This window comes from Buttiauxella noackiae ATCC 51607 (assembly GCF_001654865.1).
In the GTDB taxonomy this organism is placed as follows: domain Bacteria; phylum Pseudomonadota; class Gammaproteobacteria; order Enterobacterales; family Enterobacteriaceae; genus Buttiauxella; species Buttiauxella noackiae.
In genome coordinates, this window is sequence record NZ_LXEO01000047.1 from 57,672 (window position 1) to 115,342 (window position 57,671).

Genomic DNA, 57,671 nt, shown 5'->3' on the forward strand with positions numbered 1-57,671 from the left:
ACTACGCCGGCAACAACCCCACAAAACTCCTCTTCTTACGCGGTTCCGACATCATCTCATCGAGCCTCTCAACGCAGGTCAGATAATGCGGTGTTTGCTTATGCGCCAGCACAGCTTCATCGTCCTGGTAGGCCTCATAAATATAGAACCGCGTGGCAACATCCGGGTCCTGCAGCACATCAAAACGCAGATTACCCGGCTCTTTGATTGAGCCTTCATGGTTGGCGCGGAACACGTCCATAAATTCGTTGACCCGCTCCGGTTTGATATTAATCTCTACCAGCGTCACGTTCATGCCTTATCTCCCTGATGCTTCTCATCGAGCCAGAACTGATACGCCTCACGAGCAGTGGCATTCTCATGAACCACCTTTTTCACCGCTTTTAGCATGGCAAGCGGCGCATCTGACTGGAAAATATTGCGCCCCATATCCACGCCGGATGCGCCCTGATCGATGGCCCGGAAACACATCTCCAGTGCCTCTTGTTCAGGCAGTTTCTTGCCTCCGGCGATAACAATCGGCACCGGGCAACTGGCAGCAACCTTCTCGAAACCCTCTTCGACAAAATAAGTTTTCACAAACTGTGCGCCAATTTCTGCAGCGATTCGGCTGGCGAGTGAGAAATAGCGAGCATCGCGCGCCATCTCCTTACCCACACCGGTTACTGCGAGAGTTGGAATGCCATAACGTGTACCTTCATCCACCAGCTTGATGATGTTGTTGATCGACTGATGTTCGTATTCGCTGCCAATATAAATCTGGGCTGCCACCGCGCAGGCGTTGAGGCGCAGCGCATCTTCCATCGTCACCGCCACACTTTCACGTGACAATTCACTGAGAATGGAATTCCCGCCAGAGGCGCGTAACACCACCGGTTTGTTGGTGGCGGGCGGCACAACGCTGCGCAGTATTCCGCGTGTACACATCAGCACATCGGTTTCCGGAAATAGCGGGGCGATAGATAAATCAATACGTTCAAGACCGGTGGTAGGCCCCTGGAAATAACCGTGGTCAAATGCCAGCATCACGGTACGCCCGGTGTCAGGGTTGAAAATACGGGCCAGCCGCGACTGCATCCCCCAATCCAGTGCTCCACTGCCCTTCAGGTAAAACGCTTTGTTCTCCTGAGGGCGGCCAATACCGTAATCTTTGCCTTCTCTGATATCGTCAAGATCTGCCATTTATTCCCCCTCAGAAATCGTATTTACCGATATTGTCTTTGGTGAACACCACGCGTTCTGGCAGCAGCACAATGCCGTTACCTTTCGCTTCATACTGGTAGCCCTGTACGCTATTAGGCTCGACTTTCAGGCTACCAATTTTCGCTACATCAACAGTGTCACCAACATTAAGATCGCCCTTTTTCAGCATGGTATTTGCGACGTTAACCGCAATTTCACCCTGCTGTACCACATCCCACAGACCAAAGGCTTTCACCGTTCCACGTTCAACATACGGGCGCATGACGTTTGGCGTGCTGAAACCGACAATCGCAACATTAGTGCGTTTCAGGTTTTCAGCAGCCTGGGCTGCGGCTGGCAATGCGTTAGCATCGGGTGCAATGATCGCATCCAGATCCGGATAGGCTTTTAAGATCCCTTCGGCGGTTTGCAGGGATTTAGTGGCATCGTTATAACCAAATTGCGTGGTGACTACCTCCCACTGCGGATGATCTTTGGCAATCTTCGCTTTCGCCTCTTTTACCCACTGGTTTTGATCCGTCACGGTAGGGCTTGAGTAGAAGAACGCCACTTTGGCGGCAGGTTTAGTCACCTGTTTGGCGGCCATATCCACCAACATGCCACCAAGCTGTTGCGGCGTTCCCTGGTTGATGTAAATACTGCGGCATTCGGGTTTAGTATCAGAATCCCATGTCAGTACTTTCACACCACGTTGCATGGCACGTTTAAGTGCCGGGCAGAGCCCATCTGGCGAAACAGCTGAGACAATAATCGCGTTGTAACCCTGATTGACGAAGTTGTTGATAAGCTGCACCTGGCCGGAGACGCTTGGTTCAGTTGGCCCGTCGTAAGTCACCGGAACACCGAGATCTTTGCCCGCCTGCATCGCGCCATTGCCGCCGCTGGTAAAGAAGCCCACGCCAACCAATTTTGGAATAAAGGCAATCCTGTCGGCGGCTTGCGCACTCACCACACCAAAGGCTAATGCCCATGCACTGAGTTGCAGGACGCGTTTTGTTGTCTGCTTCATAATCACACTCCCGTTAGTTTTCTGTTACCGCGCAAACGACGCCACGCCGCTTGTAGATATTCGCGGTGCAAACTCACCGAACGACCAATGACCACCACAATCAACAGCGCACCGGACAACGCACTCGATACCTGATTAGGCACGCCAGCCATCTGTAAACCTTGTTGCAAATACCCCACCAATAGAGCCGCCAGTGCTGTTCCCAAAATCGAACCGGAGCCGCCATAAATATTCGCGCCACCCAACACCGCCGCCGTTAAAGCAGGCATCAACAAATCGCGTCCTAAATCAGAACGCGCCGAGCCGAAATACGAAACCAGCACAATCGCCGCAATGGCAGACGCCAGTCCCACCATGCCGTAAACGCCATACAGCGAGCCGTTTACCGGCAGTGCCGCATAACGCGCGGCACGTGGGTTTTGCCCAATCAGAAAAATATGGCGACCAAAGCGAGCACGGTGGGTCAGTAGCCAGAAAAACAGCGTAATAACTGCGAACATCACCAGCGGAATGGGGAGGCCGAAAAGCGTCAGATTAGCGAAGTTGGTAAACGCATCCGGGAAGCCACCAATACCTTCATAACCTGTCGCACCCGCCATACCGGAAAGTAATAACGCCGCGCCACCGAACAGATAAAGCGTGCCGAGTGTGATAACCAGCGGGCTGATGCCGGTGTAGTGAATCAATGCCGCATTAAACAATCCACACAGCAAGCCGACTGCCAGAGTCAACATTACGGCCACCGATATTGGCAAACCCGCCTGCAACATCACACCCAGCGCAATAGCACACAGGCCAATCGTTGACCCCAGCGAAATATCAATGCCACCGCTGATGATGACAAGCGTCAGCGGCAACGCCACTATCCCGATGCAGATAAAATCGCTGGTGCTAAACAGCAGCATATTGATGTCTAACATGCGGGGGTTGATGGCACCGAACAGCAAGATTTCTGCCACCAGAATAAGAAGCAGCGCCACTTCCCAATTGAGTTTTAGCTTCATCTACGCCACATCCTTTTTCTTACGGGGGAAAGGCCGCACATTTTTCGCACCTGGTAATGGCGGTACAAAACGGCTGTATTTTTGTGCCCGTTGATGCCGCGCCAGCGCCTGGCGTAACCGCCCATCCAGCACCAGCACACCGAGTAAAACCAGACCTGCAATAAAGTCATTCCACCAGGCAGGGAGTTTGAAGAGCACCAGGACGGTGTCAATTTGCGTCAGGAAAAATGCGCCGAGAAATGCGCCAATGATGGTTCCCGTACCGCCAAGCAGAGAAATACCGCCCAACACACAAGCTGCGATAGCTTTCATCTCCAGCCCGCTTCCGGTCTGGTTGGGTACAAAGCCAATTTGCGAAGCAAAGATAATCCCGGCGATTGCCGCCAACATGCCATTGAAAGTGAAGGCCATAAGACGGGTGCGGTTCACCGCCACACCGAGCTGACGTGCAGCGGCCAGGTTGTCGCCCACCGCGTAGAAATCACGCCCGAAAGCGGTTCGTGCAAATACCCAGGCAGCGATAGCCACTAAAGCAAGAACCATAAAACCAAGCGGGGAAATCCCCAAAGCGACCGGTTCGGAGAGCGATTTCAGATTAGGTGGTAGTCCTTCAATCCATTTTCCACCTGTCCATAACAACATACCGCCGCGATAAAGCCCGAGCGTACCAAGGGTCGCTACAATTGCGGGAATGCGTAGCCAGACGACCAAAACCCCGTTAAAGAAACCTGCCACCGCGCCAATCAACAAGGCAAAAAGCATCGACACCGGCAAGCTATAGCCGCTGTTAAGCGCCACGCCGACAGCAATTGCACACAGTCCTACAGTCGATCCTACGGAAACGTCGATATTGCGGGTCAGCATCACCATCGAAGCACCTACCGCCAGTAGGATCAGGATCTGGGCGCTGGTGAATATCATGCTTAGCGTTTGCAAGCTGAAGTAGCTGTGATTGAGTGCGACCAACACGCAAAATAGAGCAACTATCGCCAGCAGCGCGCTGAGTTCACGGTTGCGCAGCAATGTTTTCATGCTTGACCTCCGCCAAACGCCATACTGATCATGCGATCTACAGTGATTGATGGCTTACGTAACTCACCATTCATGGCCCCCTGGTGCATCACCAGCACGCGATCCGCAAGCCCGCTGAACTCATCAAGATCGGATGAGATCATCAGCACCGCAACATTTTGAGCAGCCACACTTTTGATCAGCTGATAGATATCCGCTCGCGCCGCCACATCCACACCGCGCGTTGGCTCATCAATGATGAGCAACAACGGATTGGCTTCAAGGCAGCGAGCTAACAGGACTTTTTGCTGATTACCACCGGAGAGCGTGCGTACCATCTGCCCGGCATCGTTGAGTTTGATCCCCAGCGCCCGGTGGTAGCGCTCCACTACCGCGGACTCCCGTCTGCTTTGTTGCCACAGGCCCGGCTCGTTAAGCACCACGGTGTTCCAGCGGATCGGCGCATCAAGGAATAAACCGGAAACCTGGCGATCTTCTGGCAGATAAATAAGCCCAAGATCAAGGCGCGCTTTGGTGCGATCGCGGCTAATTTCACGGTTTTCTAAATAAATGCGCCCACCGCGAACGGGCCGTAAACCGTAGAGCGTTTCGGCAAGCTCAGTACGACCAGATCCCACCAGCCCGGCCAGGCCTACGATCTCACCTGCGTACAATTCAAAACTGAGATCGATAAATCCTTCACCGGTCAGCTCCTCTACGCGCAATACCGGAAAATCCTGCGGTTCGGTGCGACGATTTCCCGGCAATGCAAGCCACAATTTTTGCGTATCGCTTAACGCATGTTGGCGATCGTTCGGAGTCATGGCATTGATCAGTTGCTCATCAAGTAGCTGCGCAGTTTCACCTTGTAACACTACGGCACCGTCACGCATCACTGAGATATGGCTGGCAAGCTGGCGGATTTCCGGCAATTTGTGGGAGATAAATACAATGCCCACGCCGAGACTTTGCAAGGCGCGGATCTGGCGAAATAACCGCTCAGTTTCGCCCGGTGTAAGGGATGCGGTAGGTTCGTCCAGGATCAGGATCTTCGCTTCACGCATTAAACCGCGCAGGATCTCGACCATCTGTTGATCGGCAACTTCCAGCGTGCTGGCTGTTGCGCTAAGTGGGATCTGACATTCAAGCTGCTGCATTTTCTCTTGCAGGCGCTTTTCCATATCGTTTTGCCGTGGCAGGCGAAAAAGGATGTTCTCGCGCACCGTCAGATTCGGGAACAACATCGGTTCTTGCGGCACAAGGTAAATGCCTAACTCATGTGCCTGCCCTGGTTTGAGGCGCCCAAATGCTTTGCCTTGTACCTTCAGTTCACCACTATCGGGGGTTTCCACACCGGCAAAAATCTTCATCAGTGTCGATTTCCCTGCCCCATTACCGCCCAGCAATGCGTGGACCTGCCCTGCATACAGAGCAAAATCAATACCTTTGAGCACGCTCACACCAGAAAACTGTTTGCTTATCTGGCGGGCTTCAAGCATTGCGGTGGTGTTGGGCATTGTCACTCCACAATTGAACAAAAGAGAAATTGAATTAATAATGTTCAAAAGCGTAGACGCCGGGTAATTTTTACAACAGGGCAGCGATCACAAAATTTTTAAATAGATCAGCTAAAACATTTGCATCTGAAAATGATCTTTTTGCCGTGCGCTTCACATTTTCTTACCCCGCACCTTCGAACATATGATCTAAATTTTAATAAGAGTTCACTTATGAGCGATAAACGAGCAGCAGAAGAAGGGAAACTAGCAGCACTCCCAATGGCCGAAGAAGAGTTATTGGCACGTGTGGCCTGGTCTTACTACCACGACGGCCTGACGCAGAATGACATTGGCGAGCGGCTTGGGCTGCCACGTTTAAAGATTTCACGCCTGCTGGAGAAAGGGCGTCAATCTGGGGTGATTCGCGTACAGATTAACTCGCGCTTTGAAGGATGCCTGGCTCTGGAAACCCAGTTGCAGCAGCGTTTCGGCCTCAAAATTGCGCGTGTACTTCCCGCGCATAATACCCCGCCGATGAACACGCGATTAGGCATTGGCGCGGCGCAATCGCTGATGGGGATTCTGGAACCGGGGCAAATGTTAGCGGTTGGATTTGGTGAGGCAACCATGAATTGCCTCCAGCATTTGAGCGGGTTTATCGGCTCGCAACAGATTCGCCTGGTGACGCTTTCCGGTGGCGTCGGGCCATATATGACGGGTATCGGCCAATTGGACGCGGCATGTAGCGTCAGCATGATCCCCGCCCCGCTGCGGGTTTCATCCCCGCAGGTGGCAGAAATTTTACGCATGGAAGCAAGCGTGCGGGATGTGATCCTCGCCGCAACCGCCGCAGATGTCGCAGTGGTGGGTATCGGTGCTATCAATCAAAAGCGCGACGCCACGATTTTGCGTTCCGGTTATATCAGCGAAGGAGAACAACTGATGTACGCCCGCAAAGGTGCGGTGGGCGATATTCTTGGCTATTTCCTGCAAGCGGATGGCGAACTGGTGGAAGGGTTGGAAATTCACCATGAATTGCTTGGCGTAACGCTCGACGATCTCGCGCATCTCCCAACGATTGTGGGCGTTGCGGGCGGCGTGGACAAAGCGGACGCTATTTATGCCGCACTTCGAGGCCAGCGAATTAACGGCCTGGTGACGGAAGAAGAGACTGCGCGGGCGGTGTTGGCTTTGGCTGATTAACCTCGCGCCTTAGGTTGCGGGGATAATCAATGAGTTACTTGTTGGCTTTAGACGCCGGGACGGGCAGTATTCGCGCCGTCATCTTTGATACTTCAGGCCACCAGATTGCAGTTGGCCAGGCTGAATGGAAACATTTAAGCATCACTGATGTCCCCGGCTCGATGGAATTTGATCTCTCAACCAACTGGCAGCTTGCCTGCCAGTGCATCCGTGACGCTCTCCAAAAAGCACATCTTCCCCCTGGCGCTATCAGCGCAGTTTCCTGCTGTTCAATGCGCGAAGGGATCGTGCTCTACGACAGTAACGGCGATCCTATTTGGGCATGTGCCAACGTTGATGCCCGAGCCAGCCGCGAAGTCAGTGAACTTAAAGAGATCCACGATTTCCAGTTTGAATCCGAGGTTTATCATGTTTCTGGCCAAACGCTGGCGCTAAGCGCGATGCCGCGCCTGTTGTGGCTTGCGCATCATCGTCCGGATATTTACCGCAAGGCAGCCACCGTCACCATGATTAGCGACTGGCTGGCGGCTAAACTCAGCGGCGAGCTGGCGGTTGATCCTTCTAACGCAGGCACAACAGGAATGCTCGATCTGGCGACCCGTGACTGGCAGCCTGCGCTGATGGATATGGCAGGATTGCGGGCAGATATTCTCTCGCCGGTAAAAGAAACCGGCACGGTTCTTGGCGGTGTCACGCAAGAAGCGTCGCAGCACAGTGGTTTATTGGCTGGCACACCGGTGGTTATGGGTGGCGGCGATGTACAGCTAGGTTGTGTGGGTCTTGGCGTAGTTCGTGCCGGGCAAGCGGCAGTATTGGGTGGCACATTCTGGCAGCAAGTGGTGAACCTGCCCGCTATCAAAACCGATCCGGAGATGAATATCCGCATTAATCCGCATGTCATCAGCAATATGGTGCAGGCAGAATCCATCAGCTTCTTTACCGGCCTGACGATGCGTTGGTTCCGGGATGCCTTCTGTGCCGAAGAAAAACTGCTGGCAGAAAGACTTGGCGTGGACACTTATGCCCTGCTCGAAGAGATGGCTGCCCGGGTTCCGGCGGGCTCTCATGGAGTGATGCCGATTTTCTCCGATGCCATGCATTTCAAACAGTGGTATCACGCCGCACCGTCGTTTATTAACCTCTCAATCGACCCCGAAAAATGTAATAAAGCAACGCTATTCCGTGCGTTAGAAGAGAATGCAGCAATTGTTTCAGCGTGCAATCTTGAGCAGATTTCCGGTTTTTCCGGCATCCAGTTTGAATCATTAGTATTTGCAGGCGGCGGTTCTAAAGGCGCGTTGTGGAGCCAAATTCTTAGTGATGTAACGGGGTTGCCAGTGCGTGTGCCTGTAGTTAAAGAGGCAACAGCTCTCGGTTGTGCTATTGCCGCAGGAGTCGGCGCAGGGTTGTTTAATAATCTTGCTGAAACAGGTGAACGGCTGGTTCAATGGCAGCGCGAATTTACGCCAAATCTGGCGCACCGTGAGTTATATGACGAGATGAAACGCAAGTGGCTGAAGGTATATGCCGATCAGCTCACGCTGGTGGATAGCGGTTTAACCACTTCTATGTGGCAAGCCCCAGGTCTGGTTATGCCATCTGCAACTCCACTCTCTCCGTAGGGAGAGAGTGGGTATCTATTATCAAAATCAGAAATAGTATTTAAAGCGCACGCGGCCACCGTAACGGGTGTTATCGCTGCCATCGTCCGATTCATGATCGGCGCTGACCCATGACACGTAAGTACCCAGATAAATATTGAAATTCCTCATGCCCATCACATTCGGGAACAGATATGAAGAGTGAATGGTATGGATATCATAAGTGCCAGCGTTGGTAATCCAGCAGTCGTTATCGCAGTTATTCACGGCGTTTGTCACATCAAACTTGTCGATATCGTTGTGGGCATAAATATAACCGAGTTCGAAGTTATGCCATAAAGCGTTCGCGCCTACGGTAAAGTCGGTTTCGTCGGCGGCATCCAGATAAGCGGTATTCAGGTTGGCGACAACTCCATCATCAGGATCGGTTTTCTGGCCGTTCCACGTCATGGTTAAGCCATAACCGGTACGATCGGACTGGTCGACCGTCTGACCATTCGCATCTTTATAACCGTAGGCATTATTCACCACCTGCGCTTCCATCGCCGCGGCAATGGAGAAATTATCCTGTGACCAGGAAATCACCGGTCGCAGATAGGCTACGTTTTTGTCGTTCGTCAGTTCATTACCGTGATAAGACTTGTCCTGATACAGCGAGGTACCATTCTCTAACAAGGTATTGAGTTCGAAATACCAGCTGTCGATATTTTTGCTCAACATGAAGTTGCCGCCAGAATCACTACGCCCGCGCCCTTCTTTCATCATATAGATGTAGCCGTAGCCATCGCGGTATAAATCGTTGGCGGTATTACCGGAATACTCAACAAAGGTATCCTGGTTAAGCGGGAACATATCGTAGGCTTCGAAACGGCCGACTTTAATTTTCCAGTCGTTTTCATGACCAAAGAAAAAAGCCGCATCATCGAGATTCATATGGCCGGTTAAGTCAGCCAACGGTTGGGCCGTGAAGCCTGCAAAATTACCATTGTCCATACGGCGATAACCATCAAAGCCCAACAACAGACGGCCATTAATATCCCAACGTTCATTATTACCATCGGCCCAGTTAGTATTAGCGCTACGATGCATAGATGTCAGGCCATTACTTCGGCTCGCAGCATCCATATTAACCTCTACATCCCCATATATTTTAAGATCGCCATAACCGGTTAATGTTAATTTCGGGGATTGGTTATCGGATTTACTGCTGGTCGATTGTTCGCTAACAACCGCGATAGGGGCAGTGACGGGTGCTGGGGTTGCTTTTATTTGTTGAATTTCTGCTTCTGCACTGGCTGCACGTTTTTCTGCAGCTGCTAAGCGTTGTTCTAATTGGTTTAATCGTTGTTCCAACTCACTTTCTTGAGTTGCGGCCATTGCCCCGCTTGATAAAATAGTAGCCGTTAATAATGTCAGTAATTTTATTTTCATATGCATTACACACCTTTATAAATAAATTATTTATATAATCCCTGTGAATATATTGAGCATACATAAATATAGCGAAAGAAATATAACAGCTTTAATTACCCATCTCTAAATAGAAATCTCTATAACCGTATTTCTATCACACACAAAAAAATTAAAATTTAAAATAATCACAAATATATTATTTATAAGAATGTGTGCATGTGGATATATAATTTTTACGTGGATTTATGGTGATATTTATGAATATAAAAACGTGAATTCATAATGTTGATGATGTACAACTGGGTTCACTGCCCAGGGAAAAATTATGACCAATCTTTGAATCTCGTCACAATCATCAGACAACTTTCCCACATCTACGCTACATCCCGCTAAATTACTAACTCATCCGACCACATAATAATAATGACTTAGTAGGAAGATAATATGAGCTATCCGTCGCTGTTTGCCCCGCTAGACTTGGGTTTCACTACTCTGAAAAATCGTGTGTTGATGGGTTCGATGCATACCGGACTCGAGGAGCACCCGGATGGTGCTGAACGCCTGGCGGCTTTTTATGCCGAGCGTGCACGTCACGGCGTGGCACTGATTGTCACGGGCGGCATTGCCCCTTCCCCTTCGGGTGTGGGCGTGGAAAGCGGCGCGGTGCTCAATGACGCAAGCCAGCTTGCCCATCACCAGATCGTGACCGACGCCGTGCACCGCGAAGGCGGCAAAATTGCGCTGCAAATCCTGCACACCGGGCGCTACAGCTACCAGCCAAATCCGGTTGCCCCTTCCGCTATACAGGCTCCGATTAACCGCTTTAAGCCTCATGCATTGACCCATGATGAAATTCTCACGCTGATTGAAGAGTTTGCTCAATGCGCGAGCCTTGCGCAGCAAGCAGGATACGACGGCGTGGAAATCATGGGTTCTGAAGGCTATTTAATTAACCAGTTTCTGGCCGCAAGAACCAACCAACGCAATGATGAGTGGGGTGGCGATTACACCCGACGCATGCGTTTTGCCATTGAAGTGGTACGTGCGGTACGTGAAAAAGTGGGGGCTAACTTCATCATTATTTACCGCCTGTCGATGCTCGATTTAGTCGAAGGTGGCGGTACTTTTGAAGAAGCCGTTGTGCTTGCCAAAGCCATTGAAAATGCAGGTGCGACTCTGATTAATACCGGTATTGGCTGGCACGAAGCTCGTATTCCCACCATCGCCACACCTGTGCCACGCGGCGCATTCAGCTGGGTAACTCGCAAACTAAAGGGCCAGGTTTCGATCCCGTTGGTTACAACCAACCGAATTAACGATCCGCAAACCGCTGAGAAGATCCTGGCCGATGGCGATGCCGATATGGTGTCAATGGCGCGGCCATTCCTCGCCGATGCCGAGTTTGTTTCCAAAGCTCATCAAGGGCGTGAAGATGAGATCAATACCTGCATCGGCTGTAATCAGGCCTGCCTGGATCAGATTTTCCTCGGCAAAGTCACCTCTTGCCTGGTAAACCCGCGTGCCTGCCATGAAACCAAAATGCCAATCATCCCGGCAAACGTGCGTAAAAACCTGGCCGTGGTGGGAGCCGGGCCCGCAGGACTCGCTTTTGCGATCAACGCCGCGACACGTGGTCATAAAGTGACATTGTTTGATGCAGCCTCAGAAATCGGTGGGCAGTTTAATATTGCCAGGCAAATCCCTGGCAAAGAGGAATTTAATGAAACGCTGCGTTACTACCGCCGCATGTTGGGTCTGACTGGTGTTGAAGTTCGCCTTAATCAGTACGTCACCGCGCCAGTGCTTAAAGAGTTCGATGAGATTATTCTCGCCTGCGGCATTGAGCCACGTCTGCCGCTTATCGACGGAATCATGCACCCTAAAGTACTCAATTACATCGATGTGTTACGCGAGAAAGCACCTGTGGGTGACCGTGTGGCAATCATCGGGGCCGGAGGTATTGGCTTTGATACCGCGATGTATTTGAGTCAGGAAGGGGAATCCACCAGCCAGAACATCGCCGAGTTTTGTGTGGAATGGGGCATCGATACTAGCCTGCAACATGCAGGGGGTTTACGTCCGGAAGGCGTACATCTGCATAAAAGCCCACGCCAGATTGTGATGCTACAGCGCAAAACCAGTAAGCCAGGCGAAGGGTTGGGTAAAACCACGGGCTGGATCCATCGCACAACACTATTAGCTCGTGGCGTGAAAATGGTGGCGGGTGTGACTTATGAACGCATTGATGATGAAGGGCTGCATATTACAGTCGGTGGCGAGCCACAAACGCTGTCGGTCGATAACGTGATTATTTGTGCGGGGCAAGACTCACGCCGTGAACTGGCGCAACCATTGCGTGAACTGGGGAAAACAGTGCATTTGATTGGTGGTGCGGATGTGGCGATGGAGCTGGATGCCAGACGCGCAATCGCGCAAGGCACTCGTTTAGCACTGGAAATTTAGCGCTAAATGTCTGATGGCGCTGCGCTTATCAGAACTAAAGGCTAAATTTTGTAGGGTGGATAAGCGATAAGCGTCATCCACCCTTTTCACCAAAAGTGACAAATTTTAGCGGTGGCGACCCAGCTTCACAGCTTTTAAAACAACAAATTTCTTGTTGGTAGCAACGGTGTCACAGTTACCGAAGATCTTCTTCAGTTTGTGATAATAGTCGAGGTGGCGGTTAGCAACGATGTACAGCTCACCGCCATTTTGCAGACAACGACGGGCATGGTGGAACATTTCCCACGCCACCTGATCGGTCAAAGAGTGCTGCTGATGGAACGGCGGGTTGCACAGGATCGTGTTAAAACGATACGGCTCAACACCAGAAAGTGCGTTGTTAATCATAAACTCGCAGCGATCCAGATTTTCCGGCATGTTGGTTTCAACGTTCAGGCGGCTTGACGCCACTGCCATCGGTGATTCATCAACAAATACCACTTTCGCATCCGGATTCTGTTCCAGCAGATGCAGGCCAATCACACCGTTACCACAACCTAAATCGACGATTTCGCCTTCAAGGTTACCTGGCAGGTTCTCGATAAAGAAGCGAGCGCCAATATCCAGCCCGGTACGAGAGAAGACGTTTGCGTGGTTGTGAATCGTCCACGGCGTCCCATCCAGTTTCCAGCTCAGGGTTTCTGCGGCATCTTTCAGCACTGGTGCGCTGAAAGTACAGTTGATCAGGCGCGCTTTTTTCCAGGCCAGTGTGGTAGTGGTCGGCCCAAGAATTTTTTCAAACAACTCGATAGTTGAGTTGTGAATATCACGCGTTTTCGCGCCTGCGATAATGCGCGTTTGCGGTGTAACGACAGCGTGCAGCGAACGCAGTTGTTGTTCCAGCAATGCCAGCGTTTTAGGGATCTTAATCAGAACCACTGCTGGTGCTTCCGGGTAAGGAACGTTGCTATCAAGGAACGTTACGCTGGACTCAACGATGCCGTTCTCACGCAAGTTCTCACGGATGGCCAGTTCACTAAGGTACGAATCACTGATGCTATAAGGCTTGTGTTCAGCCAGTACGCAAGACAGCGCTCCGAAGTTGTCGTTAAAAATCAGGACCGGGCCACTGATTTCGATTTCGTCCAGTTGCTGCAAAAGATAATCATCGGCAGCTTCCCACGCCTGTAGTGGGTTAACGTCATCCGTTTCTGGAAAACGTTTTAGTGTCAGTGAACGGAAACCGTTGTCTAATTGGCTCATCGGCCCTCCTGGATGGTAAAATTTCGGCGTTATCCCCGAATGGGGGCGTGAGTATACCCTTTTTTTTCCTCAAACTGCGCAACTGCCTTTTGAAAGACGTCGAGCGAGCGAGATCTAATGAGCAATTTAACCTACCTTCAAGGCTATCCCGAGCATTTGCTCGCACAGGTCAGAACATTAATTGCGGAACAACGTCTGGGCGAGGTGCTGCAAAAACGGTATCCGGATACACATAACATCACTACCGATAAAGCGTTGTATGCGTGGACGCAAGACCTGAAAAACCAATATCTGCGTAATGCTCCGCCCGTGAATAAAGTGGCTTATGACAACAAGATCCACGTGCTAAATAATGCTCTGGGCTTGCACACAGCAGTGTCACGCGTTCAGGGGAACAAGCTGAAAGCCAAAGCGGAGATTCGTGTCGCAACGGTATTTAAGAATGGGCCAGAAGCCTTTTTGCGCATGATTGTGGTTCACGAACTGGCGCACCTGAAAGAAAAAGACCACAACAAAGCATTCTATTCACTGTGCTGCCATATGGAGCCGCAATATCACCAACTGGAGTTTGATACACGCCTGTGGTTAACGCAGATGGCGTTAAGCGGGCAGGCGTGAGAGGAAACGGTGGATGGCGCCTACGCTAATCCACCATACAGCTTCAATTCGCAGGTCGGATTAGCTCGGCGACATCCGGCACAATCAGTTAATGCCTGCAAAGACCGCCGCAATCGCCACAGCCCCAGGATCTTTCACCCCTTTCAGGTTATCGCTGTTCACATATGACGAGCGCCCGGCATTCGCCTTTTGCATCTGCGCCGTTGCCTCTGCGCCATCTTGCGCAGCCTTCACAGCAGCGTTCAGGCCACTCTCTTTCAAGGCTTCAAGCGCGGGTTGTAATGCATCTATCAATGTACGATCGCCAAGATCGGCCCCGCCGTAGCGTTTCATCTGCTCGAGGCCAAACAATAACGCATCTGCAATCTTTTGCTTGTTAGCGACTTTTTGCCCGGCAGCTGTGAAGAAAATAGACATCAGCACGCCGCTTGAACCACCCATAACTGTTGCCAGGCGTTCTCCGACTAACTCAAGCAGTGATGCGGTATCATTTAATGGCAGCTTTCCGTCATCGTTAAGCTGCGCGATATCCCGCGCGCCCTGTGCAAACGTGGAGCCGGTGTCGCCATCCCCGACTTTTGCATCCAGAGCATTTAACACTTTTTCCTGCTCAATCAGCGTTTTCGTGATGCGTTCAACCAGCGCTTTAACCGTGTCGTTGTCAGACGGTTTTGCATGCGTCCCCTCACGAATGACATTGTGTTTTTGCATCGGCATCGCATGGAGTTTTACCATCGGGTGCCAGCCTGCGGTTTCGACATCCGCCTGCAACGCTTTAATAAATGTCTCATTCAGAGCAATGGCCGAGAGCGAAAACCCTTTCATATCGAGCGCAGTAACCAGCGGTGCAGGGCCAATCAAATAGTCGATTTGCTCTTTCATTTCTGAATGCACTAACTCTTTAGTCAGGATGGCCATTTCCAGCGATGACACACCGCCCAGGTTGTTTACCAGTACCGCAAGTCTTGCCTCTTTACCGGTTTTCTTATGCAGATGTTTTACCAGGGTAGACACGGTTTCCTGGCTATTCTGGCTGGCAACGGTGCTTGCTCCAGGTTCGCCGTGAATACCCAGCCCTAACTCAACATGACCGCCTTTGATGCGCCCTTCTTCCTCGTTTTGATCGGGAAGATTGCAGGTTTGCATGGCGACACCGATGCTGGCAATGCTGTCGCAGGCGCTTTGCGCGATGTCTCGAACATCACTCAATGATTTCCCCTGCTCTGCGGCAAAGCCCGCAATTTTATGTACCAGTACCGTCCCGGCAATTCCACGCGGCTGCTTGTTATCCGGCAACGAAATATCGTCACCAACAATCACCATCTCCACTTTCAGGCCATATTTCTTTGCCTTTTCCGCCGCCAACCCGAAATTAAGACGATCGCCGGTATAGTTTTTAACGATAAGCAGACAACCTCTGTCTCCCGTTACCGCCACAATTGCATTTAAAACCGCATCCACACTTGGCGAAGCAAATAAGTCACCACATACCGCAGCGGTGAGCATCCCCTTCCCAACAAAGCCTGCGTGTGCGGGTTCATGGCCCGAACCACCGCCAGAAATAATTGCTACTTTGCTTTTGTTCCAGTCTTTGCGTACCACCACGCGAATAGCGGGATCGGTATCTAACCGGGCCACATTATGAAAACGAGAGCTGATGATGACGCCTTCAATAGCATCGCTGACCATTTGCTGACGGTCATTAAAGAAGAATCTGGACATATTTCCTCAACAATAAGTAATACATATGCAAAGCATAGCCTTTGCTGCGAGAGATGCCGCAATCCAGGATTTTTGAGTGATGACGATCCCTATCCACTTGCTATGCTTATGGAAATGTCGCCACAGGAAAATCACCATGACTGCGCCACTCCTGATTGCCAGAACCACTGAACAAGAACTACATCTGTTGCCCGGCATGGCAAACCGTCACGGGCTAATAACCGGTGCTACGGGCACAGGTAAAACAGTGACGCTGCAAAAACTAGCCGAGTCATTTTCAGAAATCGGTGTGCCAGTATTTATGGCTGATGTAAAAGGCGACCTCACAGGTATTGCGCAAGAAGGTGCTGAATCGGAAAAATTGCTCGCAAGGCTTGCAAAAATTGGCGTGACGGACTGGTCACCTCATAGCAATCCCGTTGTCTTGTGGGATATTTTTGGCGAAAAAGGCCATCCGGTGCGAGCAACGGTGTCCGATCTTGGCCCACTGCTACTTTCGCGCCTGCTCAACCTCAATGAAGTGCAAGCAGGTGTACTGCAAATCATCTTCCGCATTGCCGACGATCAGGGTCTATTGCTGCTCGATTTTAAAGATCTGCGCGCGGCGACGCAGTACATCGGCGATAACGCAAAATCGTTCCAGAACCAGTATGGCAACATCAGTAGTGCATCTGTGGGCGCTATTCAGCGTGGGCTATTGCAGCTTGAGCAACAGGGCGCTGAATACTTCTTTGGCGAACCAATGCTGGATATCAAAGACTGGATGCGCACTGATGCCAATGGTAAGGGAATTATCAATATTCTATCGGCCGAAAAGCTCTATCAGATGCCGAAACTGTACGCCGCTAGCCTATTGTGGATGCTTTCTGAAATCTATGAGCAACTCCCCGAAGCAGGTGACCTGGAAAAGCCAAAACTGGTGTTCTTTTTCGACGAAGCACACCTGTTATTTAACGATGCTCCACAAGTATTGTTGGACAAAATCGAGCAGGTTATTCGCCTGATACGCTCCAAGGGCGTTGGGGTCTACTTTGTTTCCCAAAACCCGTCTGATATTCCGGATGTGGTGTTAGGGCAGCTTGGCAACCGTATTCAGCATGCACTGCGTGCTTTTACGCCTAAAGACCAGAAAGCCGTTAAAACTGCCGCACAAACCATGCGCGCTAATCCAAAATTCGATACCGAAAAAGCGATTCAGGAGCTAGGCACCGGCGAGGCACTAATCTCTTTGCTGGATGAAAAAGGCAGCCCGACGGTAGTTGAGCGAGCTATGGTTATCGCCCCATGTTCACGCATGGGGCCAGTCACTGACGATGAACGCAACGGGCTTTTGAACCATTCAACGTTGTACGGTAAATATGATGAAACGGTCGACAGGGAATCGGCGTATGAGCGCTTACAACAGGGCGTTCAGACAGCTGGTGAACAGCAAAATGCACCACCCGCTAAAGGTGAATCGGTGGCCGTTGATAACGGTATTCTCGGCGGGCTAAAAGATATTCTGTTTGGTACTACGGGGCCGCGAGGCGGCAAGAAAGACGGCGTGGTGCAAACCATGGCAAAAAGCGCGGCCCGTCAGGTAACGAACCAAATTATTCGCGGAGTTTTAGGCAGTATTATGGGCGGGCGTAAGCGCTGATTTTCTTCAAAATACTGGTGGATGGCGCTAGCGCTTATCCACCCTACAAATTCGTTTTTTTTGGTGGATGGCGCTGCGCTTATCCCCCCTACACACCGATGCGGTAGGTCGGGTAAGGCGCAAGCCGCCACCCGACATTTTTAGGCTGAACGCTTCATCATCAACCACAAGCTAATCAGGAAGAAACTCGCACTTGGTAACAAAGCACCCAAAATCGGCGGAATGCTATACACCAGGCTTAGCGGGCCAAAGATTTGGTCAAGCACGTAGAAGACGAAACCAAAGCTGATACCGGTGACAACCCGCACACCCATTGGCACGCTACGCAGTGGGCCAAAGATGAATGACAGCGCCATCAGCATCATTACCGCAACAGAGAGTGGCGCAAAGATTTTGCTCCACATGTTGAGCTGGTAACGCCCGGCATCTTGTCCGCTGGATTTCAGGTACTTCACATAATTGTGCAGTCCGCTGATAGAAAGCGCATCCGGGTCCAGCGCCACCACACCTAGCTTGTCTGGGGTCAGGTTAGTTTTCCACTCACCGCTAACGGTCTGGGCACCGGTAATTTGCTTCTCATTTGTCAGGTTTGATTCATCAACCTGGGACAAACGCCACACCTTATGTTCCACATCGTACTTGGCCGATGCCGCATAACGAACCGATTGCAGGCGGCGTTTTTTGTTAAAACTATAAATACTCACGCCCGCCAAATCGTTATCGCCTTTCACGCGCTCGATATAGACAAAATTGTGGCCATCTTTCGCCCACAAGCCTTGCTGAGTTGTCAGCAAAGAACCGCCATACATTTGTTGTGCACGGTAGTTACGGGCCATTTGTTCGCCTTGCGGAGCAACCCATTCACCAATCGCCATGGTCAGTAACACCAACGGAATAGCCGTTTTCATCACCGAAAGCGCGATTTGCATTCGCGTGAAACCAGAAGCTTGCATCACCACCAGTTCGCTACGTTGCGCCAGCATCCCCAACCCAAGTAGAGCACCAAGCAGTGCCGCCATCGGGAAGAAGATCTGGATATCTTTTGGAATGCTAAGCACGGTATACACACCCGCACCCAATGCTGAATAGCTACCCTGCCCGGCCTTTTTCAACTGGTCGACAAACTTAATAATGCCCGACAGCGACACCAGCATGAAGAGTGTCATCATGATGGTGGTAAAGATGGTTTTACCGATATAACGGTCGAGAACACCAAACATTTATGCCGCTCCTCGTGTTCTGCTAAAGCTTGCACGTAGCTGGCGCATCGGCACTGTATCCCACACATTGAGGACAATCGCGATAGCAAAATAGACCAGATTAACCAACCATATCCAGATCAGCGGATCGATTTTCCCCTTCGCCGCATTCGATTTCAGCGAGGTCTGAAGCAGGAAGAAAATCAGATACAACAACATCGCTGGAAGCATTGAAAGTACGCGCCCCTGCCGTGGGTTCACCACGCTTAATGGCACCACCATCAACGCCATAATGACAACGGCCATAATGAGCGTCAGACGCCAGTGCAGTTCAGCGCGAGCATTTGGCGAATCGTTTGTCCACAGAGCTTTCATGTACATCTGACTGGAGTCTTCAGGGTCAAGCGCCACCGTCTGGTGCCCGACAATCGCCTGATAATCCTGGAAGTCAGTAATACGGAAATCGCGCAGCAATGCCGTACCTTCAAAACGGGTACCGGTATTGAGCGTCACAACCTGCGAACCGTCCGGGCGCTGGGATAAATGACCGGAATCCGCAACCACTACCGATGGACGTGCATTACCTTTCGGGCGCAATTGAGCCAGGAAAACGTCTTTAAAACTTGAACCGTCAACGCTTTCAATGAACAAAACTGAGTTGCCGTCGGTCGCTTGCTGGAATTGCCCTTGAGCAAGTGCAGCCATACCAGGGTTAGCTTTGGCCTCAGCCAATACTTCATCCTGATGACGAGAAGACCACGGCCCAAGCCACATTACGTTGACTGTTGCAATTGCACCGGTAAAGAGTGCGAGGATCATTGCAGCTTTGATCAGCACAGCTTTACTCAAACCGCAGGCATGCATTACCGTGATTTCACTTTCGGTATACAGTCGGCCTAGCGTCATGAGCAGCGCAAGGAAAAGGCTAAGTGGAAGGATGAGCTGCGCCATTTCAGGCACACCAAGTCCTAACAAAGAAAGTACGAGGTTTGTCGGAATATCGCCGTCAACCGCCGCCCCGAGAATCCTGACCAGCTTCTGACAAAAGAAGATCAGTAGCAGGATGAAGAGGATCGCAAGTTGGCTTTTGAGCGTCTCCCGAACCAGATATCTTATGATAATCACATTAAATACGCCTGTGAAAACGAGTCTTTTTGCAGGAAAATCGCTTGTTTCATCGCTTATACGTCATTTATTCTCTTGAGTCGTCGAAAACATCGCTAAGATTAAAAAGCCCGGCATAATACTCGCGCTGGGTGATTAAAATGACGTAGCCGAAACCGTAAAAAACATACTCGTAAGATTAACACGAAGTCATCGCAACCGCGGAGATGAGTTACGAAAGCTTGCAATTCTAGCTGTAGCCACCGCCGTTGTCTTTAAGATTCAGGAGCGTAGTGCATGGAGTTCAGTGTAAAAAGCGGTAGTCCCGAGAAACAGCGTAGTGCCTGCATCGTTGTGGGAGTCTTTGAACCGCGTCGCCTGTCCCCGGTCGCCGAACAACTCGATAAAATCAGCGATGGCTACATCAGCGCGCTTTTGCGCCGTGGTGAGCTCGAGGGGAAACCCGGTCAAACTTTGTTGCTCCACCACGTTCCAAACGTCCTCTCAGAACGCATTCTACTGATTGGCTGTGGCAAAGAGCGTGAACTGGATGAACGTCAGTATAAGCAAGTTATCCAGAAAACCATTAATACTCTGAACGATACTGGTTCAATGGAAGCGGTATGCTTCCTGACCGAACTGCATGTTAAAGGCCGTAATACTTATTGGAAAGTACGCCAGGCAGTTGAAACGGCAAAAGAGTCTTTGTATAGCTTCGACCAGTTAAAAACCAACAAAAGCGAGCCACGCCGCCCGCTGCGTAAAATGGTCTTTAACGTGCCAACCCGCCGCGAACTGACGAGCGGTGAGCGCGCAATTCAGCACGGCCTGGCAATTGCTGCTGGTATTAAAGCGGCAAAAGATCTTGGCAACATGCCACCAAACATCTGCAACGCGGCTTATCTGGCTTCCCAGGCGCGTCAGCTCGCTGATTCTTACAGCAAAAATGTTGTCACTCGCGTAATTGGCGAACAGCAGATGAAAGAACTGGGCATGCACTCCTACCTCGCAGTAGGTGATGGTTCTCAGAATGAATCACTGATGTCCGTTATCGAATACAAAGGAAGTGCCGATCCTGATGTGCGCCCAATCGTGCTGGTCGGTAAAGGCCTGACGTTTGACTCTGGTGGTATTTCTATCAAACCTGCCGAAGGCATGGACGAGATGAAATACGACATGTGCGGTGCGGCTTCCGTGTACGGCGTAATGCGCATGGTGGCTGAACTCAATCTGCCAATTAACGTGATTGGTGTGCTAGCGGGCTGTGAGAACATGCCTGGCGGGCGTGCTTATCGCCCGGGCGACGTGCTGACAACGATGTCAGGTCAAACGGTTGAAGTGCTGAACACCGATGCCGAAGGCCGTCTGGTTCTTTGTGATGTGCTGACCTACGTTGAGCGCTTTGAACCTGATGTTGTAATTGATGTGGCTACGCTGACCGGCGCTTGTGTGATTGCTCTTGGCCATCACATCACCGGTTTGATGTCTAACCACAATCCACTGGCTCATGAGCTTATCAGCGCGTCTGAACAAGCCGGTGACCGCGCGTGGCGTCTGCCGATGGCCGATGAGTATCAGGAACAACTGGAAACCAATTTTGCTGATATGGCAAACATCGGTGGCCGTCCTGGCGGCGCAATTACCGCGGCCTGCTTCCTGTCGCGCTTTACCCGTAAATATAGCTGGGCACACCTGGATATCGCAGGGACAGCCTGGCGTTCAGGTAAAGCCAAAGGTGCAACCGGCCGTCCAGTGGCGCTGTTGTCACAATTCCTGTTGAACCGTTCAGGGTTTAACGGCGAAGAGTAATTTAACGCCCTTCGCGGCCTGCTTTTGTAGGCCGGATAGGCTTGCGTCATCCGCCGTTCCTGAAAAGAGGGTGGATGACGCTTCGCTTATCCACCCTACGAAGCTCCAGACCGATTAGATCTTACATATTCAAAATTAAAAGCTGGCTTAATGAAAAACGCGACGTTCTACCTGCTCGACAACGACACGCCTTCCGGTGAGTTAAGTGCCGTTGAAGCGTTGGTGTGTGAACTGGCGGCAGAAAGCTTTCGTGCAGGAAAACGCCTGCTGATTGCTTGTGTTGATGAACAACAAGCTATCCGTCTGGATGAAGCTCTTTGGCAGCGCGACGCGCACGCGTTTGTACCGCATAATCTTGCCGGTGAAGGGCCGCGTTATGGTGCCCCGGTAGAATTGGCCTGGCCGCAACGACGTGGTAGTTCACCACGCGATGTGCTGATTAGCCTGTTGCCACAGTTCGCAGATTTTGCCACCGCTTTCCATGAAGTGATAGACTTCGTACCTTACGAAGACACTCAAAAACAACTGGCCCGTGATCGCTATAAGGCGTACCGCGTTGCTGGTTTCCACTTGACTACGGCGACTCATACCCCGCCGGGAACGACATAGCAGACAATGGAAAAGACATATAACCCGCAAGATATCGAACAGCCGCTTTACGAGCACTGGGAACAGCAGGGCTACTTTAAGCCAAATGGCGACACCAGCCAGGAAAGCTTCTGCATCATGATCCCGCCGCCGAACGTTACCGGCAGCTTGCATATGGGTCACGCCTTCCAGCAAACGATCATGGACACCATGATTCGTTACCAGCGCATGCAGGGTAAAAATACTCTGTGGCAGGCGGGGACTGACCACGCCGGTATCGCGACCCAGATGGTCGTCGAGCGCAAAATTGCCGCCGAAGAAGGGAAAACACGTCACGACTACGGCCGCGACGCCTTTATAGAGAAAATCTGGCAGTGGAAGGCAGAGTCTGGTGGCACCATCACCCGTCAGATGCGTCGTCTCGGCAACTCCGTAGACTGGGAGCGCGAGCGCTTCACCATGGATGAAGGTCTGTCCAACGCGGTGAAAGAAGTGTTCGTTCGCCTGTACAAAGAAGATCTGATTTATCGTGGCAAACGCCTGGTAAACTGGGACCCGAAACTGCGCACCGCAATTTCCGATCTGGAAGTTGAAAACCGCGAGTCCAAAGGTTCCATGTGGCACCTGCGTTATCCGCTGGCTAACGGCGAGAAAACCGCTGACGGTAAAGATTACCTGGTCGTCGCCACCACCCGTCCGGAGACCGTGCTCGGTGATACCGGTGTGGCAGTGAACCCGGAAGATCCGCGTTATAAAGATCTGATTGGCAAATTTGTTGTGCTGCCACTGGTTAACCGTCTTATTCCAATCGTTGGCGATGAACACGCCGATATGGAAAAAGGCACCGGCTGCGTTAAGATCACGCCTGCGCATGACTTCAACGACTATGAAGTTGGCCGTCGCCATCAGCTTCCGATGATCAACATTCTGACCTTCGACGGTGATATCCGCGAGAGCTCAGAAGTGTTTGATACCAATGGCGAAGAATCTACTGTTTACGCCAACGACATCCCTGCGGAATTCCAGAAACTGGAACGTTTCGCCGCGCGTAAAGCCGTTGTCGCTAAATTTGACGAAATGGGCCTGCTTGAAGAGATTAAACCACACGATCTGACCGTTCCTTACGGCGACCGTGGCGGCGTAGTTATCGAACCCATGCTGACTGACCAATGGTACGTGCGCACTGCACCGCTGGCGAAAGTCGCGGTAGAAGCGGTTGAGCAAGGCGAAATCCAGTTCGTACCTAAGCAGTACGAAAACATGTACTTCTCCTGGATGCGTGATATTCAGGACTGGTGTATCTCTCGTCAACTGTGGTGGGGTCACCGCATCCCGGCCTGGTACGACGCCGAAGGCAATGTTTACGTTGGCCGTAACGAAGCGGAAGTTCGCGCTGAAAATAACCTGGGTGCAGACGTTGCTCTGAACCAGGACGAAGACGTGCTCGACACCTGGTTCTCTTCCGGTCTGTGGACATTCTCCACCCTGGGCTGGCCTGAGAACACCGAAGCGCTGCGTACCTTCCACCCGACCAGCGTGATGGTCAGCGGCTTCGACATCATCTTCTTCTGGATTGCGCGCATGATCATGCTGACCATGCACTTCATCAAAGATGAAGATGGCAAACCACAGGTTCCGTTTAAAACCGTCTACATGACCGGTCTTATTCGTGACGACGAAGGGCAGAAAATGTCCAAGTCCAAGGGTAACGTTATCGATCCGCTGGATATGGTTGACGGTATCTCCCTGGAAGACTTGCTCGAGAAGCGCACCGGCAACATGATGCAGCCACAGCTGGCTGAGAAAATCCGTAAGCGCACCGAAAAGCAATTCCCGAACGGTATTGAGCCACACGGCACCGATGCACTGCGCTTTACGTTGGCAGCTCTGGCGTCTACTGGTCGCGACATCAACTGGGACATGAAGCGCCTGGAAGGTTATCGCAACTTCTGTAACAAGCTGTGGAACGCCAGCCGTTTCGTGATGATGAATACCGAAGACCAGGATTGCGGCTTTAACGGCGGCGAAATGGTTCTGTCTCTGGCAGACCGCTGGATTCTGGCGGAATTCAACCGCACGGTGAAAGCATATCGTGAAGCGCTGGATAGTTATCGCTTTGATATCGCTGCCAACATTCTGTATGAATTCACCTGGAACCAGTTCTGCGACTGGTATCTGGAGCTGACCAAACCGGTAATGAACAGCGGCACTGAAGCGGAACTGCGCGGTACGCGTAATACGCTGATTAACGTGCTGGAAGGTCTGTTACGTCTTGCGCATCCGATCATTCCATTCATCACTGAAACCATCTGGCAGCGCGTGAAAACCTTTAAAGGCATCACAGACGATACCATCATGCTGCAACCGTTCCCGGCGTACAACAGCGCACAGGACGATGAAGCTGCGTTCTCTGATACCGAATGGCTAAAAGATGTGATTACAGCAGTGCGTAATATTCGTGCTGAAATGAACATCGCACCGAGCAAACGCCTGGATGTATTGCTGCGTAACGTCAGTGCAGAAGCGGAACGTCGCGTAAATGCGAATCGTACTTTCCTGCAAAACCTGGCACGTCTGGAAAGCATCACCCTGCTGCCTGCTGATGATAAAGGCCCGGTTTCCGTGACCAAAATCATCGAAGGTGCAGAGCTGCTGATTCCAATGGCAGGCCTGGTCGACAAAGCTGCTGAACTTGCGCGTCTGGACAAAGAGATGGCGAAGCTGGATGTTGAAATTACATCCATCGAAAACAAGCTGTCTAACGAAGGTTTTGTGGCACGTGCGCCAGAAGCCGTAGTTGCGAAAGAACGCGAACGTCTGGCGGCATGTGGCGAAGCTAAAGTGAAATTGGCTGAGCAGAAAGAAACTATCGCTGCGCTGTAATTGAGTGCCTTGATATGAGAAGGCCGGGAGATTTCCCGGCCTTTTTTATGACTACAAACTGATATTTGGCACGATCCCACACGAAATTCGGCTCAAGATATCTGTGGCAATTTTGTCGTCATGGTCTTGCAGATCTAATGCATCTAAATCTCCATCCAACCAGGTATTATTCGCAAGGTAGCGACAATAGCGAACTCGCGCCCACGGATAGCCGAGCCCTAAAGTACAGACTGTCAGTAAACTATTTATTACTAGTTGGATAATAAAACCTGTCACCGTAAGCGTGGAACGGAAAGCAATCTTTTCACTAAGAACTACCGAGTTAAAATAATAATCTCTCAGAGTGACATAGATATAACTCCAACACAGTACTGCACCGAAAAAGTAAAGATAATAAGAAATTCGAATCATAGAGCTAATTGATTCGAATTCAGATAGTGTATATGGAGCTCCTACATATCCCGACAAGCTCGTTGATACTACTTTCACCAACCAGGAAAAATTTAATCCTGCTACTGCAATCAGGAATGGAAGCAGTACTACGATACCACTAAGAATAATTTTGATGCATTTTCTGATACTAATTTCCGCACTAAAATTTTGCTTACCAAAACTCAGTCTGCTAAAAAACAAACGCAGCCACAATGCACTTGTAATGCCTTGTGCAATGCCAACCCCAAAAACAGCAAACATCATGGACATCGCAATGACAATCATCATGTTTTGAACATTAAAAGATATGGCACAGAAACCAATGCTCATAACGATTATGCAAATAAAATAAACCGCTGAAAATAATAATACTGGGCAGCCTAACACTACCCACCATGCTTTCAATCCGCTACATTTAAAATTAAAGCGCACATTGTTAAGCATAGTTGATTGCATCTGATAACGAATACTTCTCATCATTAACCATGGTAAAAATAAAACGATCAAAGCAACTAAACACCAGAAAAGAGCAGATGCATGATGATAAATTGACATATAAAGCGAAAGTAAAAAAACACCTACAAATACCCAGCTTACAAATATTGAGCCCCCTGTAACATTATAGGAAAACCGAGATCCTGATAATTCAGTATGGCTATATAAATACTGTTTAGAACGTACAAATGCCCAGGGGGCGAAAACGCCAAGCGTTACTATTATTAACAATAAATTAACGATACAAAGACGAAAATACTCCTTCCCCAAACCATGAAACATTAGACTTCTTGAATAATTGACTTCTGTACACCCCTGTTGCTCAGACATAGTTATCCTTAAGGAATTATTCCTTATTATTTTTAATTATTAATACAGCCGATTTTATCGATTAGCGATTGAATGCACACTAACATCTTTAAATATGCCAAAACGGGAATCAATGAACATTTTAGAAACTTGCTTGTTAAGTTTCACAGTGGTATTAAAATGACCTGTCTTTCGCCAATTATCAATGAGTCCACGCTATGAATCTTGCTGCTCCGGTTGAAATCGCATTGCGCCGGATAACCCCCCAGGACAACGCGGCGATTGCCCGTGTCATCCGTGATGTTTCTGCTGAATACGGTCTAACCGCCGATAAAGGCTATACAGTGGCAGATCCTAATCTCGATGAGCTTTATCAGCTCTACAGCCAACCGGGTCACGCCTATTGGGTTGTGGAAGTAGATGGTGAAGTCGTCGGTGGTGGTGGAGTCGCGCCGTTAACGTGTAGCGAACCGGATATTTGTGAATTTCAGAAGATGTATTTCCTGCCGGTAGTGCGTGGCAAAGGGTTGGCAAAACGCCTGGCGTTACAGGCAATGGATTTTGCCCGCGAAGAAGACTTTAAGCGCTGCTATCTGGAAACCACTGCGTTTCTGACAGAAGCCATCGCGCTATATGAACGTCTTGGCTTTGAACATATTTCTGAGCCGCTTGGCTGCACCGGCCATGTGGATTGCGAAGTGCGGATGATTAAGTCTCTGTAATCGTTTGAAATGGGTTTACTGAATCTATTCGCTTCAGTAAACCCTGCAAATTTTTATTGCATCGCTAACCGTTGAATACGCTTATCACGGCGGATTTTGCGTTCTTCCATCACCGCAACCATTGCCATCAGTACGATACAACCCATTGCGGCGGCATCCAGTGCTGCGAAAGTTCCTGCCCAGCCAGTCAGACCAAAAATTGGCGTCCCATCGGCGATCATCCCGAGCCCTAACTTAGCAAAGCTGTCGCCAATCAGATAGGCGAAGGTACCTTTGATACCGTCAGCCGCACCGATAGCTTTTTTCGGAACGAAGCCGACTGCCGCCACGCCAATCAGTAGTTGTGGGCCAAACACCAGGAAGCCCAGCGCGAACAGCGATGCAAGGTAGACATACTGATTGCTGGCGTGCTGATAAACACCGAGGGTCGCAATGATTAATGCCAGCGCAATGCAGGCAACCAGCGCACGACGACCATTCGCCAGATCTGACAACCAGCCCCATAGCAACGTGCCGACTAATGCACCCACTTCAAAAAGTGTAAACCCCTGAATCGCCACTTCTTTGGAGAGTTTCAGCTCCTGGAAGGCGTAAACCGTGGACCACTGGTCAATACCGATGCGCACCACGTAGAGGAAGATATTGGAGAAGCACAACAGCCAAATAACTTTGTTCTTCAGCACATACTCCACAAAGATTTGCCATTTGGTCATCGACTCGTCTTCAGTCTCTTTATCTTCTTCGCTGAGTTCTTCGCTAAACAACTCTTCAGCTTTACCCAGGCCGTAAGACTCAGGGGAATCGCTGCCATAACGCAGGCCAATGAAGCCAACAATCAGCGCGATGATAGATGGGAAGATAAACATGCCAATAACGTGGCCGTCGAACAGGAGATTCGCGCCAATCAGCGCCACGCCTGCCGCACCAGCACCGCCCAGATTATGGGAGATATTCCACAGCCCCAAATAGGTTCCACGCTTGCGGCGAGGTGTCCATTTGGTAATGGTGGAGTAGCTGCAAGAGCCACCCGCGCTCTGGAAAAAACCGCTCAGAGCGTAGAAGGCGATCATCATAAACAGGCTGACCGAACCCGCCCCCATACTGGCGCTAAAGCCGAGCATACAGATAGCCGAGAGGATCAGCATAAATGGCAGGAACTGCTTGGTGTTTTTGCCGTCCGCATAATAGGAAACCAGGGTTTTACCCACGCCGTAGGTGATGGAAAAGCCCAGACCTATCATCCCCAGTTGCGTCATGCTCAACCCGTAGGTAGAGATCATGTCGTTCTGTGCAATGTTGAAGTTCTTGCGGATCAAATACATGGTCAGATAGCCGATAAAGACCACCAGGTAAGACTGCATGAACGGTTTGAACCACATCTTGCGCCGCACATCGAGCGGCAGATCCAGGGTCGGCTTGCGCACCTGATTTAATAAGGCCAGCATGGATTACTCCTGATTTAAAAACCTGCGTGATAGCAGGCATTGTAAAAATCAGCAGCGGCTTTGGCCTGAGATGGCTTCCAGGATAAACCTGGAAAATTTCTTAGTTTTACGCCATTCGGGGTAAAAAGGTGAGATGTATCACGCTTCACTACGGACGCGTGGGGACTGGGCGTTCAGGAACGGCAGCAACAGCAGCGCAGAAATACCTGCCGCGATGGCGATCACCGCGAAATAACCGTTCCAGTGCCAGATATCGATCACGCGCGCCAGCGGCCAGCCAGATAAAGATGCACCGAGGTAAGCGAACAAGCCAACAAAGCCGGTCGCAGCCCCGGCAGCCTCTTTGTGCGAGCACTCCGCTGCCGCCATACCGATAAGCATCTGCGGGCCAAACACAAAGAAGCCCGTGGTGAAGAAACAGGCCGCCTGCATCACGTAGCTGGCAAACGGCATCAGCCATAGCGAGCCTACCGAGAGCAAAATCCCGGCGGCAAATATCAGGTTCATCGGCCCACGGTTGCCATTGAAGAGTTTGTCCGATCCCCAGCCTGCCACCAGTGCACCGATAAACCCGCCCAGCTCAAACATCGTTACCGCCGAGTTCGCCGTGACCAGATCCACGCCCAGCGTCTCCGACATGTAGAGATTACCCCAGTCATTGATTGCCGCCCGCACAACGTAAACCAGGACATAGCACAGTGACAGCAGCCAGATATAGGGATTCCCCAGCACGTATTTGTAGAGGATTTCACGGCGCATCAGCCCTGCACCTTCCTGCTGTTGGGCGATTTCCAGTTCATCGTGCCGCCAGTCACCTATCGGCGGCAAGCCCACGGTTTGCGGGCGATCACGCAGACGCCAGCAGAGAAATAACCCTGCAAGAATAGCCAGCGAACCGGCGATCATCATCCCTGCACGCCAACCGTAGTGCAGCGCCGCAGCGCCGATGACTATCGGGATCAGCGCCCCACCGACGTTATGCGCTGTGTTCCATACAGCCCACCAGCCACCGCGTTCGGTACGGGAGTACCATGCCGTTAGCAAACGGGCGCATACCGGCGAACCCCAGCCCTGGAAAAAGGCATTCAGTACCCACAACAAGGCGAATGCCCAAAGGGAGGTGGAGAAACCAAAAAGGATGTTAACAACACCGGTAGCGATAAGCCCCAATCCCATGAAATACCTGGCGTTTGATCGGTCACTAACGATGCCCGAGAAAAATTTCGACAGCCCATAAGTGATGTAAAACAGCGTAGCCAATAGACCGATATCGGTACGTGTCATCACGCCGCTGGCGAGAATTTCCGGTGCGGCGGCATTAAAGCTTTTACGGGTGAAGTAAAACAGGGCATAGCCCAGCCAGATGGTGATCAGAATGTGCCGGCGCCAATAGCTATAACGCGCGTCAATTTCGGCTTTATCGCTAATTGGTGTCGCCGCCGGTGGGGCTTTCAGAAAAGTGAACATCGTGTCCTTACGCATATCGCAATGGCAAACTGACGCTGACGCGCGTGCCGTGAGTACAGGAAATAGTGAGCGTTCCGCCAAGCGCCGTAACGCGTTCGCGCATGCCTGCCAGGCCAAAACCTTGCAGACCGGAGTCGGAAGGCAAGCCGCTGCCGTCATCTTCAATCACCAACATCAGCCGCATGTCCTGCTGCCAGCCATGAATCGTTACTGCGCTGGCACTGGCGTGTTTCACAATGTTGTTCAGCCCTTCCTGGCAGACGCGGAACAGCGTAACGCGCTGGCTTTCGCTCAGTAGCGGCTCGTCGATTTTCCAGTCGAGGTGGCTCACGATTCCACGGCTTTCCAGCTCCATTTCACGCATCAGCGAACGAATCGCCTGCTCCAGAGATAAATCATCCAGTTGGCGTGGACGCAGTCTTCCCAGCAGGCGGCGTACCGAATCGTAAATCCCAAGTGACAGCTGCTCGATATGCGCCCCACCCAATTTGACCCCTTCGTTTCCCGGGGCCAGGCGCTGCACAATACCCGCCTGGGTGCGAATCGCGGTAATGGTCTGGCCGATATCGTCATGGAGTTCACGGGCCACTTCGCGCCGCACGCTCTCTTCAGTTTCCAACAGGCGTTCAGCAAGGCGGCGATTGCGTGCAAGCTCAGTTTGCAGGGACTGGTTAAGCTCACGCAGACGCTGGATCCCTGCCCCCAGCAATAGCCCGGTCAGGCTTTGTGCCAGCAACGAAAGCAGTAGATCCACCGGGTGATCGTGCCAGGTTTGGCTGGCGATAAGCGCGATGGCGTTCATCAACGTCGCGATCAGCGCTCCCTGCCAGCCGTAATGCCAGGCCAGCGCGATAATGGGCAACGCCAGGCAAAATGGGGTAAAGCGGGAAAGTTCGTCAGGTAGCCCAAGTTGTAGCCACAGGCTGACCACAAACAGCAGCAGATACCAGATAAGGTGACGAGCACGCCAGTTCACCGGTTGTGAAACAACTCCTGGCCCCAGCGGCTGCCAGACGGTACTGGTCAGGTAATGCCAGATGACGAGGCAGGTTGGGGCCAGGGTTAACCCACCGGTCAGCGTGAGCAACAGCGCGTTCAGGGTCTCCTCCCCTTGCCCGAGCCACGGCAACGACTGTAACAGTGCGGCGGCAATCAGCGCCCCGCCTTGACGGAGCAAAGTGCGCCAGTCACGCTGATGGCGGTAGCGGGAAATCAGAGCCACGGGCAGGAGAGTGAGCACTCCGCCAATCATCAGCAGTGGAAGATGCGCCAGCGCCACTTCCTGCGCCAGCCAGCCGAGCATCAACCACTCTGCTCCGAGCAATACGGGCCAGTAGCCGCGCGGGCATTGCAGCATCAGCCCTAAGCGCAGGCCGAAGGGAAACAGCAGTACTGCAAGCTCAGGCCGTTCCACCAGGTGCAAGCTGATACTCCACAGGCAAAACCACGCGGCAGAAAAGATAAAAAAGCTGGCGACAATGGAGATAAGCCGGGAGAAAAAGGGTTGCATCACCATCCGTCAAACAGGCGATGAGCCAGTCCGACATCGTTACTGACGTTGAGTTTTTCCATCAGATTAGCGCGATGCACGTGAACTGTCTTAGGCGAAAGCCCAAGTTCAGTAGCAATCTCTTTGACCGCCATGCCCTGGGCCAATTTTTCTGCCACCTGGCGCTCGCGTTTGGTTAGCGGATCCTGCCGTCCGGCCGCCAGTTTCACGGCAATGTCTGGCGTCAGGTAGCAGCCACCCGTCGCCACCGTATGGACGGCGGCAATCAGCTCATCCGGGCTACAGCGTTTTGACAAAAAGCCTCGCGCGCCGGCGTTTAAAGCCTGCTCAACCAGCGCCGGGCTGTCGTGAACCGACAACATAATCGTCGCCATCCCTTTTGGTAGCTGGCTGAGCAATTCCAGCCCGGAAATATCCGGCATCGAGATGTCGCAAATACACACCTGCACGCCGCGCCCCGGCAGCCCGGCGAGCGCTTCGCGCCCGGAGCCGAACTCAACCACAATCTGAAAATCCGGCTCCAGCCCTAACAGCTGTGCAAAGCCGGAGCGGACGATAAGGTGGTCGTCAATAAGGGCGATGGTTATCATGATACTTTCCAGGAAGGTAAAAACGCGCTTACCTTAGCGATAAGCGCGAAGCTGTTCAAGCCTTAAGCAATTCCAGGGAGGCCACAGGCAGCGACAACTCAGATCCAGCTATTTAAGAGAAAGGTACGCCACTGTGAAAACGAAACTCTTCATCAGGGCGACTAATCAATGCCGCTTCTACCTCGCCAAAGAAACGCACACGATCGCTGATGTCCCCACCCGCAATCTGTTCAGCCAGCGCTAAATAATCCTGGTAATGTCGGGCTTCAGAACGCAAAAGCGACAAATAGAATTTCTGTAATTCTTCATCGAGGTGCGGAGCCAGTGCGGCAAAACGCTCACAGGATCGCGCTTCGATGTACGCCCCACAAATCAGTTTATCCACCAGCATAACCGGCTCATGAGTACGCGTTTGGCTCAGCAGCGCTTTGGCGTAACGGCTGGCGGTCATTTTCACGTAGGGAATATTGCGGGCGAGCATAATCTCGCGTACCTGCCAGAAGTGATGTAGCTCTTCTTTAATCAACAAAACCATACTGTCGATAAGCTGCTGGCCCCAGACACTCTGTGTTTGCGGCATGACGCTTTTGCTCAGGGTTTTATGCAGCGCGATGAAATCAGGCTCAGCGCCCTCACGGAAAGCAAAATCTTCATAGGGTTTTAGCCAATCAAGTAAAAACTGCGCACTGCTTTTATCGGCGACATATTTACGAATCAAAAACATCGCTGTTTGCGCAGCCTTGAGTTCGCACACCAGATGGTCAGTCAGCAGCAATGGCAAATGCTCCGGCTGGCGGGCTTTTTCAATCCATGCATCAGGCGTTGGGCAGTGTAGAAAATTCAGTACCGGGGAGAGTAGTTGCGGGTAGTTCATAATGGGGAGTTATCTTTCCTTGATGTGCAGCGGCATTTACCGCTGCACAGAAGAGATTAGTGGCGTACGCCGTCGTCGTCTTCGTCGGCTAAATCTTCGTCGTCATCACCTTCTTCACCATTCGGATCTTCGTAGTAAGTGCCCCAACCGTCATACTCCACACCGAATTTCTCAGCGAGGTTCAGCAGTTGTTCTACTTGCTCATCCAACAGCTCAGCTTTTAACGCACATTCGCTCAGCACGTCACAGCAGATAACGGTATCACCCTCTTCCACTTCAAGCTCTTCCGGATCAGTAACTTCGTAACCCATTTTGAAAGCTTCAACAGCTGCTTTTTCAAGAGTTTCGAAGTCATCTGCGGAAAGGTGATGCTCAATAGTGTACAGCGCGTCAGGATCGCTGCCGTCTTCCAGTAATTCTTCAATAATCAAACGCGTTTCTTCGCGTTGCTCTTCGAGCAGTTCTGGATTTGCCATGGCCCTTTCCTCAATTTGTAGGCAGATACTTCTATTTTCACACACGGCTGAGTTTGCCTCCACCTTTCCCGGTAAAGTTTTTACACAGGGGGTTGCAAATGAATATTCATACATATAAATTGAATATTAATTCAATAAATGGCTTGTGCCATGCGAGGAAAATATGAGTCATTTCTACCAAAAGCATTTTCTTAAATTACTGGATTTCACTCCTGCACAGCTTCATGAATTACTTACGCTTTCTGCCAAACTAAAAAACGACAAGAAAAAAGGCAATGAAGTTCAGCACCTTACTGGAAAAAATATCGCGCTCATCTTCGAAAAAGACTCGACTCGTACGAGGTGCTCTTTCGAAGTTGCCGCATTTGACCAGGGCGCTCGCGTCACTTATCTCGGCCCAAGCGGAAGCCAGATTGGGCATAAAGAATCAATTAAAGATACGGCGCGTGTATTAGGCCGTATGTACGATGGTATTCAGTATCGTGGATTTGGGCAGGAAATCGTTGAAACGCTGGCGCAGTTTGCCGGTGTCCCGGTATGGAATGGCCTGACGAACGAGTTTCACCCTACGCAATTACTGGCCGATTTACTGACGATGCAGGAACAACTACCTGGCAAAACCTTCCAGGAGATGACACTGGTTTACGCCGGAGATGCGCGTAACAACATGGGAAACTCCATGCTTGAAGCCGCCGCATTGACCGGGATGGACTTACGTTTAGTTGCACCGCAGGCTTGCTGGCCAGATGAAAATTTGGTGGCGGAATGCCAGGCTATGGCCGCACACAACGGTGGGAAAATCACCCTGACGGAAGATATCGCCGCAGGTGTGAAAGGCGCTGACTTCATTTATACCGATGTGTGGGTATCAATGGGCGAGGCCAAAGAGAAATGGGCTGAGCGTATTAACCTGCTGCGCCCTTATCAGGTAAATAACGCGATGCTGGCGCTGACCGGCAATCCACAGGTGAAATTCCTGCACTGCCTCCCTGCATTCCATGATGACCAGACCACGCTTGGTAAACAGATGGCGGAGCAATATGGCCTGCATGGTGGTATGGAAGTGACGGACGAAGTGTTTGAGTCGGCAAATAGCGTCGTGTTCGATCAAGCTGAAAACCGTATGCACACGATTAAAGCGGTGATGGTTGCAACACTTGCGAAGCTTTAATTTTCAGTGGCGGATGGTTGTAGCCATCCGCCTCTGTATTTTAGTTGCATCGAGGCGGCAAAAGAAGGAATCCCGATGAGCTTACGTAAGTAAGTGAATCGGTTGAGTGAGTGCAGCCAACAAAGAGACAATTTGAAGTATGAAGGGTATTTAGGCCATCAACATCTTCACAACGACCTTACGCACCGGCGCAGGTTTGCCCACAGCACAAAGCGGCTTGTGAACCTCGCCCGGATAGAACACCACGAAATCCCCCTCATTTAATACGATGGTTTTTTCCTGCTCGCCTTCTGGCAGGAACGCGATGTCCTTATCAGCCAGCCAGTCAGTTTCCGGCGTGCCAGCGGGCAGGCAGCTAAACGTCATACCTTCCAGACCACGCATGACAATTTGAATATCCAGGTAGCGTTGGTGAAACTCTGCCGGACGCTCTTCAATTGGTTGGGTAGAGTCTTCAGAAACCAACATAAACAGACGGTTACCGTCAATATCATGTTTGCCTAATGGGGTTTCAGGAGTGATGTGCTGTTTAACATGCTCAATCGCCTGACGCAGTTCTTCAGGAAGCCAGGATTGCAAAGAATGAATGTTGCCAATAATCATGATAATTACCTTTTTGAAACGATGTTTTATTACGGTATTTATACGAGCATTCCCCTTTTGCCGCCATGAGTTTTTTAAGAAAATCTGTGCTGGCGCATGTTTAGCGCAAAACATGTTACAGCTTTGTATCAGCCATGAAGTTTTTATGCATGAAAAAAGCATAACCTCAAAATCGAACCTGTCAGACGACCGCGTAACCACCTGTTTAAAAAACAAAATAATTTAAAACTAACCCCCAGTCACATTTTAAATTTGGTAAGTAAGTGCAAGTTTAGTCATAACTATTTTGTTTATTTTCCCATGCTGTGGATGAAAAATACGGCTTTATGCATAGTTATATTTAAATTTTAAAATACCAATAAATTTCAACAAGTTAAAAAACACCACTTTAGTTACCCAATAACATTGGGTTAACACTAATAAAATAGAATATGCATAATTTCGCGTAGTTATTCAGACTAATTAATGACTTTATTTATAATTCCATGACAGCTATCAATTAATTAACAGAGAATTTAAAAGTCCCTTGAGCTCGTGATTAAGCTCACATTAAATATCCCTTGTGAAATTAACATACGCCTCGAAGACATTTCGAAAGCCTATTTAACTTGCGGTAATAATTAATTATTACCACTGATATTTTCATCTCAGTATTAATGCAAAGGAATAGTCATGGACAAGCACTATGTTGGTTCCGAAATTGGACAGCTTCGCAGTGTAATGCTGCATCGCCCTAATCTGAGCCTGAAAAGACTCACCCCTTCTAACTGCCAGGAATTATTATTCGACGACGTTTTATCTGTAGAACGTGCTGGCGAAGAACACGATATATTTGCTAATACGTTACGCGGTGAGGGGGTTGAGGTTTTATTACTGACAGACCTTCTGACTCAAACCCTGGATGTCAGCGATGCCAAAGCATGGCTGCTGGCGACTCAGATTTCTGACTACCGCCTTGGCCCAGCATTTGCCTCGGACATTCGCAGCTGGCTTGCAGATATGCCACATCGTGAATTAGCTCGCAGACTGAGCGGTGGCCTGACTTATGGTGAAATTCCAACTTATATTCAAAATATGGTTGTCGATACCCATGAAGTCACCGACTTTATTATGAAACCGCTGCCGAACCATTTATTCACCCGCGATACTTCATGCTGGATTTACAATGGCGTATCTATCAACCCAATGGCCAAAGCCGCACGCCAACGTGAAACAAATAACCTGCGAGCAATTTACCGTTGGCATCCATTATTTACCGATGGAAACTTTATTAAATATTATGGCGACGACAATATTAATTATGACCACGCAACATTAGAAGGCGGTGATGTATTAGTCATTGGCCGTGGCGCGGTATTAATTGGTTTGTCTGAGCGCACCACTCCGCAGGGTGTGGAGTTCCTCGCTGAATCATTATTCAAACATCAACAGGCCACTCGCGTTATTGCCGTTGAACTGCCTAAACACCGCTCCTGTATGCACCTCGATACCGTGATGACACACATCGATATCGACACTTTCTCCGTCTACCCGGAAGTAGTCCGCAAAGACGCCCAGTGCTGGACGTTAACCCCGGATGGCCGTGGCGGCATCAAACGCCATCAGGAGCCAAACCTGCTGCACGCCATTGAACAAGCGCTGGGTATCGATCAGGTGCGTTTAATCACCACTGGCGGTGATGCGTTTGAAGCTGAACGTGAGCAATGGAATGACGCCAATAACGTGCTAACCGTGCGCCCAGGTGTGGTCATCGGCTACGAGCGCAATATCTGGACCAACGAGAAATACGACAAGGCAGGCATCAAAGTCTTGCCGATTCCTGGTGACGAACTGGGTCGTGGCCGCGGTGGCGCACGCTGCATGAGCTGCCCGTTAGAACGTGACGGTATTTAAGTCCTGGGAGAGATGAAATGGAACACAAACCGACACTGGTTGTCGCACTGGGCGGCAACGCGCTATTGAAACGCGGCGAGCCTCTGGAAGCGGAAATACAACGTAAGAACATTGATTTAGCGGCTAAAACCATCGCACAACTCACCTCCTCCTGGCGTGTAGTGCTGGTTCATGGCAATGGCCCACAAGTCGGGTTGCTGGCACTGCAAAACAGTGCCTATCAAAAAGTAACGCCATATCCGCTGGACATTCTTGGGGCCGAAAGCCAGGGAATGATTGGCTACATGCTACAGCAGTCGCTGAAAAATCAGCTGCCAAACCGGGAGGTCAGCGTACTGCTGACCCAGGTTGAAGTGGACGCCAATGACCCCGCGTTCGAAAACCCAACGAAGTACATCGGCCCGGTGTATGACAAGGCACAAGCCGACATGCTGGTTGCGGAAAAAGGCTGGACAGTTAAAGCCGACGGCCAGTATTTCCGCCGGGTAGTGCCATCTCCACAACCAAAACAGATTGTGGAAAGCGATGCGATCACAGCCCTTATCCAGCGCGATCACCTGGTGATTTGTAACGGTGGCGGCGGTGTTCCGGTAGTGGAAAAAGCCGACGGCTTCCACGGTATCGAAGCGGTGATTGATAAAGATCTTTCTGCCGCATTGCTGGCACGCCAGATCGAAGCCGATGCGCTGTTGATCCTCACCGATGCCGACGCCGTATATCTCGATTGGGGCACGCCAACTCAACGACCAATTTCCCATATTACGCCGCAGGAACTGGATGCCATGAAATTCGATGCAGGTTCTATGGGGCCGAAGGTCGCCGCCTGCAGCAAGTTCGTAGCCCTTTGCCACGGCATTGCCGGAATTGGTGCGCTCGAAGATGGCCCAGCCATTCTGGCAGGCGAAAAAGGCACATTGATTCGCGAGTAGCTGGTGAAAGCATGTCGGGTGGCGCAGTACTTACCCGACCTACAAAAGGCCGTTGTAGGGTGGATAAGCGAACGCGCTATCCACCATCAAAATTAAAAAGGATAACGAAAATGACCGTCAACTTAAAAAACCGCAACTTCCTGAAACTACTGGACTTCAAACCGGTAGAAATCCAGTACCTGATCGATCTGTCTCGCGAACTGAAAGCCGCCAAAAAAGCCGGTACTGAGAAGAAAACCCTGGTGGGCAAAAACATCGCGCTGATTTTTGAAAAAACCTCCACCCGCACGCGCTGTGCGTTTGAAGTTGGTGCGTTTGATCAAGGTGCCCTGGTGACTTATCTCGGCCCAAGCGGCTCACAGATTGGCCACAAAGAATCAATGAAAGATACCGCACGCGTATTAGGCCGGATGTATGACGGCATTGAATACCGTGGCTACGGCCAGGATATCGTCGAAGAACTGGGCGAGTATGCAGGTGTTCCGGTGTGGAACGGCCTGACCAATGAATACCACCCAACTCAAATTCTCGCGGATTTGATGACCATGCTTGAGCACGCACCGGATAAAAAACTTCAGGATATCGCCTTCGCTTATCTGGGTGATGCTCGCAACAACATGGGTAACTCCCTGATGGTGGGTGCGGCGAAGATGGGCATGGATATTCGCCTGGTGGCACCAAAAGCATTCTGGCCAGAACCTGCCCTGGTTGAACAATGCCGTGCTATCGCCAAAGAAACCGGTGGTCGCATCATGCTGACCGATAGCGTCGAAGAAGGCGTTGCAGGCGTTGATTTCCTCTACACCGATGTGTGGGTTTCTATGGGCGAACCTAAAGAAGCCTGGGCTGAACGTGTCAGTATCATGACCCCATATCAGGTTAACCAGAATGTCATCAATGCCACTGGCAACCCGAACGTGAAATTCATGCACTGCCTGCCAGCCTTCCACAACGAACACACCAAAGTCGGTAAAGAAATCGAGCAGGAATACGGCCTGAAAGGGCTGGAAGTGACTGAAGAAGTCTTTGAGTCAGCACATTCCATTGTCTTCGATGAAGCCGAAAACCGTATGCATACGATTAAAGCCGTCATGGTTGCCACGCTCGGAGAGTAATTCGCACTGGCGGCGGGATCTCTCTCGCCGCCAATCGTGCATTCATGCTGCATCCCACAGCAAGAGGAAAGGAAAATGGCCGATGCTACCCACGGAGATGTCGCCGCGACATCCACAACAAAAGAAACAAAATTAGGGCTTAGCGCGCTGGTTGCGCTGGTAATTGGTTCAATGATTGGCGGTGGGGTATTCAGCCTGCCGCAAAACTTTGGCTCCGTCGCCTCACCGGGCGCGTTACTCATTGGTTGGGTAATTACCGGAGTCGGGATGTTATGTCTCGCATTTATCTATCAAAATCTTAGCTCCCGTTGCCCGGAACTTGAAGGGGGGGTCTATAGCTACGCACGCGCTGGATTCGGCGATTTCATCGGCTTCCAGTCAGCCTGGGGCTACTGGTTCTCTGCCTGGCTGGGCAACGTTTCCTATGCGGTATTACTGTTTAGCGCGATGAGCTTTTTCATCCCGGTATTCGGCGATGGTAATAACCTGCCATCGATAATTGGCGCATCTATCGTGTTGTGGCTGGTACACGCACTGGTACTGCGCGGCGTACGTGAAGCGGCTTACATCAACACGATACTCACTGTTGTCAAAGTGGTTATCCTGCTGGTGTTTATCGTCGCGGTGTTGATAGCCTTTAAGATCGGTGTCTTCACAGCCGACTTCTGGGGCCGCATGATGCTCGTCAACGGCACAGCGCCTGAACTATTCGATCAGGTGAAAAATACTATGCTGGTGACCACATGGGTGTTTATCGGTATTGAAGGGGCGACCGTCGTTTCTGCTCGTGCCGCTAATCGTAGCGATATTGGTAAGGCCACGGTGATTGGTTTGCTGGGTGCACTGGCTATTTATGTGCTGGTCAGCGTGCTGTCGATGGGGATTTTAGATCAGGCGTCACTTGCCGGGCTGAGAAACCCTTCTATGGCGGGTGTGCTGGAAAATGTAGTTGGGCCATGGGGTGCTAAATTTGTTGCTGGTGGCGTTATCCTTTCAGTTGCAGGTGCCCTGCTCGCCTGGACGCTTTTTGCCGCAGAATTGCCACGCGTAGCCGCCAAAGACGGTATCTTCCCGAAAGTCTTCGCCAAAGAGAACGCCAGACATTCACCGTCATTCTCGTTGTGGATAACCAACGGCTTAATCCAGTTATTCCTCATCCTCACACTGTTCTACGAAGCGGGTTACCAGGCGCTGTTCTCTATTGCAACCGCTGCCATTCTGCCGCCGTATCTGTTTAGCGCCGCCTATGGCCTGAAACTTGCCTGGACGGGCGAGCGCTACGCGAAAGGGGAATCACGCACCAGCGGCTTAATTCTCGGCGTTATCGCCACCGTTTATGGTTTCTGGCTTTGCTATGCCGCTGGCGACTCAATGCTACTGAGTTCGTTGCTATTCACCCCAGGACTTGTGGTCTTCCTGTGGCAGAAGAAACAGCAGGGGCAACAAATGCTGAAAAGTTATGAATGGGTAATCGCTGCGGCAATTCTACTGTTAGCAGCCTGGACGTTAAAACTGGTTGTATCCGGATCTATTCAGATTACTTGATAACTTTAACGCCCCGAAAGGGGCGTTAAATTCTAATAATAATATATTTAGCAACATTATTTGTTGGTTGGATTGGAAAAATCTGATCGAGCAAACGGTTTGGATTTATCAGCGGAGTAAATTAATAGCCTTAAAAATCAAGGAATGGTGAACACAATGAGAGTCTCACTCGCACCGTCAGAGAAAGATCACAACCAGCTTACTCTCTGCCAAAGGCTCATTGTCCATAAGAGTTATCACTCGCAAGAGGAACTGCGCCGCGACATGCAGCTTCATGGCTTTGAGAGCATCAGCCAATCGACCGTCTCCCGCCTTCTGAAATTGCTCGGCGTTATTAAAATACGTAACGCAAAAGGTCAGAAAATTTATGCATTAAATCCGCAATCTCAACCCGCACCTGATGCAGCGCGTTCAATAGCAGAGATGGTGATTAGCGTCGAACATAATGCTGAGTTTGTCATGATTCATGCCGTTCATGGTTACGGGCGGGCCGTAGCAAGAATTCTCGATTATCGTGCCCTGCCAGAGATTTTAGGTGTGGTCGCGGGCAGCAGCATTGTATGGATTGCCCCACGCGAGGTACAAAAAACAGCCCAGGTCCATCGGCGAGTTATGCAAACCCTTGGATTACATTAGAGTCGGATAACTATTCACAGCAACCGATTGCTAATGGCCAAAATATGTGAATTAATCCCTTGAAGTGTCCTCCTACATGCGTATAATGCGCCACAATTTGCCGGAGGAAGCATGGTCCAGTGTGTTCAAAAAATTGCCACACCACGTCGTCTAAAAGACGGCGCTAACCTGTTTTTCTTTCCGTTGCATCAATCAATTCCAAAGGCCCCTCATTGAGGGGCTTTTTTTTTGCCCGACGCCCGAGAACAGGAGATAAACATGGCTAACCCCCTATATCAAAAACATATCATTTCCATAAACGATCTCAGTCGTGAAGAACTTGAACTGGTGTTATCTACCGCGGCAAAACTGAAAGCCAATCCGCAACCTGAACTGTTGAAACATATCGTTGTAGCCAGCTGTTTCTTTGAGGCTTCAACGCGTACTCGTCTCTCCTTTGAGACAGCGATTCACCGCCTGGGGGCATCGGTTGTCGGCTTCTCCGACAGCAGCAATACCTCGCTGGGTAAGAAAGGCGAAACACTGGCCGATACTATTTCAGTTATCAGTACCTATGTTGACGCAATCGTAATGCGCCATCCGCAAGAAGGTGCTGCACGTCTGGCAACCGAGTTCTCTGGCAATGTACCGGTGTTAAACGCAGGTGATGGTGCCAACCAACACCCGACGCAAACGCTGCTGGATTTGTTCACCATCCAGGAAACTCAGGGTCGTCTGGAAAACCTGAATATCGCCATGGTCGGTGACCTGAAATATGGCCGTACCGTGCACTCTTTGGCACAAGCCCTGGCGAAATTTGAAGGCAACCGCTTCTACTTTATCGCGCCAAACGCACTGGCAATGCCGAAATACATTCTCGATATGCTCGATGAGAAAGGTATCGTCTGGAGTTGCCATGAAGCTATCGACGACGTTGTGGGCGAGCTGGATATTCTGTACATGACTCGCGTACAGAAAGAGCGCCTTGACCCGTCTGAATACGCCAACGTGAAAGCGCAGTTTGTACTGCGCGCCGCAGACCTTGTCGATGCCCGCGAGAACATGAAAGTGCTGCACCCGCTGCCACGTGTTGATGAAATCACTACGGATGTGGATAAAACCCCGCACGCCTGGTATTTCCAGCAGGCAGGCAACGGTATTTATGCTCGTCAGGCTTTGCTGGCGTTAGTTTTGAATCGTGAACTGGTTTGAGTGAGAGGAAGATAAAGATGACACACGACAACAAATTACAAGTTGAAGCGATTAAACGCGGAACGGTTATCGATCATATTCCTGCACAGGTGGGCTTTAAATTACTGACTTTGTTCCAGTTAACTGAAACCGACCAGCGCATCACCATCGGCCTGAACTTGCCTTCAAAAGAACAGGGCCGTAAAGACCTGATTAAAATTGAAAACACCTTCCTGACGGATGAACAAGTTAACCAACTGGCGCTGTATGCACCGCATGCGACAGTAAACCGTATTGATGAATATGAAGTGGTCGGTAAGAGCAAACCGAGTCTGCCTTCACGCATTGATAGAGTGTTGGTTTGCCCAAATACCAACTGCATCAGCCGCAGCGAACCGGTCCATTCTTCGTTCGCAGTGAAAAAGCGCGACGAGAACATCAGTCTCAAATGCAAATATTGTGAGAAGGAGTTCGCACATCACGTAGTGCTGGCGGATTAATCATTGCCGCTAAAGCTCTCGCCCCTATAATGGGCGGGAGCTTTTTTGTTTGTAGGGTGGATATGCTTCAGCACAATCCACCACTCCGATTTGGCGGGTGGCGCGTAGCTTACCCGCCCTACGAACTTAGATAAGGAAGAAATAATGTCTCGTACCATCAGCACCGAAAACGCACCCGCAGCAATCGGCCCATATGTTCAGGGTGTCGATCTTGGCAGCATGATTATCACTTCCGGTCAGATCCCAGTGAACCCAAAAACGGGCACCGTACCGGAAGACGTGGCAGCGCAAGCGCGCCAGTCTCTGGAAAACGTGCAGGCGATCGTTGAAGCCGCTGGTCTGAAAGTGGGCGATATCGTTAAAACGACTGTTTTCGTAAAAGATCTGAATGACTTTGCGACTGTAAACGCAACTTACGAAGCCTTCTTTAATGAGCACAAAGCGACTTTCCCTGCGCGTTCTTGCGTGGAAGTAGCTCGTCTGCCTAAAGATGTGAAGATTGAAATTGAAGCGATTGCCATTCGCCGTTAAGTTTTGCTGAAAAAAAAAGAGCTAATTCTGGAAAGAACTAGCTCTTTTTTTATCTTAAAAATATTCGAACAGACTGAAGCTGCTTTCAGTTATTAATCGAACCACTATTAATTAGTGCGTAAATATAAAAATACATTCAATAATAATTAAGCATTAGTCAGTTTTGAGATTTTTAAATAGTATTATCGCGGGTGCTGAAATCATTAACCTTCAGCATAAAATTACTACGTTATAATTCTTATTGTGGGCTGTGTTGCAGGTTATTTGGTAGAGGTCCCATCCCTTAAACTAGCGGATGGGGAACTACCAAAAACACCCCGACAGGTGCAATGGTAGTTCTTCTGAAGCGTAGCTTCAAGTGAAGGACTATGAAAAAAGCATTTAAGCTTTATGGTTTATTAATAGTTTGCTTAACAATTATCACTATTACTTTTCTGATTCAGGACTCGTTGTGCGAGTTTTTCTTTATCAATAAAGATGTGATGATATTCAGTAAACTTTCCTGCGTACGCAGTTAATAACCCATTGGGGGAGTTTGCTCCCCCAGCTTTAATGGAGTGTGATGGTAACAGCGCCCTTTTAAATATGGCTGCGCAAGCAGCCTTATTTATTACTGCCAGCCGTAACGGCGGCTATAAAAACCTTTCACGCACTGAGTCAGCGTCATATATCCCGCAAGGATCGCAATCAGCCATGGGAAATAGCTCAGCGGCAGCGCCTGGAGCTGCAGATAACTTGCCAGCGGCGAAAACGGTAGGCCAATCCCAACGACCATCACGACCAATGTCATGATCATCAACGGCCAGGCCGCCCGGCTCTGAATGAACGGGATACGACGAGTACGAATCATATGCACAATCAATGTTTGCGACAGTAAACCCACCACGAACCAACCGGACTGGAACAGAGTTTGCGCTTCCGGCACGTTGGCCTTGAACACCCACCACATGATGCAGAATGTCAGAATATCGAAGATGGAACTGATCGGCCCGAAGAACACCATAAAGCGGCCTAAATCTGCCGGGTTCCAGCGCTGTGGTTTCTTGATTTGCTCATCGTCTACGTTATCAAACGGAATCGCCACCTGGGAGACATCGTACAGCAGGTTCTGAATCAGTAAGTGCAACGGCAGCATCGGCAAGAACGGCAGAAAGGCGCTGGCCACCAGCACACTAAACACGTTACCGAAGTTAGAACTGGCGGTCATTTTGATGTACTTAAGCATGTTGGCGAAGGTTCTGCGCCCCTCAATCACACCCTCTTCCAGCACCATCAGGCTTTTTTCCAGCAAGATAATATCTGCGGCTTCACGCGCAATATCCACCGCGCCATCCACTGAAATTCCAATGTCTGCCGCACGCAATGCAGGCGCATCATTTATGCCGTCGCCCATAAAGCCGACCACATGCCCTTCACCACGCAGCAGGCGCACAATGCGCTCTTTATGCATTGGCGTGAGGCGTGCAAACAGCGTGGTACGAACAGCCAGTGCAGCAAGCTCTTCGTCAGCCATGTTTTCAATTTCACTGCCGGTAACTAAATCACCCACATCCAGCCCCACTTCACGGCACACTTTCGCCGCCACCAGCTCGCTATCCCCGGTCAGGATCTTTACGGCAATGCCGCTTGCTTTGAGTGCTTTCAAAGCAGGCGCGGTGGTTTCTTTCGGTGGATCAAGGAACGCGATGTAGCCTTCGAGGATCAGATCCGATTCATCTACGCGACCGTAATCTTCACTCCGCGCAGGCAAGAATTTGGTGGCTACAGCCACCACACGCAAGCCCTGGCGGTTCAGATCGTCAGTCACACGGCGAATACGCGCCAGCAAGGATTCGCTGAGCGGCACGATCTCGTCGCCATAACGAACCTGTGTGCAGACGTTCAGGATCTCCTGCAGCGCGCCTTTGCAGATCAACTGATGCACCTGCGGCTGCTCGGATACCACGACCGACATACGACGACGTTCAAAGTCGAACGGGATCTCATCCACCTTCTGCCAGCGTGTGGCGGCGTAACGCGCATGATCCTCATCAACACCTTCCAGCACCGCGACATCAAGCAGGTTTTTCAGCCCGGTCTGATAATGGCTGTTAAGCCAGGCGGTATGTAGCACCTGGTTGCTCGTGGCCCCCAAAATATCGGTGTGTGACTCCAGAACAATGCGATCTTGCGTCAGCGTGCCGGTTTTGTCGGTGCAAAGAATATCCATTGCGCCAAAGTTCTGGATTGCATCGAGGTGTTTGACGATCACTTTCTGTTTAGAGAGTTTCACCGCACCGCGAGCAAGCGTCGACGTGACAATCATCGGCAACATTTCAGGCGTTAAACCCACCGCGACAGAGAGCGAGAACAGCGCCGCTTCCCACCAGTCACCTTTAGTGAAGCCATTGATCAGCAGCACAATGGGCGTCATCACCAACATAAAGCGGATCAGCACCCAGCTCACACGGCTGATGCCTTTCTGGAAAGCATTCGGCTCACTTTCTTGTTGCGTGACGCGCCCGGCCAGTTGGCCAAACCATGTATTGCCACCCGTTGCGATAATCATCGCAAGCGCCGTGCCGCTCACTACGTTGGTGCCCATAAAGCACAGCGTGTCGCATTCCAGAGGGTTGTTGTGCGACATATCGCGACTGACTGCTACCTTTTCAACCGGCAAAGATTCGCCCGTGAGCGAGGCCTGGCCGACAAAAAGATCGCGAGCCTGTAAGACACGTAGATCTGCCGGGATCATATCGCCTGCCGCCAGTTTGACGATATCGCCAGGCACTAATTGATCGAGCGGGATTTCGATAAACGCATTTTCACCGTTTTCATTCACGACACGCAGTACAGTCGCGGTGTTGCTGACCATAGCTTTGAGCGTATCCGCCGCTTTGGTAGAACGCGCCTCCTGGATGAAGTTGAGCAATGTAGCTATCACCACCATCAGCGCAATGACGCCTGCGGCAAACATATCCTCAGTGGAGTAGGAAACAATACCAAGAATGGTAAGCAGTATATTGAATGGGTTGCGGTAGCACGTCCAAAGATGAACCCACCATGGCGACGGCTTTTGCGCAGGGATTTGATTCGGGCCATGAAGCTCAAGTGTCTGGTCAACTTCACGCTCATTTAGGCCTTCAGGATGGCTTTTAAAATCGCGATATAGTTGTTCTTCCGAAGCTGCGGCATATTTCAGGCAAGCTTCACTCAAAGAAGCTGGAACCTCTTGTGCATGAGCAACGGTGTTGTCGTCTGGCATCAGGTCGCGTTGGATCAAGCGACGTGGCAGGTGACGGCTCAGTTGTGCAAACAACTGCCGGGTCAGATTTTTTAACAGCATAGTAGTCCCTCGGCGCCGAAAAATGCGGAGCCTGGTGACATGCAGGCACGACAAAGCCATACCTTACAGGTCAAATTTTTTTATCAGCAGGGACATCGTTGAAAGTACGATCGAGGCCGCTGCCTTACGCGATCCGGTAAGGCAACCACATCTAAAAGAGGGAGGATTACCGGATTATTCCTGTCATTACAGGGTCTGGACTGGGATCAGGTTCCATGTCGCCTCCGGTTAAAAGAAAAAGTCATTACAATACTGGCAGGTATTCTACGCCCGCAAACCTAAACCTGGCATAAACCAGATTTTTTCCATTGTGGTATTGTTGAGGCGCCTTACTCTAATGAGCAATTGATTGCCGGGAACCTATACGATGCAAAGCCGCCTCACTATCAAAGACATCGCTCGTTTAAGCGGTGTCGGTAAATCCACTGTTTCTCGCGTTTTGAATAATGAAAGCGGCGTTAGCGCTCGCACACGAGAACGCGTGGAGGCGGTCATGCAGCAAGAAGGTTTCTCCCCTTCTCGTTCGGCGCGTGCGATGCGTGGGCAGAGCGATAAAGTGGTCGCCATAATTGTGACGCGTCTGGATTCACTGTCTGAAAATCTTGCAGTGCAAACCATGCTGCCGTCGCTTTACGAGCAGGGATACGATCCGATCATGATGGAAAGCCAGTTCGACCCGGAACTGGTCGAAGAACATCTTGGCATGCTCAAACGGCGCAATATCGACGGTGTGATTCTGTTCGGTTTTACCGGCATCAACGAAAAAATGCTCACCTCGTGGCAATCGACACTGGTTCTGATGGCGCGTGATGCCAAAGGGTTTGCCTCGGTTTGTTATGACGATGAAGGTGCCATCACCAGCCTGATGGCAAAACTCTATTCCCAAGGCCATCGCCACATTAGTTTTCTTGGCGTGCCACATAGCGATGTGACAACAGGGTTACGCCGCCATAATGCCTATCTCGCCTTCTGCAAAGAGCACCAGCTAACGCCAAACGTGGCACTGCCAGGGCTTGCGATGAAACAGGGTTACGAGCACGTCGCCGAAGTGTTGTTACCGGAAACCACCGCGCTGGTATGCGCGACCGATACCCTCGCTTTGGGCGCCAGCAAATATTTGCAGGAGCACCAGAGCAACGCGCTGCAACTGGCCAGTGTGGGCAACACGCCGCTGATGAAATTTCTTCATCCGGAAATCATCACAGTCGATCCCGGTTATGCGGAAGCGGGCCGCCAGGCTGTATTACAGTTGATTGGACAAGTTACGCAAGATCGTGAGCTACGCCAAATAGTCATCCCCTGCACTCTTCAATAAATGCCCCGACCTCAGGTTTATTGTGATCGTCGCCTTATTTCGGGAACGTTCCCATTTCCGAAGAAAAGATTAAAAGATAACCTTGCTGGCAGATAATTACTCCTTACTCTGGAACCTCATCATGGCCAAAGTGAAACAACAGGATATAGAAAAGCTGATAGACCTGGTCGGCGGACGGGGCAATATCGCAACCGTGAGTCATTGCATTACCCGGTTGCGTTTTGTGTTGAACAACCCACAAGCAGCTTCACCAAAAGAGATTGAAGAGCTGCCGATGGTTAAAGGCTGCTTTACCAATGCCGGACAGTTCCAGGTTGTGATTGGCCCTGAAGTGGGTGATTACTATCAGGCGTTGATTGCCGCCACAGGGCACAGCTCCGCCGATAAAGAACAAGCGAAGCTCGCCGCACGCCAGAACATGAAATGGCATGAGCAGTTAATTTCCCATTTTGCAGAGATCTTCTTCCCGCTTTTACCGGCGTTGATCAGCGGTGGTTTGATACTCGGCTTCCGTAATGTGATCGGCGATTTGCCAATGAGCAACGGGCTCACGCTGGCGCAGATGCACCCTTCTTTGCAATCCATCTACGACTTCTTGTGGCTGATCGGCGAGGCAATTTTCTTCTACCTGCCGGTTGGTATTTGCTGGTCAGCTGTGCGGAAAATGGGCGGAACGCCTATCCTTGGGATTGTGCTTGGCGTAACACTCGTATCACCACAATTGATGAACGCCTATGAATTAGGTAGCAAAATTCCGGAAGTTTGGAACTTTGGCTGGTTCACCATCGAAAAAGTGGGCTACCAGGCGCAGGTGATTCCAGCACTGCTGGCGGGCCTGGCTCTTGGCTTTATTGAGACGCGTCTGAAACGCATCGTTCCAGATTACCTCTATCTTGTAATAGTGCCTGTTTGTTCGCTGATTCTGGCTGTGTTCCTGGCACATGCGTTTATAGGCCCGTTTGGTCGCTGGATTGGTGACGGTGTGGCCTTTGCGGTTCGCCACTTGATGACCGGCAGCTTTGCACCGATTGGTGCAGCACTCTTTGGCTTCCTGTACGCACCGCTGGTGATTACCGGTGTGCATCAGACAACACTCGCCATTGATATGCAGATGATTCAGAGCATGGGCGGCACACCGGTATGGCCACTGATTGCACTGTCTAACATTGCTCAGGCATCAGCGGTTGTCGGCATCATTATTTGCAGCCGCAAACATAACGAACGTGAGATTTCAGTTCCGGCGGCGATTTCCGCTTACCTCGGTGTTACCGAACCGGCGATGTACGGCATCAACCTGAAGTACCGCTTCCCAATGCTTTGCGCGATGGTTGGCTCAGGACTTGCAGGCTTGCTGTGTGGCCTCAGTGGTGTGATGGCAAATGGGATTGGCGTCGGTGGCTTGCCTGGCATTCTGTCCATCCAGCCACGTTACTGGGAAGTTTACTCCCTGGCAATTCTGATTGCCGTCATCGTGCCAATCGTACTGACCAGCGTGATGTATAAGCGCAAATACCGTCAGGGCACATTGCTAGTGGTGTAGTTTGTTTTTCTGGGGCCAGTATTGGCCCCTTAGATTTAGGAATGATTTATGAATACAACTCCTCCATGGTGGCAACATGGTGTCATCTACCAGATCTACCCGAAGAGTTTTCAGGATACGACCGGCAGCGGTACCGGCGATCTTGCTGGCGTCATTAAACGCCTCGACTACTTAAAACTGCTGGGCGTTGATGCCATTTGGCTGACCCCGTTTTATATCTCCCCGCAGATTGATAATGGCTACGACGTTGCCAACTACTGCGCGATTGATCCGACTTACGGCACACTGGATGATTTCGACAAACTGGTCGCACAAGCGCATGACCGTGGGATTCGCATCATCCTGGATATGGTCTTTAACCATACCTCTACGCAGCACGCCTGGTTCCACGAGGCGCTGAATAAAGAGAGCCCTTACCGCGAATTTTATATCTGGCGCGATGGTACGCCAGATCTGGTGCCTAACAACTGGCGCTCTAAATTCGGTGGTAACGCCTGGCGCTGGCATGCGGAAAGCGGCCAGTATTATCTGCATCTGTTTGCTCCAGAGCAGGCGGATCTGAACTGGGAAAATCCGCAGGTTCGTGCGGAACTGAAGAAAGTCTGCGAGTTCTGGTCCGATCGCGGCGTGGATGGTTTACGCCTCGATGTGATCAACCTGATATCGAAAGATCAAGATTTCCCAAGCGATATTGATGGCGGTGACGGGCGTCGTTTTTATACCGATGGGCCACGCATTCACGAATATCTGCAAGAATTCAGCCGCGATGTGTTTACGCCACGCGGGTTGATGACGGTTGGTGAAATGTCATCAACCACGCTTGATAACTGCCAGCAATATGCGGCGCTGAACAGCAATGAACTGTCGATGACGTTTAACTTCCACCATCTAAAAGTGGACTACCCTGGCGGGCAAAAATGGACGCTGGCGGCTCCTGATTACGTCGCGCTGAAAGCGATTTTCAGCCACTGGCAACAAGGCATGCACAACGTGGCGTGGAATGCGCTGTTCTGGTGTAACCACGACCAGCCGCGAATTGTGTCGCGCTTTGGTGATGAAGGTGAATTGCGCGTTCCTGCGGCGAAGATGCTGGGCATGGTGCTGCACGGTATGCAAGGCACGCCTTATATTTATCAGGGCGAAGAGCTGGGGATGACCAATCCACACTTCAAACGTATCGTTGATTATCGCGATGTGGAAAGCCACAACATGTACGCCGAACTGCGTGCGCAAGGCAGAGATAGCGATAATCTGCTGGCTATTCTTGCCAGCAAATCACGTGATAACAGCCGCACACCGATGCAGTGGGACGATGGCGAAAACGCAGGTTTCACCCAGGGAACACCGTGGATTAACCTTTGCGATAACTATCAAACCATCAATGCCAAAGCGGCGGTTGATGACCCGGATTCGGTGTTTTATGCCTACCAGCAGCTGATTAAACTGCGCAAAGCAAACCCTGTTTTCACCTGGGGTAGCTATCAGGATCTGCTGCCGGAGCACCCGTATTTGTGGTGTTACCGCCGTGAGTGGCAAGGGCAAACATTGGTTGTCGCAGCCAACCTCAGCCGTGAAAACCAGTGGTGGATGCCGGAAGCCTTCGAAGGTAACTGGGATGTGCTGATGAGCAACTATTCTGACCCTGGAAGTAAACCTGGTGAGATAAGCTTACGGCCATTCGAGGCTGTTTATTGGTTGCAAGGTTAATCCTTATCCGATTTCTCCCTCATATTTGAGGGAGATCTCCTCCTTCTGATTTTAAGAGTTTTGTCCGCAGCCCATCCTTCCTGCTATGCCCGATTTACTTTGTTCTGCATCAATAAAATCGCAAACATCTTTGATGCAAATCACTACATATAGACCTTAAAATGCACCCCGCCCCTATATCTTGTATTTTTCGACTATTATAGCAACAAGTACCACAGACGATTCTGGGGATTATCTGTGGATAAACATAGGCCCAAAAATGCAAAGCCTATGGCAAAGCGAGTGAATCCCGCTTGCGAACCCTTCTATCCCTTTGTGGATAACCTTTTTTAAAATGGAGAAATCATGACACCGCATGTGATGAAAAGAGACGGGTGCAAAGTGCCTTTCACTTCAGAGCGCATTAAAGAAGCTATTCTTCGTGCAGCTAAAGCAGCGGGAGTCGATGACGCAGACTATTGCGCCACCGTCGCAGATATTGTCCGTGCGCAGATGGAAGGCCGCAGCCAGGTAGATATTGGCGAAATCCAGACCGCAGTTGAAAACCAACTGATGGCTGGTGACTACAAGCAACTTGCACGCGCTTATATCGAATATCGCCATGACCGCGATATCGAACGTGAGAAGCGTGGCCGCCTGAACCAAGAAATTCGGGGTCTGGTAGAACAAACCAACTCCGCTTTGCTCAATGAAAATGCCAATAAAGACAGCAAAGTTATCCCGACTCAGCGCGACCTGTTAGCCGGTATCGTGGCTAAACACTATGCCTCACAGCATCTGTTGCCGCGCGATGTGGTTCTGGCGCATGAACGTGGTGATATTCACTACCACGATCTGGATTACTCCCCGTTCTTCCCGATGTTTAACTGCATGCTTATCGATCTTAAAGGTATGCTGACGCACGGCTTTAAAATGGGTAATGCGGAAATTGAGCCGCCAAAATCTATCTCAACAGCAACAGCTGTTACTGCTCAAATCATTGCCCAGGTTGCCAGCCACATTTATGGCGGCACCACCATTAACCGTATTGATGAAGTGCTGGCACCGTTTGTAACAGAAAGCTTTGAGAAACACCGCAAAACCGCCGAAGAATGGCAGATCCCTGACGCTAAAGGTTATGCGCTTTCACGTACTGAGAAAGAGTGTTACGACGCTTTCCAGTCGCTGGAATATGAAGTGAATACGCTCCACACCGCTAACGGTCAGACACCATTCGTGACCTTCGGTTTTGGCCTGGGAACCAGCTGGGAATCACGCCTGATTCAGACCTCTATTCTGCGTAATCGCATTGCGGGTCTGGGCAAAAACCGTAAAACGGCGGTGTTCCCAAAACTGGTCTTCGCGATTAAAGATGGCCTGAACCACAAGGCTGGCGACGCGAACTACGACATCAAGCAGCTCGCTCTGGAGTGTGCCAGCAAGCGCATGTATCCGGACATCCTGAACTACGACCAGGTTGTGAAAGTCACCGGCTCGTTCAAAACGCCAATGGGCTGCCGCAGTTTCCTCGGTGTGTACGAAGAAAATGGCGAGCAAATCCACGATGGCCGCAACAACATCGGTGTGATCAGCCTGAACCTACCGCGTATTGCGCTGGAAGCTAAAGGTGACGAAGCGACTTTCTGGACGCTTCTCGATAGCCGCCTGGAACTGGCTTACAAGGCGCTGATGACACGTATCGCACGTCTGGAAGGGGTAAAAGCTCGCGTGGCGCCAATCCTGTATATGGAAGGGGCTTGTGGCGTACGCCTGAAAGCAGACGATGACGTTTCTGAGATCTTTAAAAATGGCCGCGCGTCGATCTCCCTGGGTTATATCGGCATTCATGAAACAGTGAATGCACTGTTTGGTAACCAGCACGTTTATGACAGTGAAGAATTACGTGCGAAAGCCGTGGCGATTGTCGAACGTCTGCGCCAGGCCACCGACACCTGGAAAGACGAAACCGGATACGGTTTCAGCCTGTACAGCACGCCAAGTGAAAACCTGTGCGACCGTTTCTGCCGTCTTGATACCGCTGAATTTGGCGTGGTTCCGGGCGTCACCGATAAAGGTTACTACACCAACAGCTTCCACTTAGATGTTGAGAAAAAAGTTAACCCGTACGACAAAATCGATTTTGAAGCACCGTATCCACCGGTCGCGAACGGCGGTTTTATCTGTTACGGCGAATACCCGAACATTCAGCATAACCTGCAAGCGCTGGAAGATGTGTGGGATTACAGCTACAAACACGTTCCGTATTACGGCACCAATACACCAATTGATGAGTGCTACGAGTGTGGCTTTACCGGTGAGTTTGAATGCACCAGCAAAGGCTTCACCTGCCCGAAATGTGGCAACCACGATGCCGCTCGTGTATCGGTAACACGCCGTGTTTGTGGTTATCTCGGCAGCCCGGACGCACGTCCGTTTAACGCCGGTAAGCAGGAAGAAGTGAAGCGTCGCGTGAAGCATTTAGGTAATGGGCAGATTGGCCTTTCGCAAAGCAATTGACGTCAGAGCAAGGCGGCAAACGAAGAATCCCTGGGAGCTGACTAAAGTCAGTGACCAGAGTGATTGAGAGCAGCTAACGCAGCTATGATGGCAAGTGAGAAGCGAAAATGAATATCCATCAGTATTACCCGGTCGACATCGTCAACGGGCCGGGAACACGCTGTACGCTGTTTGTTTCCGGTTGCGTGCACGAATGCGTTGGGTGCTATAACAAAAGCACCTGGCGGGTTAATTCCGGTATGGCGTTCACCCAGGAAATGGAAGACCGGATTATTGCCGATCTGAACGATACGCGGATACGTCGCCAGGGGTTGTCGCTTTCGGGCGGCGATCCGCTGCATCCACAAAACGTGCCGGATGTGCTGAAACTGGTGCAACGGGTTCGGGCTGAATGTCCTGGCAAAGATATCTGGATGTGGACGGGTTATAAGCTTGATGAATTAACCGAAACTCAGCACGAAGTGGTTGATTTAATTAACGTGCTAATCGACGGCAAGTTTGTTCAGGATTTGAAGGACCCAGCGCTGGTCTGGCGCGGCAGCAGCAACCAGGTCGTACATCATTTGCGTTAAGCCCCTTACGGGGCTTTTGCTATTTCACGTAACTGGCTTGAGTCCAGAATATTCACACCCTCGCCTGCGGGTTTAAGCGCCTCATGCAGCATTGCTTTCGCCACATCCCTTGCTTCAATGGACTTCCACTTCCCTGGCATGATTTTGAACAAAGGTGCAAACAGCGACTCATTTAAGCGCTGTGATTCCCGATGGCCAAGCAGCATGGATGGACGAGCAATCGTCAACCGTGGCCACTGTTGCGCTATCAGTGCCTCCTCCATCTCCCCTTTTACACGGTTGTAAAAGAATGGCGATTTGCTGTTCGCGCCAATGGCGCTTACCACCAGCATCTGTTTAGCTCCCAGACGTAGCCCGGTGATGGCTGTATCCACCACCAGCGTGTAATCCGCCAGCACAAAAGCTTCTTTGCTTCCTGCCTCACGCATCGTGGTGCCAAGACAGCAAAAAACGACATCCAGCGGTTCGGTTAATTGTGTCAGAGCGTCGCTTAGCTGGGGATCGTGAGGGTTGGTGACTTTGTTCATCGGCGGCAATGGACGCCGCGTCGCAGCAACGATGTGGCTGACTTGCGGTTCGTTAATCAGCATATGAAGTAAGTGCCCACCAACCAGCCCTGTGGCTCCTGTTATCAAAACCCGGCTCATAAGATCTCCTCTTGCTTATTCACCAAGTTTAGTGTCATCTCGCAACCAATGGAGCTTTTTACCGAAACCGAGCGTGTTATCGGTCATTTTTATTTCATCAAGACGAATTTTCCACACCGGTGCCTTCATCACTCGCGCCACCGGGAAGCGTTTGCAGTAACGAGCACGAATGCTGTCGGCTTCTTGCTCTGAAACCCGCATGATTTCACCACGAAACTGTACGCCACGAATTAGCGCCACGGTTTTAGGCTGCCCATTTACCGTTCCGGCCACATTGGCTTGTTGACCAATCAGCTCACCATGACGAGTATGAGTTTCGCTTAACAGGTAGAAAGCGACACGTTGTTCATCAAATAAGTAGAACGCGTTAGCGCACCATAAATCACCATTACTGCCTGCGCAGTAAGTCAGTACATGCTGTTTGTTCAGCCAACGACTGATGGCATTGAGAGTTTCCATGTGCAACCTGAAGAGTGATATTCTGCGGAAAACATCAATTATGCGCCCGACCTATGTCCCCCTGGTATCTCTATTTAGTCCGCACCCTCGATAACCGTTTATATACGGGCATTACCACCGATGTGGAACGCCGTTTCTATCAGCATCAGACCGGGAAAGGCGCGAAAGCATTACGTGGGAAAGGTGAGTTAACATTGGCCTTTAGCCATCTGGTTGGTGATCGCTCAAGCGCGTTGCGCCTGGAGTATCGTATCAAGCAGCTAACTAAAGCGCAGAAAGAGTGTTTAGTTGCCGGGGAATTGTCTTTTGAAGATCTGCTGGCAGACCTTCAAACATAAAATATCCCCAATAGATTTTGTGTTGCAGGAGTGCAGCCAAACACCCCTGCAGCGCGAAAGATGATGGGGATTAAAATTCGCGATTAAAGTGCTCGTGATATTCCACCAGCCCTGAGACACCATTAAGCGCGTCATCAGCCAATGGATGAATCAAGAAATGGGCTTCGGTATCGGGCCAGATACAACGCAAGCCATGTTGCGCCGCTGGAACAAAACCAAAGCGGCTATACAGCGCAGGTTCGCCTAACGTTACAACAGCGGCATAGCCAAATTCATTGAGTGAATCGAGCCCTTCATAAACCAGTTTTTTCGCCAGCCCCTGGCCGCGATAAGCCTCATCTACAGCCAGTGGTGCGAGGCCAACCCACTGAAGCTCTTCACCTTCTACCGCAACCGGACTGAATGCGGCATAACCGACGACCTGGCCTTCGTCATCTGTGGCAACAACACCTAGTGTTAACAGGCCGTCTTCTCGTAAATCCTTCACCAAATCCGCTTCGCCATTGCCATTAAAGGAGCGGCGAAGTAAAGCGTCGATGCCTGGAGCATCAATAGGTATTTCTACACGAATCAGCATGGCTCACCTACCGAGTTACTTTCTGGAGCAGGTTTGTGTTTCATCCCCGCTTCGACAAAATCAGCCAGTTGCAGCAGCAGCATGCGTAATGGTTTTGGCATCGCATCCAGCTCAATGGCATCCATTAAATTTTTGACGTACAGACCCAGTTCGGTGTCACCTTCAATCATCAGGCGGCGTTGGAAAAACAGGGTGTCGGGATCTTGTTTACGAGCAGCGATCATCAACAAATCGTTGGCTGTCGCACTGAAACTCACATCAGCCGGAGCATCTTCACGCACAACCAGTTTGTTGTCTTGTACCGAAGTAAACCATTTTAGGCCGAGATCGCGCACTTCAATACTTAGCCAGCGTCCCTCAAGAAATTCGAGTTCACCCTCTTCCATTGCCTGACGGAACTGCCAGCCAAGAACCTGTTCAAGCACCTGGCGCTTTAGAGCAAAGGGTGTGAGTTTAACCGGTGTTCTTAACAGTGACGGGCCAAGATGGACCAGGCGTGAACGCAATTTATCCAACACAAGCTTTACTCCTTGAGAAATTTAACCGCTATTTTGACACACCAGCCATTCTCCGTAGCGGTGTAAATCAACAAGTTTGCGGGTTATCAATACCATCATATTGATTTCATCAATACGCCATTAGCTGCCTTAAATCAAAATTTGTCGTGGACGGGTTAACTAAAATCCCAGTTCGTTAACAATTTTGCTGTCCGACACTGGGCCGCATGGGTTTCCTCTAAGGTTACCCAATGATTCAGGATAAATTATGGAGTTGCTTTGCCCAGCTGGAAACTTACCGGCGTTAAAAGCGGCCATCGATAATGGTGCCGATGCGGTTTACATTGGTCTTAAAGATGATACCAACGCTCGCCATTTTGCTGGACTGAATTTCACGGAGAAGAAACTGCAAGAAGCGGTAAGTTACGTGCATCAACATCGCCGTAAACTGCATATCGCTATCAATACGTTTGCGCATCCGGACGGCTACGTTCGCTGGCAACGTGCAGTAGATATGGCAGCGCAACTCGGAGCCGACGCTTTAATTCTGGCCGACCTTGCCATGCTTGAATACG

The 57,671-nt window shown here is 50.7% G+C and carries 50 protein-coding genes (1 of these 50 only partly in view); 26 read left to right on the forward strand and 24 right to left on the reverse strand.

Features of this window, described 5'->3' with window-relative positions; genetic code table 11:
- Position 1: 1 nt before the first annotated feature.
- The 6 genes from lsrG to lsrA are packed head-to-tail and all read right to left on the reverse strand — an operon-like array spanning position 2 to position 5,726.
- Positions 2-295, reverse strand: coding sequence for a (4S)-4-hydroxy-5-phosphonooxypentane-2,3-dione isomerase (gene lsrG, locus M979_RS14745; RefSeq protein ID WP_034459559.1), 294 nt, complete (start codon positions 293-295; stop codon positions 2-4).
- A complete protein-coding gene (lsrF, locus tag M979_RS14750; RefSeq protein WP_034459562.1) occupies positions 292-1,182 on the reverse strand; it encodes a 3-hydroxy-5-phosphonooxypentane-2,4-dione thiolase in 891 nt (296 codons plus the stop codon). The genes lsrG and lsrF overlap by 4 nt, the downstream gene beginning before the upstream one ends.
- A gap of 10 nt (positions 1,183-1,192) precedes the next feature.
- Positions 1,193-2,212 (reverse strand): autoinducer 2 ABC transporter substrate-binding protein LsrB, encoded by a 1,020-nt coding sequence (gene lsrB / locus M979_RS14755; RefSeq protein ID WP_064555382.1) that lies wholly within the window; start codon positions 2,210-2,212, stop codon positions 1,193-1,195.
- Between the two features lie 2 nt (positions 2,213-2,214).
- Positions 2,215-3,216: an autoinducer 2 ABC transporter permease LsrD gene (gene lsrD / locus M979_RS14760; RefSeq protein WP_064555383.1), complete on the reverse strand. Its 1,002-nt coding sequence runs from the start codon at positions 3,214-3,216 to the stop codon at positions 2,215-2,217.
- The gene (lsrC, locus tag M979_RS14765; RefSeq protein WP_064555384.1) at positions 3,217-4,248 is read right to left on the reverse strand and encodes an autoinducer 2 ABC transporter permease LsrC; all 1,032 of its coding nucleotides are present in this window, start codon (positions 4,246-4,248) and stop codon (positions 3,217-3,219) included.
- On the reverse strand, positions 4,245-5,726 hold the full coding sequence (gene lsrA, locus M979_RS14770) for an autoinducer 2 ABC transporter ATP-binding protein LsrA (protein ID WP_157093255.1): 1,482 nt from the start codon (positions 5,724-5,726) through the stop codon (positions 4,245-4,247). Before lsrA ends, lsrC begins: the two co-directional genes overlap by 4 nt.
- A 231-nt stretch (positions 5,727-5,957) precedes the next feature.
- On the opposite strand from lsrA, the gene lsrR reads away from it, so the two are divergent.
- Together lsrR and lsrK are read left to right on the forward strand one after the other, a co-directional pair.
- Positions 5,958-6,929, forward strand: a complete 972-nt coding sequence (gene lsrR, locus M979_RS14775) for a transcriptional regulator LsrR (protein WP_064555386.1) — start codon at positions 5,958-5,960, stop codon at positions 6,927-6,929.
- Positions 6,930-6,958: 29 nt separating this feature from the next.
- Positions 6,959-8,551 (forward strand): autoinducer-2 kinase, encoded by a 1,593-nt coding sequence (lsrK, locus tag M979_RS14780; protein WP_064555387.1) that lies wholly within the window; start codon positions 6,959-6,961, stop codon positions 8,549-8,551.
- A 27-nt stretch (positions 8,552-8,578) separates the two neighbouring features.
- On the opposite strand, the gene M979_RS14785 is transcribed toward lsrK, so the two are convergent.
- Entirely contained in the window at positions 8,579-9,961 is a 1,383-nt protein-coding gene (locus M979_RS14785) for a carbohydrate porin (protein ID WP_064555486.1), read from the reverse strand.
- A 426-nt stretch (positions 9,962-10,387) separates the two neighbouring features.
- On the opposite strand from M979_RS14785, the gene M979_RS14790 reads away from it, so the two are divergent.
- Complete coding sequence (locus M979_RS14790; protein WP_064555388.1) at positions 10,388-12,406, forward strand: NADPH-dependent 2,4-dienoyl-CoA reductase; 2,019 nt, start codon at positions 10,388-10,390, stop codon at positions 12,404-12,406.
- 105 nt (positions 12,407-12,511) lie between these two features.
- Here the strand turns inward: M979_RS14790 and rlmG are convergent, their stop codons facing one another.
- A complete protein-coding gene (gene rlmG / locus M979_RS14795) occupies positions 12,512-13,648 on the reverse strand; it encodes a 23S rRNA (guanine(1835)-N(2))-methyltransferase RlmG (RefSeq protein WP_034459582.1) in 1,137 nt (378 codons plus the stop codon).
- A 117-nt stretch (positions 13,649-13,765) separates the two neighbouring features.
- Here rlmG and M979_RS14800 point away from each other — a divergent pair, with 117 nt between their 5' ends.
- The gene (locus tag M979_RS14800; RefSeq protein WP_064555389.1) at positions 13,766-14,266 is read left to right on the forward strand and encodes a M48 metallopeptidase family protein; all 501 of its coding nucleotides are present in this window, start codon (positions 13,766-13,768) and stop codon (positions 14,264-14,266) included.
- Positions 14,267-14,350: 84 nt separating this feature from the next.
- Here M979_RS14800 and M979_RS14805 read toward each other — a convergent pair whose 3' ends face one another.
- Complete coding sequence (locus M979_RS14805; protein WP_064555391.1) at positions 14,351-15,988, reverse strand: glycerone kinase; 1,638 nt, start codon at positions 15,986-15,988, stop codon at positions 14,351-14,353.
- Between the two features lie 136 nt (positions 15,989-16,124).
- Here M979_RS14805 and M979_RS14810 point away from each other — a divergent pair, with 136 nt between their 5' ends.
- The gene (locus M979_RS14810) at positions 16,125-17,627 is read left to right on the forward strand and encodes a helicase HerA-like C-terminal domain-containing protein (RefSeq protein ID WP_064555393.1); all 1,503 of its coding nucleotides are present in this window, start codon (positions 16,125-16,127) and stop codon (positions 17,625-17,627) included.
- A gap of 140 nt (positions 17,628-17,767) precedes the next feature.
- On the opposite strand, the gene lptG is transcribed toward M979_RS14810, so the two are convergent.
- Positions 17,768-18,847: an LPS export ABC transporter permease LptG gene (gene lptG, locus M979_RS14815; RefSeq protein ID WP_064555395.1), complete on the reverse strand. Its 1,080-nt coding sequence runs from the start codon at positions 18,845-18,847 to the stop codon at positions 17,768-17,770.
- Positions 18,848-19,951 (reverse strand): LPS export ABC transporter permease LptF, encoded by a 1,104-nt coding sequence (lptF, locus tag M979_RS14820; RefSeq protein ID WP_034459591.1) that lies wholly within the window; start codon positions 19,949-19,951, stop codon positions 18,848-18,850. It abuts the gene before it with no gap.
- Between the two features lie 276 nt (positions 19,952-20,227).
- Here lptF and pepA point away from each other — a divergent pair, with 276 nt between their 5' ends.
- The 3 genes from pepA to M979_RS14835 all read left to right on the forward strand — a co-directional run bounded on the left by pepA (position 20,228) and on the right by M979_RS14835 (position 25,210).
- Positions 20,228-21,739 carry a leucyl aminopeptidase gene (gene pepA / locus M979_RS14825; protein ID WP_034459593.1) on the forward strand — a complete coding sequence of 504 codons (1,512 nt, stop codon included), beginning with the start codon at positions 20,228-20,230 and terminating at the stop codon, positions 21,737-21,739.
- A gap of 150 nt (positions 21,740-21,889) precedes the next feature.
- Positions 21,890-22,348 carry a DNA polymerase III subunit chi gene (locus tag M979_RS14830; protein WP_034459595.1) on the forward strand — a complete coding sequence of 153 codons (459 nt, stop codon included), beginning with the start codon at positions 21,890-21,892 and terminating at the stop codon, positions 22,346-22,348.
- 6 nt (positions 22,349-22,354) lie between these two features.
- Entirely contained in the window at positions 22,355-25,210 is a 2,856-nt protein-coding gene (locus M979_RS14835) for a valine--tRNA ligase (RefSeq protein ID WP_064555397.1), read from the forward strand.
- Between the two features lie 51 nt (positions 25,211-25,261).
- On the opposite strand, the gene M979_RS14840 is transcribed toward M979_RS14835, so the two are convergent.
- Positions 25,262-26,467 (reverse strand): YjgN family protein, encoded by a 1,206-nt coding sequence (locus tag M979_RS14840; protein ID WP_064555399.1) that lies wholly within the window; start codon positions 26,465-26,467, stop codon positions 25,262-25,264.
- A 197-nt stretch (positions 26,468-26,664) separates the two neighbouring features.
- Between M979_RS14840 and M979_RS14845 the strand changes: the two genes are divergently transcribed.
- Positions 26,665-27,168: a GNAT family N-acetyltransferase gene (locus tag M979_RS14845; RefSeq protein WP_064555401.1), complete on the forward strand. Its 504-nt coding sequence runs from the start codon at positions 26,665-26,667 to the stop codon at positions 27,166-27,168.
- Positions 27,169-27,221: 53 nt separating this feature from the next.
- On the opposite strand, the gene uhpT is transcribed toward M979_RS14845, so the two are convergent.
- The 6 genes from uhpT to rraB all read right to left on the reverse strand — a co-directional run bounded on the left by uhpT (position 27,222) and on the right by rraB (position 33,530).
- Positions 27,222-28,613: a hexose-6-phosphate:phosphate antiporter gene (uhpT, locus tag M979_RS14850; protein WP_064555403.1), complete on the reverse strand. Its 1,392-nt coding sequence runs from the start codon at positions 28,611-28,613 to the stop codon at positions 27,222-27,224.
- A 138-nt stretch (positions 28,614-28,751) separates the two neighbouring features.
- The gene (gene uhpC / locus M979_RS14855; protein WP_064555405.1) at positions 28,752-30,080 is read right to left on the reverse strand and encodes an MFS transporter; all 1,329 of its coding nucleotides are present in this window, start codon (positions 30,078-30,080) and stop codon (positions 28,752-28,754) included.
- Between the two features lie 7 nt (positions 30,081-30,087).
- A complete protein-coding gene (gene uhpB, locus M979_RS14860) occupies positions 30,088-31,590 on the reverse strand; it encodes a signal transduction histidine-protein kinase/phosphatase UhpB (RefSeq protein WP_064555407.1) in 1,503 nt (500 codons plus the stop codon).
- Positions 31,590-32,180, reverse strand: a complete 591-nt coding sequence (gene uhpA / locus M979_RS14865) for a response regulator transcription factor UhpA (RefSeq protein ID WP_034459603.1) — start codon at positions 32,178-32,180, stop codon at positions 31,590-31,592. The genes uhpB and uhpA overlap by 1 nt, the downstream gene beginning before the upstream one ends.
- Positions 32,181-32,292: 112 nt before the next feature.
- On the reverse strand, positions 32,293-33,054 hold the full coding sequence (gene miaE, locus M979_RS14870) for a tRNA isopentenyl-2-thiomethyl-A-37 hydroxylase MiaE (RefSeq protein WP_064555410.1): 762 nt from the start codon (positions 33,052-33,054) through the stop codon (positions 32,293-32,295).
- A gap of 56 nt (positions 33,055-33,110) precedes the next feature.
- The gene (gene rraB, locus M979_RS14875) at positions 33,111-33,530 is read right to left on the reverse strand and encodes a ribonuclease E inhibitor RraB (protein ID WP_064555412.1); all 420 of its coding nucleotides are present in this window, start codon (positions 33,528-33,530) and stop codon (positions 33,111-33,113) included.
- Between the two features lie 163 nt (positions 33,531-33,693).
- On the opposite strand from rraB, the gene argF (M979_RS14880) reads away from it, so the two are divergent.
- The gene (argF, locus tag M979_RS14880) at positions 33,694-34,701 is read left to right on the forward strand and encodes an ornithine carbamoyltransferase (RefSeq protein WP_064555414.1); all 1,008 of its coding nucleotides are present in this window, start codon (positions 33,694-33,696) and stop codon (positions 34,699-34,701) included.
- Positions 34,702-34,851: 150 nt separating this feature from the next.
- Here the strand turns inward: argF (M979_RS14880) and M979_RS14885 are convergent, their stop codons facing one another.
- Positions 34,852-35,304, reverse strand: coding sequence for a NanQ anomerase/TabA/YiaL family protein (locus M979_RS14885; RefSeq protein WP_034459613.1), 453 nt, complete (start codon positions 35,302-35,304; stop codon positions 34,852-34,854).
- A 672-nt stretch (positions 35,305-35,976) separates the two neighbouring features.
- Here M979_RS14885 and arcA point away from each other — a divergent pair.
- The 9 genes from arcA (at position 35,977) to M979_RS24070 (ending at position 44,141) form a co-directional block, all read left to right on the forward strand.
- Positions 35,977-37,197 carry an arginine deiminase gene (gene arcA / locus M979_RS14890; protein WP_034459615.1) on the forward strand — a complete coding sequence of 407 codons (1,221 nt, stop codon included), beginning with the start codon at positions 35,977-35,979 and terminating at the stop codon, positions 37,195-37,197.
- Positions 37,198-37,214: 17 nt separating this feature from the next.
- Positions 37,215-38,126, forward strand: a complete 912-nt coding sequence (locus tag M979_RS14895) for a carbamate kinase (protein WP_064555415.1) — start codon at positions 37,215-37,217, stop codon at positions 38,124-38,126.
- Between the two features lie 110 nt (positions 38,127-38,236).
- A complete protein-coding gene (argF, locus tag M979_RS14900) occupies positions 38,237-39,241 on the forward strand; it encodes an ornithine carbamoyltransferase (protein WP_034459620.1) in 1,005 nt (334 codons plus the stop codon).
- Between the two features lie 75 nt (positions 39,242-39,316).
- Positions 39,317-40,786, forward strand: a complete 1,470-nt coding sequence (gene arcD, locus M979_RS14905; protein WP_034459623.1) for an arginine-ornithine antiporter — start codon at positions 39,317-39,319, stop codon at positions 40,784-40,786.
- Between the two features lie 156 nt (positions 40,787-40,942).
- On the forward strand, positions 40,943-41,422 hold the full coding sequence (locus M979_RS14910; protein ID WP_034459626.1) for an arginine repressor: 480 nt from the start codon (positions 40,943-40,945) through the stop codon (positions 41,420-41,422).
- A gap of 258 nt (positions 41,423-41,680) precedes the next feature.
- The gene (gene pyrB, locus M979_RS14915) at positions 41,681-42,613 is read left to right on the forward strand and encodes an aspartate carbamoyltransferase (protein WP_034459629.1); all 933 of its coding nucleotides are present in this window, start codon (positions 41,681-41,683) and stop codon (positions 42,611-42,613) included.
- Between the two features lie 17 nt (positions 42,614-42,630).
- Complete coding sequence (pyrI, locus tag M979_RS14920) at positions 42,631-43,092, forward strand: aspartate carbamoyltransferase regulatory subunit (RefSeq protein ID WP_034459632.1); 462 nt, start codon at positions 42,631-42,633, stop codon at positions 43,090-43,092.
- Positions 43,093-43,236: 144 nt separating this feature from the next.
- On the forward strand, positions 43,237-43,623 hold the full coding sequence (ridA, locus tag M979_RS14925) for a 2-iminobutanoate/2-iminopropanoate deaminase (RefSeq protein ID WP_034459635.1): 387 nt from the start codon (positions 43,237-43,239) through the stop codon (positions 43,621-43,623).
- 368 nt (positions 43,624-43,991) lie between these two features.
- Positions 43,992-44,141, forward strand: a complete 150-nt coding sequence (locus M979_RS24070) for a Hok/Gef family protein (protein ID WP_157093252.1) — start codon at positions 43,992-43,994, stop codon at positions 44,139-44,141.
- 92 nt (positions 44,142-44,233) lie between these two features.
- On the opposite strand, the gene mgtA is transcribed toward M979_RS24070, so the two are convergent.
- Entirely contained in the window at positions 44,234-46,945 is a 2,712-nt protein-coding gene (gene mgtA, locus M979_RS14930; protein ID WP_064555488.1) for a magnesium-translocating P-type ATPase, read from the reverse strand.
- Positions 46,946-47,315: 370 nt separating this feature from the next.
- Here mgtA and treR point away from each other — a divergent pair, with 370 nt between their 5' ends.
- The 5 genes from treR to nrdG all read left to right on the forward strand — a co-directional run bounded on the left by treR (position 47,316) and on the right by nrdG (position 54,578).
- On the forward strand, positions 47,316-48,263 hold the full coding sequence (gene treR, locus M979_RS14935) for a trehalose operon repressor TreR (RefSeq protein WP_034459638.1): 948 nt from the start codon (positions 47,316-47,318) through the stop codon (positions 48,261-48,263).
- A 121-nt stretch (positions 48,264-48,384) separates the two neighbouring features.
- Entirely contained in the window at positions 48,385-49,803 is a 1,419-nt protein-coding gene (gene treB, locus M979_RS14940; RefSeq protein WP_034459639.1) for a PTS trehalose transporter subunit IIBC, read from the forward strand.
- A gap of 48 nt (positions 49,804-49,851) precedes the next feature.
- Positions 49,852-51,510 carry an alpha,alpha-phosphotrehalase gene (gene treC / locus M979_RS14945; RefSeq protein WP_034459643.1) on the forward strand — a complete coding sequence of 553 codons (1,659 nt, stop codon included), beginning with the start codon at positions 49,852-49,854 and terminating at the stop codon, positions 51,508-51,510.
- Between the two features lie 345 nt (positions 51,511-51,855).
- Complete coding sequence (nrdD, locus tag M979_RS14950; RefSeq protein ID WP_064555416.1) at positions 51,856-54,006, forward strand: anaerobic ribonucleoside-triphosphate reductase; 2,151 nt, start codon at positions 51,856-51,858, stop codon at positions 54,004-54,006.
- Between the two features lie 107 nt (positions 54,007-54,113).
- Positions 54,114-54,578, forward strand: a complete 465-nt coding sequence (gene nrdG, locus M979_RS14955) for an anaerobic ribonucleoside-triphosphate reductase-activating protein (RefSeq protein ID WP_064555418.1) — start codon at positions 54,114-54,116, stop codon at positions 54,576-54,578.
- 5 nt (positions 54,579-54,583) lie between these two features.
- On the opposite strand, the gene M979_RS14960 is transcribed toward nrdG, so the two are convergent.
- A complete protein-coding gene (locus M979_RS14960; protein WP_034459650.1) occupies positions 54,584-55,225 on the reverse strand; it encodes an NAD(P)H-binding protein in 642 nt (213 codons plus the stop codon).
- A gap of 15 nt (positions 55,226-55,240) precedes the next feature.
- Positions 55,241-55,684, reverse strand: a complete 444-nt coding sequence (locus M979_RS14965) for a YhbP family protein (protein ID WP_064555420.1) — start codon at positions 55,682-55,684, stop codon at positions 55,241-55,243.
- Between the two features lie 53 nt (positions 55,685-55,737).
- On the opposite strand from M979_RS14965, the gene M979_RS14970 reads away from it, so the two are divergent.
- The gene (locus M979_RS14970) at positions 55,738-56,022 is read left to right on the forward strand and encodes a GIY-YIG nuclease family protein (RefSeq protein ID WP_064555422.1); all 285 of its coding nucleotides are present in this window, start codon (positions 55,738-55,740) and stop codon (positions 56,020-56,022) included.
- A 70-nt stretch (positions 56,023-56,092) separates the two neighbouring features.
- On the opposite strand, the gene M979_RS14975 is transcribed toward M979_RS14970, so the two are convergent.
- Together M979_RS14975 and ubiT are read right to left on the reverse strand one after the other, a co-directional pair.
- Complete coding sequence (locus M979_RS14975; protein ID WP_064555424.1) at positions 56,093-56,599, reverse strand: GNAT family N-acetyltransferase; 507 nt, start codon at positions 56,597-56,599, stop codon at positions 56,093-56,095.
- Positions 56,593-57,117 carry a ubiquinone anaerobic biosynthesis accessory factor UbiT gene (gene ubiT, locus M979_RS14980; protein ID WP_034459662.1) on the reverse strand — a complete coding sequence of 175 codons (525 nt, stop codon included), beginning with the start codon at positions 57,115-57,117 and terminating at the stop codon, positions 56,593-56,595. The genes M979_RS14975 and ubiT overlap by 7 nt, the downstream gene beginning before the upstream one ends.
- A 247-nt stretch (positions 57,118-57,364) precedes the next feature.
- Between ubiT and ubiU the strand changes: the two genes are divergently transcribed.
- Positions 57,365-57,671 carry the 5' end (the start) of a ubiquinone anaerobic biosynthesis protein UbiU gene (gene ubiU / locus M979_RS14985; protein WP_034459665.1) on the forward strand. 689 nt of this gene lie beyond the right edge of the window, so the window shows 307 of its 996 coding nt (coding positions 1-307); the start codon lies at positions 57,365-57,367; its stop codon lies beyond the right edge, outside the window.

Bases quoted from the DNA above. Each gene is read 5' to 3' on its own strand.
- lsrG (WP_034459559.1), bottom strand. From the start codon at position 295: ATGAACGTGACGCTGGTAGAGATTAATATCAAACCGGAGCGGGTCAAC.
- lsrF (WP_034459562.1), bottom strand. From the start codon at position 1,182: ATGGCAGATCTTGACGATATCAGAGAAGGCAAAGATTACGGTATTGGC.
- lsrB (WP_064555382.1), bottom strand. From the start codon at position 2,212: ATGAAGCAGACAACAAAACGCGTCCTGCAACTCAGTGCATGGGCATTA.
- lsrD (WP_064555383.1), bottom strand. From the start codon at position 3,216: ATGAAGCTAAAACTCAATTGGGAAGTGGCGCTGCTTCTTATTCTGGTG.
- lsrC (WP_064555384.1), bottom strand. From the start codon at position 4,248: ATGAAAACATTGCTGCGCAACCGTGAACTCAGCGCGCTGCTGGCGATA.
- lsrA (WP_157093255.1), bottom strand. From the start codon at position 5,726: ATGCTTGAAGCCCGCCAGATAAGCAAACAGTTTTCTGGTGTGAGCGTG.
- lsrR (WP_064555386.1), top strand. From the start codon at position 5,958: ATGAGCGATAAACGAGCAGCAGAAGAAGGGAAACTAGCAGCACTCCCA.
- lsrK (WP_064555387.1), top strand. From the start codon at position 6,959: ATGAGTTACTTGTTGGCTTTAGACGCCGGGACGGGCAGTATTCGCGCC.
- M979_RS14785 (WP_064555486.1), bottom strand. From the start codon at position 9,961: ATGAAAATAAAATTACTGACATTATTAACGGCTACTATTTTATCAAGC.
- M979_RS14790 (WP_064555388.1), top strand. From the start codon at position 10,388: ATGAGCTATCCGTCGCTGTTTGCCCCGCTAGACTTGGGTTTCACTACT.
- rlmG (WP_034459582.1), bottom strand. From the start codon at position 13,648: ATGAGCCAATTAGACAACGGTTTCCGTTCACTGACACTAAAACGTTTT.
- M979_RS14800 (WP_064555389.1), top strand. From the start codon at position 13,766: ATGAGCAATTTAACCTACCTTCAAGGCTATCCCGAGCATTTGCTCGCA.
- M979_RS14805 (WP_064555391.1), bottom strand. From the start codon at position 15,988: ATGTCCAGATTCTTCTTTAATGACCGTCAGCAAATGGTCAGCGATGCT.
- M979_RS14810 (WP_064555393.1), top strand. From the start codon at position 16,125: ATGACTGCGCCACTCCTGATTGCCAGAACCACTGAACAAGAACTACAT.
- lptG (WP_064555395.1), bottom strand. From the start codon at position 18,847: ATGTTTGGTGTTCTCGACCGTTATATCGGTAAAACCATCTTTACCACC.
- pepA (WP_034459593.1), top strand. From the start codon at position 20,228: ATGGAGTTCAGTGTAAAAAGCGGTAGTCCCGAGAAACAGCGTAGTGCC.
- M979_RS14830 (WP_034459595.1), top strand. From the start codon at position 21,890: ATGAAAAACGCGACGTTCTACCTGCTCGACAACGACACGCCTTCCGGT.
- M979_RS14835 (WP_064555397.1), top strand. From the start codon at position 22,355: ATGGAAAAGACATATAACCCGCAAGATATCGAACAGCCGCTTTACGAG.
- M979_RS14840 (WP_064555399.1), bottom strand. From the start codon at position 26,467: ATGTCTGAGCAACAGGGGTGTACAGAAGTCAATTATTCAAGAAGTCTA.
- M979_RS14845 (WP_064555401.1), top strand. From the start codon at position 26,665: ATGAATCTTGCTGCTCCGGTTGAAATCGCATTGCGCCGGATAACCCCC.
- uhpT (WP_064555403.1), bottom strand. From the start codon at position 28,613: ATGCTGGCCTTATTAAATCAGGTGCGCAAGCCGACCCTGGATCTGCCG.
- uhpC (WP_064555405.1), bottom strand. From the start codon at position 30,080: ATGTTCACTTTTCTGAAAGCCCCACCGGCGGCGACACCAATTAGCGAT.
- uhpB (WP_064555407.1), bottom strand. From the start codon at position 31,590: ATGCAACCCTTTTTCTCCCGGCTTATCTCCATTGTCGCCAGCTTTTTT.
- uhpA (WP_034459603.1), bottom strand. From the start codon at position 32,180: ATGATAACCATCGCCCTTATTGACGACCACCTTATCGTCCGCTCCGGC.
- miaE (WP_064555410.1), bottom strand. From the start codon at position 33,054: ATGAACTACCCGCAACTACTCTCCCCGGTACTGAATTTTCTACACTGC.
- rraB (WP_064555412.1), bottom strand. From the start codon at position 33,530: ATGGCAAATCCAGAACTGCTCGAAGAGCAACGCGAAGAAACGCGTTTG.
- argF (WP_064555414.1), top strand. From the start codon at position 33,694: ATGAGTCATTTCTACCAAAAGCATTTTCTTAAATTACTGGATTTCACT.
- M979_RS14885 (WP_034459613.1), bottom strand. From the start codon at position 35,304: ATGATTATTGGCAACATTCATTCTTTGCAATCCTGGCTTCCTGAAGAA.
- arcA (WP_034459615.1), top strand. From the start codon at position 35,977: ATGGACAAGCACTATGTTGGTTCCGAAATTGGACAGCTTCGCAGTGTA.
- M979_RS14895 (WP_064555415.1), top strand. From the start codon at position 37,215: ATGGAACACAAACCGACACTGGTTGTCGCACTGGGCGGCAACGCGCTA.
- argF (WP_034459620.1), top strand. From the start codon at position 38,237: ATGACCGTCAACTTAAAAAACCGCAACTTCCTGAAACTACTGGACTTC.
- arcD (WP_034459623.1), top strand. From the start codon at position 39,317: ATGGCCGATGCTACCCACGGAGATGTCGCCGCGACATCCACAACAAAA.
- M979_RS14910 (WP_034459626.1), top strand. From the start codon at position 40,943: ATGAGAGTCTCACTCGCACCGTCAGAGAAAGATCACAACCAGCTTACT.
- pyrB (WP_034459629.1), top strand. From the start codon at position 41,681: ATGGCTAACCCCCTATATCAAAAACATATCATTTCCATAAACGATCTC.
- pyrI (WP_034459632.1), top strand. From the start codon at position 42,631: ATGACACACGACAACAAATTACAAGTTGAAGCGATTAAACGCGGAACG.
- ridA (WP_034459635.1), top strand. From the start codon at position 43,237: ATGTCTCGTACCATCAGCACCGAAAACGCACCCGCAGCAATCGGCCCA.
- M979_RS24070 (WP_157093252.1), top strand. From the start codon at position 43,992: ATGAAAAAAGCATTTAAGCTTTATGGTTTATTAATAGTTTGCTTAACA.
- treR (WP_034459638.1), top strand. From the start codon at position 47,316: ATGCAAAGCCGCCTCACTATCAAAGACATCGCTCGTTTAAGCGGTGTC.
- treB (WP_034459639.1), top strand. From the start codon at position 48,385: ATGGCCAAAGTGAAACAACAGGATATAGAAAAGCTGATAGACCTGGTC.
- treC (WP_034459643.1), top strand. From the start codon at position 49,852: ATGAATACAACTCCTCCATGGTGGCAACATGGTGTCATCTACCAGATC.
- nrdD (WP_064555416.1), top strand. From the start codon at position 51,856: ATGACACCGCATGTGATGAAAAGAGACGGGTGCAAAGTGCCTTTCACT.
- nrdG (WP_064555418.1), top strand. From the start codon at position 54,114: ATGAATATCCATCAGTATTACCCGGTCGACATCGTCAACGGGCCGGGA.
- M979_RS14960 (WP_034459650.1), bottom strand. From the start codon at position 55,225: ATGAGCCGGGTTTTGATAACAGGAGCCACAGGGCTGGTTGGTGGGCAC.
- M979_RS14965 (WP_064555420.1), bottom strand. From the start codon at position 55,684: ATGGAAACTCTCAATGCCATCAGTCGTTGGCTGAACAAACAGCATGTA.
- M979_RS14970 (WP_064555422.1), top strand. From the start codon at position 55,738: ATGTCCCCCTGGTATCTCTATTTAGTCCGCACCCTCGATAACCGTTTA.
- M979_RS14975 (WP_064555424.1), bottom strand. From the start codon at position 56,599: ATGCTGATTCGTGTAGAAATACCTATTGATGCTCCAGGCATCGACGCT.